The organism is Streptomyces sp. NPDC087420, from assembly GCF_044744165.1.
Taxonomy (GTDB): Bacteria; Actinomycetota; Actinomycetes; order Streptomycetales; family Streptomycetaceae; genus Streptomyces.
Genome location: NZ_JBIUXU010000013.1, coordinates 169,796 through 227,145 on the forward strand (window position 1 = coordinate 169,796; position 57,350 = coordinate 227,145).

The 57,350-nt window shown below is 70.1% G+C and carries 49 protein-coding genes and 1 tRNA gene (1 of these 50 cut by a window edge); 16 read left to right on the forward strand and 34 right to left on the reverse strand.

Translation table 11 applies throughout. The features are described from left to right. Positions 1-31: 31 nt before the first annotated feature. The 3 genes from ACIO1C_RS26885 to nth form a co-directional block, all read right to left on the reverse strand. A complete protein-coding gene (locus tag ACIO1C_RS26885; protein WP_401867803.1) occupies positions 32-1,231 on the reverse strand; it encodes a MarP family serine protease in 1,200 nt (399 codons plus the stop codon). A gap of 96 nt (positions 1,232-1,327) precedes the next feature. Beyond that, complete coding sequence (locus tag ACIO1C_RS26890; RefSeq protein ID WP_401867806.1) at positions 1,328-2,062, reverse strand: NUDIX hydrolase; 735 nt, start codon at positions 2,060-2,062, stop codon at positions 1,328-1,330. 248 nt (positions 2,063-2,310) lie between these two features. Further along, entirely contained in the window at positions 2,311-3,129 is an 819-nt protein-coding gene (gene nth, locus ACIO1C_RS26895) for an endonuclease III (RefSeq protein ID WP_401868125.1), read from the reverse strand. 470 nt (positions 3,130-3,599) lie between these two features. Between nth and ACIO1C_RS26900 the strand changes: the two genes are divergently transcribed. Then, positions 3,600-4,274 (forward strand): Crp/Fnr family transcriptional regulator, encoded by a 675-nt coding sequence (locus ACIO1C_RS26900; protein WP_161307922.1) that lies wholly within the window; start codon positions 3,600-3,602, stop codon positions 4,272-4,274. 101 nt (positions 4,275-4,375) lie between these two features. Here ACIO1C_RS26900 and ACIO1C_RS26905 read toward each other — a convergent pair whose 3' ends face one another. The 4 genes from ACIO1C_RS26905 to ACIO1C_RS26920 form a co-directional block, all read right to left on the reverse strand. After that, on the reverse strand, positions 4,376-5,209 hold the full coding sequence (locus ACIO1C_RS26905) for an MBL fold metallo-hydrolase (RefSeq protein WP_401867809.1): 834 nt from the start codon (positions 5,207-5,209) through the stop codon (positions 4,376-4,378). Beyond that, entirely contained in the window at positions 5,206-6,213 is a 1,008-nt protein-coding gene (locus ACIO1C_RS26910; protein WP_401867812.1) for an NUDIX hydrolase, read from the reverse strand. The genes ACIO1C_RS26905 and ACIO1C_RS26910 overlap by 4 nt, the downstream gene beginning before the upstream one ends. 370 nt (positions 6,214-6,583) lie before the next feature. Next, positions 6,584-7,075, reverse strand: a complete 492-nt coding sequence (locus ACIO1C_RS26915; protein WP_401867815.1) for a RidA family protein — start codon at positions 7,073-7,075, stop codon at positions 6,584-6,586. After that, positions 7,072-7,233: a DUF4177 domain-containing protein gene (locus ACIO1C_RS26920; protein ID WP_107018142.1), complete on the reverse strand. Its 162-nt coding sequence runs from the start codon at positions 7,231-7,233 to the stop codon at positions 7,072-7,074. The genes ACIO1C_RS26915 and ACIO1C_RS26920 overlap by 4 nt, the downstream gene beginning before the upstream one ends. Positions 7,234-7,328: 95 nt before the next feature. Between ACIO1C_RS26920 and ACIO1C_RS26925 the strand changes: the two genes are divergently transcribed. Further along, the gene (locus ACIO1C_RS26925; protein WP_401867818.1) at positions 7,329-8,294 is read left to right on the forward strand and encodes an ArsA family ATPase; all 966 of its coding nucleotides are present in this window, start codon (positions 7,329-7,331) and stop codon (positions 8,292-8,294) included. Then, positions 8,291-9,712, forward strand: a complete 1,422-nt coding sequence (locus ACIO1C_RS26930) for an ArsA family ATPase (RefSeq protein WP_401867821.1) — start codon at positions 8,291-8,293, stop codon at positions 9,710-9,712. Before ACIO1C_RS26925 ends, ACIO1C_RS26930 begins: the two co-directional genes overlap by 4 nt. Positions 9,713-9,910: 198 nt before the next feature. Here the strand turns inward: ACIO1C_RS26930 and ACIO1C_RS26935 are convergent, their stop codons facing one another. Next, the gene (locus tag ACIO1C_RS26935) at positions 9,911-10,255 is read right to left on the reverse strand and encodes a WhiB family transcriptional regulator (RefSeq protein ID WP_202532472.1); all 345 of its coding nucleotides are present in this window, start codon (positions 10,253-10,255) and stop codon (positions 9,911-9,913) included. Positions 10,256-10,651: 396 nt separating this feature from the next. Between ACIO1C_RS26935 and ACIO1C_RS26940 the strand changes: the two genes are divergently transcribed. Continuing rightward, on the forward strand, positions 10,652-12,943 hold the full coding sequence (locus ACIO1C_RS26940; protein WP_401867824.1) for a transglycosylase domain-containing protein: 2,292 nt from the start codon (positions 10,652-10,654) through the stop codon (positions 12,941-12,943). Positions 12,944-13,086: 143 nt separating this feature from the next. Here ACIO1C_RS26940 and ACIO1C_RS26945 read toward each other — a convergent pair whose 3' ends face one another. Continuing rightward, positions 13,087-13,554 carry a GatB/YqeY domain-containing protein gene (locus ACIO1C_RS26945; protein WP_401867826.1) on the reverse strand — a complete coding sequence of 156 codons (468 nt, stop codon included), beginning with the start codon at positions 13,552-13,554 and terminating at the stop codon, positions 13,087-13,089. 100 nt (positions 13,555-13,654) lie between these two features. Here ACIO1C_RS26945 and ACIO1C_RS26950 point away from each other — a divergent pair, with 100 nt between their 5' ends. The 3 genes from ACIO1C_RS26950 to ACIO1C_RS26960 all read left to right on the forward strand — a co-directional run bounded on the left by ACIO1C_RS26950 (position 13,655) and on the right by ACIO1C_RS26960 (position 18,205). Next, positions 13,655-14,581 (forward strand): metallophosphoesterase, encoded by a 927-nt coding sequence (locus tag ACIO1C_RS26950; RefSeq protein ID WP_401867828.1) that lies wholly within the window; start codon positions 13,655-13,657, stop codon positions 14,579-14,581. Between the two features lie 96 nt (positions 14,582-14,677). Continuing rightward, positions 14,678-14,751 (forward strand) — tRNA-Pro (locus ACIO1C_RS26955). A gap of 781 nt (positions 14,752-15,532) precedes the next feature. Next, positions 15,533-18,205 (forward strand): ATP/GTP-binding protein, encoded by a 2,673-nt coding sequence (locus ACIO1C_RS26960; RefSeq protein WP_401867830.1) that lies wholly within the window; start codon positions 15,533-15,535, stop codon positions 18,203-18,205. Positions 18,206-18,320: 115 nt separating this feature from the next. Here the strand turns inward: ACIO1C_RS26960 and ACIO1C_RS26965 are convergent, their stop codons facing one another. Both ACIO1C_RS26965 and ACIO1C_RS26970 read right to left on the reverse strand, forming a co-directional pair. After that, the gene (locus tag ACIO1C_RS26965; RefSeq protein ID WP_401867833.1) at positions 18,321-19,514 is read right to left on the reverse strand and encodes a hypothetical protein; all 1,194 of its coding nucleotides are present in this window, start codon (positions 19,512-19,514) and stop codon (positions 18,321-18,323) included. A gap of 34 nt (positions 19,515-19,548) precedes the next feature. Continuing rightward, positions 19,549-19,845 carry a hypothetical protein gene (locus tag ACIO1C_RS26970; protein ID WP_401867836.1) on the reverse strand — a complete coding sequence of 99 codons (297 nt, stop codon included), beginning with the start codon at positions 19,843-19,845 and terminating at the stop codon, positions 19,549-19,551. A 315-nt stretch (positions 19,846-20,160) separates the two neighbouring features. Between ACIO1C_RS26970 and ACIO1C_RS26975 the strand changes: the two genes are divergently transcribed. Beyond that, on the forward strand, positions 20,161-20,613 hold the full coding sequence (locus tag ACIO1C_RS26975) for a hypothetical protein (protein ID WP_401867839.1): 453 nt from the start codon (positions 20,161-20,163) through the stop codon (positions 20,611-20,613). Positions 20,614-20,662: 49 nt separating this feature from the next. Further along, a complete protein-coding gene (locus ACIO1C_RS26980; protein ID WP_401867841.1) occupies positions 20,663-20,941 on the forward strand; it encodes a hypothetical protein in 279 nt (92 codons plus the stop codon). Positions 20,942-20,962: 21 nt separating this feature from the next. Here ACIO1C_RS26980 and ACIO1C_RS26985 read toward each other — a convergent pair whose 3' ends face one another. From ACIO1C_RS26985 to ACIO1C_RS26995, 3 genes are all read right to left on the reverse strand, one after another. Beyond that, positions 20,963-21,475 carry a hypothetical protein gene (locus ACIO1C_RS26985; protein ID WP_401867844.1) on the reverse strand — a complete coding sequence of 171 codons (513 nt, stop codon included), beginning with the start codon at positions 21,473-21,475 and terminating at the stop codon, positions 20,963-20,965. Positions 21,476-22,292: 817 nt separating this feature from the next. Further along, on the reverse strand, positions 22,293-24,197 hold the full coding sequence (locus ACIO1C_RS26990) for an ABC transporter ATP-binding protein (protein ID WP_401868128.1): 1,905 nt from the start codon (positions 24,195-24,197) through the stop codon (positions 22,293-22,295). Between the two features lie 337 nt (positions 24,198-24,534). Then, positions 24,535-25,236, reverse strand: a complete 702-nt coding sequence (locus ACIO1C_RS26995; protein WP_401867847.1) for a hemerythrin domain-containing protein — start codon at positions 25,234-25,236, stop codon at positions 24,535-24,537. A 165-nt stretch (positions 25,237-25,401) separates the two neighbouring features. On the opposite strand from ACIO1C_RS26995, the gene ACIO1C_RS27000 reads away from it, so the two are divergent. Beyond that, positions 25,402-27,228 carry a S9 family peptidase gene (locus ACIO1C_RS27000; RefSeq protein ID WP_401867850.1) on the forward strand — a complete coding sequence of 609 codons (1,827 nt, stop codon included), beginning with the start codon at positions 25,402-25,404 and terminating at the stop codon, positions 27,226-27,228. 281 nt (positions 27,229-27,509) lie between these two features. Further along, entirely contained in the window at positions 27,510-28,274 is a 765-nt protein-coding gene (locus ACIO1C_RS27005) for an SURF1 family protein (protein ID WP_401867853.1), read from the forward strand. A 98-nt stretch (positions 28,275-28,372) separates the two neighbouring features. Here ACIO1C_RS27005 and ACIO1C_RS27010 read toward each other — a convergent pair whose 3' ends face one another. The 4 genes from ACIO1C_RS27010 to ACIO1C_RS27025 all read right to left on the reverse strand — a co-directional run bounded on the left by ACIO1C_RS27010 (position 28,373) and on the right by ACIO1C_RS27025 (position 33,301). Further along, positions 28,373-29,653 carry a hypothetical protein gene (locus ACIO1C_RS27010; protein ID WP_401867855.1) on the reverse strand — a complete coding sequence of 427 codons (1,281 nt, stop codon included), beginning with the start codon at positions 29,651-29,653 and terminating at the stop codon, positions 28,373-28,375. 221 nt (positions 29,654-29,874) lie between these two features. Beyond that, positions 29,875-30,450 (reverse strand): SigE family RNA polymerase sigma factor, encoded by a 576-nt coding sequence (locus ACIO1C_RS27015; protein ID WP_401868130.1) that lies wholly within the window; start codon positions 30,448-30,450, stop codon positions 29,875-29,877. A gap of 494 nt (positions 30,451-30,944) precedes the next feature. Beyond that, positions 30,945-32,003: an aspartate-semialdehyde dehydrogenase gene (locus ACIO1C_RS27020; RefSeq protein WP_401867858.1), complete on the reverse strand. Its 1,059-nt coding sequence runs from the start codon at positions 32,001-32,003 to the stop codon at positions 30,945-30,947. Further along, positions 32,000-33,301 carry an aspartate kinase gene (locus tag ACIO1C_RS27025; protein WP_401867861.1) on the reverse strand — a complete coding sequence of 434 codons (1,302 nt, stop codon included), beginning with the start codon at positions 33,299-33,301 and terminating at the stop codon, positions 32,000-32,002. The genes ACIO1C_RS27020 and ACIO1C_RS27025 overlap by 4 nt, the downstream gene beginning before the upstream one ends. A gap of 502 nt (positions 33,302-33,803) precedes the next feature. Here ACIO1C_RS27025 and ACIO1C_RS27030 point away from each other — a divergent pair. After that, positions 33,804-34,643 (forward strand): hypothetical protein, encoded by an 840-nt coding sequence (locus ACIO1C_RS27030; RefSeq protein WP_401867864.1) that lies wholly within the window; start codon positions 33,804-33,806, stop codon positions 34,641-34,643. Here ACIO1C_RS27030 and ACIO1C_RS27035 read toward each other — a convergent pair. The 10 genes from ACIO1C_RS27035 to ACIO1C_RS27080 all read right to left on the reverse strand — a co-directional run bounded on the left by ACIO1C_RS27035 (position 34,612) and on the right by ACIO1C_RS27080 (position 43,086). Continuing rightward, entirely contained in the window at positions 34,612-34,950 is a 339-nt protein-coding gene (locus tag ACIO1C_RS27035) for a hypothetical protein (RefSeq protein WP_401867867.1), read from the reverse strand. The genes ACIO1C_RS27030 and ACIO1C_RS27035 overlap by 32 nt on opposite strands. A gap of 84 nt (positions 34,951-35,034) precedes the next feature. After that, positions 35,035-35,979 carry a hypothetical protein gene (locus ACIO1C_RS27040; protein ID WP_401867870.1) on the reverse strand — a complete coding sequence of 315 codons (945 nt, stop codon included), beginning with the start codon at positions 35,977-35,979 and terminating at the stop codon, positions 35,035-35,037. A gap of 189 nt (positions 35,980-36,168) precedes the next feature. After that, the gene (locus ACIO1C_RS27045; RefSeq protein WP_401867873.1) at positions 36,169-36,747 is read right to left on the reverse strand and encodes a Uma2 family endonuclease; all 579 of its coding nucleotides are present in this window, start codon (positions 36,745-36,747) and stop codon (positions 36,169-36,171) included. 50 nt (positions 36,748-36,797) lie between these two features. Next, positions 36,798-37,940 (reverse strand): hypothetical protein, encoded by a 1,143-nt coding sequence (locus tag ACIO1C_RS27050; RefSeq protein WP_401867876.1) that lies wholly within the window; start codon positions 37,938-37,940, stop codon positions 36,798-36,800. A gap of 277 nt (positions 37,941-38,217) precedes the next feature. Continuing rightward, positions 38,218-38,673: a hypothetical protein gene (locus tag ACIO1C_RS27055; protein ID WP_401867879.1), complete on the reverse strand. Its 456-nt coding sequence runs from the start codon at positions 38,671-38,673 to the stop codon at positions 38,218-38,220. A 95-nt stretch (positions 38,674-38,768) separates the two neighbouring features. Continuing rightward, the gene (locus tag ACIO1C_RS27060; protein WP_401867882.1) at positions 38,769-40,598 is read right to left on the reverse strand and encodes an alpha/beta hydrolase; all 1,830 of its coding nucleotides are present in this window, start codon (positions 40,596-40,598) and stop codon (positions 38,769-38,771) included. Beyond that, positions 40,595-41,104, reverse strand: a complete 510-nt coding sequence (locus ACIO1C_RS27065; RefSeq protein WP_401867885.1) for a hypothetical protein — start codon at positions 41,102-41,104, stop codon at positions 40,595-40,597. Before ACIO1C_RS27065 ends, ACIO1C_RS27060 begins: the two co-directional genes overlap by 4 nt. Before the next feature lie 278 nt (positions 41,105-41,382). Continuing rightward, positions 41,383-42,060, reverse strand: coding sequence for a DUF5063 domain-containing protein (locus tag ACIO1C_RS27070; protein WP_161311299.1), 678 nt, complete (start codon positions 42,058-42,060; stop codon positions 41,383-41,385). Continuing rightward, complete coding sequence (gene recR, locus ACIO1C_RS27075; protein ID WP_401867888.1) at positions 42,053-42,652, reverse strand: recombination mediator RecR; 600 nt, start codon at positions 42,650-42,652, stop codon at positions 42,053-42,055. The genes ACIO1C_RS27070 and recR overlap by 8 nt, the downstream gene beginning before the upstream one ends. 98 nt (positions 42,653-42,750) lie before the next feature. Beyond that, a complete protein-coding gene (locus ACIO1C_RS27080) occupies positions 42,751-43,086 on the reverse strand; it encodes a YbaB/EbfC family nucleoid-associated protein (protein ID WP_401868132.1) in 336 nt (111 codons plus the stop codon). 324 nt (positions 43,087-43,410) lie between these two features. Here ACIO1C_RS27080 and ACIO1C_RS27085 point away from each other — a divergent pair, with 324 nt between their 5' ends. Then, on the forward strand, positions 43,411-44,310 hold the full coding sequence (locus ACIO1C_RS27085; protein WP_401867889.1) for an SLATT domain-containing protein: 900 nt from the start codon (positions 43,411-43,413) through the stop codon (positions 44,308-44,310). Between the two features lie 113 nt (positions 44,311-44,423). On the opposite strand, the gene ACIO1C_RS27090 is transcribed toward ACIO1C_RS27085, so the two are convergent. From ACIO1C_RS27090 to ACIO1C_RS27115, 6 genes are all read right to left on the reverse strand, one after another. Then, positions 44,424-45,074 carry a hypothetical protein gene (locus tag ACIO1C_RS27090; protein ID WP_161311312.1) on the reverse strand — a complete coding sequence of 217 codons (651 nt, stop codon included), beginning with the start codon at positions 45,072-45,074 and terminating at the stop codon, positions 44,424-44,426. Positions 45,075-45,256: 182 nt separating this feature from the next. Further along, positions 45,257-47,812 carry a dolichyl-phosphate beta-glucosyltransferase gene (locus ACIO1C_RS27095; protein WP_401868134.1) on the reverse strand — a complete coding sequence of 852 codons (2,556 nt, stop codon included), beginning with the start codon at positions 47,810-47,812 and terminating at the stop codon, positions 45,257-45,259. A 50-nt stretch (positions 47,813-47,862) separates the two neighbouring features. After that, entirely contained in the window at positions 47,863-48,546 is a 684-nt protein-coding gene (locus ACIO1C_RS27100; RefSeq protein WP_401867892.1) for a GntR family transcriptional regulator, read from the reverse strand. Positions 48,547-48,651: 105 nt separating this feature from the next. After that, entirely contained in the window at positions 48,652-49,734 is a 1,083-nt protein-coding gene (locus tag ACIO1C_RS27105; protein ID WP_401867895.1) for a PP2C family protein-serine/threonine phosphatase, read from the reverse strand. Between the two features lie 124 nt (positions 49,735-49,858). Beyond that, positions 49,859-51,262: an aspartate aminotransferase family protein gene (locus tag ACIO1C_RS27110; RefSeq protein WP_401867897.1), complete on the reverse strand. Its 1,404-nt coding sequence runs from the start codon at positions 51,260-51,262 to the stop codon at positions 49,859-49,861. Positions 51,263-51,374: 112 nt separating this feature from the next. Continuing rightward, entirely contained in the window at positions 51,375-52,406 is a 1,032-nt protein-coding gene (locus ACIO1C_RS27115; RefSeq protein ID WP_401867899.1) for a GlxA family transcriptional regulator, read from the reverse strand. Positions 52,407-52,560: 154 nt separating this feature from the next. On the opposite strand from ACIO1C_RS27115, the gene ACIO1C_RS27120 reads away from it, so the two are divergent. From ACIO1C_RS27120 to rph, 3 genes are all read left to right on the forward strand, one after another. Continuing rightward, on the forward strand, positions 52,561-53,199 hold the full coding sequence (locus tag ACIO1C_RS27120; protein WP_401867902.1) for an HD domain-containing protein: 639 nt from the start codon (positions 52,561-52,563) through the stop codon (positions 53,197-53,199). Between the two features lie 267 nt (positions 53,200-53,466). Next, positions 53,467-55,284 (forward strand): protein kinase, encoded by a 1,818-nt coding sequence (locus ACIO1C_RS27125; RefSeq protein WP_401867905.1) that lies wholly within the window; start codon positions 53,467-53,469, stop codon positions 55,282-55,284. A 222-nt stretch (positions 55,285-55,506) separates the two neighbouring features. Next, on the forward strand, positions 55,507-57,350 hold the 5' portion of the coding sequence (rph, locus tag ACIO1C_RS27130) for a rifamycin-inactivating phosphotransferase (RefSeq protein WP_401868136.1). 661 nt of this gene lie beyond the right edge of the window; only the first 1,844 of its 2,505 coding nucleotides appear in the window; the start codon lies at positions 55,507-55,509; its stop codon lies beyond the right edge, outside the window.

Below are 57,350 nucleotides of genomic sequence, written 5' to 3' on the forward strand. Positions count from 1 at the left end.
ACAGGGCCTGAGGCACCGACCGCGCGGACCGCTACAGCGCGCATCCCTGGCTGTCGACTTCCTGATTGGCCGTACGGCCCTTCTCGATGTCCTCGCGGATCTCGTCGACCGTCAGGGCGTACCCCGTGTTCGCGTCGTCGAGCGACCGCGCGAAGATCACGCCGTACACCTTGCCGTCCGGTGTGAGCAGCGGGCCGCCCGAGTTGCCCTGGCGCACGGTCGTGAACAGCGAGTACACCCGGCGGCTGACCTCGCCGCGGTGGTAGATGTCGGGCCCGTTGGCGTTGATACGGCCCCGGACACGCGCGGAGCGCACGTCGTACGCGCCGTTCTCCGGGAAGCCCGCCACGATCGCGTTGGCACCGCTGCGCGCCTCGTTGTCGCTGAAGCGGAGCGGGGTCGCGGGCAGGTTCGGCACGTCCAGGACCGCGATGTCGCGCTGCCAGTCGTAGAGGACGACCTTCGCGTCGTACAGCTTGCCCTCGCCGCCTATCTGGACCGTCGGCTGGTCCACCCCGCCGACCACGTGCGCGTTGGTCATCACCCGGCGGTCGGCGAAGACGAAGCCCGAGCCTTCGAGGACCTTGCCGCAGCTCTGGGCCGTACCGACGACCTTGACGATGGACCTCTGGGCGCGGGCCGCGACGGGACTGCCCGCGAGCGCGGGGTCGGGGGGCTGGACCTCGGTGATGGGCTCGTTGGCGAAGGGGCTGAAGACCTGCGGGAAGCCGTTCTGCGCGAGGACGGACGAGAAGTCCGAGAACCAGGTGGAGGCCTGGGTGGGCATCACCCGCGAGACGCCGAGGAGCACCTTGGAGCTGCGGACCTCCTTGCCGAGCGTGGGCAGCGTCGTCCCCGCGAGGGCGGAGCCGATCAGCCAGGCGACCAGCAGCATGGCGAAGACGTTGACCAGGGCCCCGCCGGACGCGTCCAGGGCGCGCGCCGGCGACCACGTGATGTAGCGGCGCAGCTTGTTGCCGAGGTGGGTCGTGAAGGCCTGGCCGATGGAGGCGCAGACGATGACGATCACGACCGCGACCACGGCGGCCGTGGTGGAGACCTCCGCGTCCTCGGTGAGGTTGTCCCAGACCACCGGGAGCAGGTAGACGGCGACGAGGCCGCCCCCGAGGAAGCCGATGACCGACAGGATGCCGACCACGAAGCCCTGGCGGTAGCCGACGATCGCGAACCACACAGCGGCGAGCAGTAGCAGGATGTCCAGCACGTTCACCGTCGTTAGCCTCGCAGATTCGTCAACGGCCTGGGCAGCGGGGTCGGGCGGGGACGGCCGGCGGGGGCCGGCGCGTCCCGGGCGAGAATCAGCCTGTCACGCGCGCCAGTCCAGCGGGACCTCCTTCGAGCGGTCCCAGGGGACCTCGAAACCGGCGAAATGCAGGATGCGGTCGATCAGTCCGGCGGTGAAACCCCAGACCAGGGTGGATGCCACCAGGAAGGCCGGGCCCCGGTAGCCGCTGGGGTGGAGGGCGCTCACGCGGTGGTCGGGGTCCGTGAGCTCCGCCACGGGGACGGTGAAGACGCGCGCGGTCTCGGCGGGATCGACGGCGGCGACCGGGGTCGGCCTGCGCCACCAGCCGAGCACCGGTGTCACCACGAAGCCGCTGACGGGGATGTAGAGCGCGGGCAGTACGGCGAAGAGCTGGACCCCCGACGGATCGAGGCCGGTCTCCTCCTCGGCCTCCCGCAGCGCCGCCCGCAGCGGCCCGGTGGTCGCCGGATCGCCGTCCTCCGGGTCGAGCGCGCCGCCGGGGAACGACGGCTGGCCCGGATGCGAACGCAGGCTCCCGGCCCGCTCCATGAGCAGCAGCTCGGGGCCGCGCTCGCCCTCCCCGAAGAGGATGAGCACGGCGGACTGCCGGCCGCCGCCGCCCTTGGGCGGCAGGAAACGGCTCAGCTGCTCCGGCGCCACGCCCAGCGCGGCGCGCGCGACGGGCATGAGCCAGTCGGGCAGCCCCTCCGTGGTCACGTCGACCCCGGTCGTCCGGTCGCCGTATGCCGGGTCGCCGTACGTCCGGTTGTCGTACGTTCTGTCAGCGCGCGTCATCTGCACCCCTGTCGCATAACGCCTGCCGTCGGCCGGATCGTTCCGCCCTCGTCCGGCTCCACCCGTGTGTGTCGTGTCGCCGTACGGCTGTGACGCGTCGCCGCACGGCACTCGCGTCGTGCGGCTGTGACGTCATACGGCGCGGGCCCTTCATGCGCTCAACGCGCGCCGTTCTTCCGCGCGATCGCTGCCGTCGGTGCGACCCGTGGGACCGGCGTCCGGTACGGGGAAGCTCGTCGGCTCCCGGCTCATTCCGCGCCCGTATCGCCACCGGCATCCGCACCGGCGCCCGCGCCCAGCGGAGGCGCCGGCCTGCCCGGGTAGTCGGGGGGCGGGCTCAGACGCTGGCCCGGGTAGCCGCCCTTCTCGTACTTGAGGAGCTTCTCCGCCTTCTCCGGGTCCGTCTCCCCCACTCCGTACGACGGACAGAGGTGCGCGATCGGACACGCGCCGCACGCGGGCTTGCGCGAGTGGCAGATCCGGCGGCCGTGGAAGATCACCCGGTGCGAGAGCATCGTCCACTCGCTCTTGGGGAAGATCGCCTCGATCTCCGCCTCGACCTTCTCCGGGTCCTCCTGCTCCGTCCACTTCCAGCGGCGCACCAGCCGGCCGAAGTGGGTGTCGACCGTCAGACCGGGGACCCCGAACGCGTTGCCCAACACCACGTTGGCCGTCTTGCGGCCGACACCGGGCAGCGTCACCAGGTCGGCCAGCCGGCCGGGAACCTCACCGCCGAAGTTGTCCCGGAGCGCCGTCGACAGCCCGATCAGGGACCGCGCCTTGGCCCGGAAGAAGCCCGTCGGGCGGATGATCTGCTCCAGCTCCTCGGGCACGGCCGCGGCCATGTCCTCGGGCGTCGGGTAGGCGGCGAAGAGCGCGGGGGTGGTCTGGTTCACCCGCAGGTCCGTCGTCTGGGCGGAGAGGACCGTCGCGATCAGCAGCTCGAACGGGTTCCGGAAGTCCAGCTCGGGGTGGGCGTACGGATAGACATCGGCCAACTCGCGGTTTATCCGGCGGGCCCGCCGGACCATGGTCAGTCTCGATTCCGCTTTGGCCGCCGTACGGATGGGCGTACCCGCCGCGGCCGTCTCCGTCCCGGCTCCGCCCGGGGCCGCGTTCCGGGCCGCGGCCTTGCTCACGCCTCGGCCCGCCCCCTTGCCCCGTGGGGCTTTCGCGGCTTTTTTCGGTTTCTCCGAGGGCTGTTCGCCCACAGCGGAATTACGGTCGGCCGCCACTTCTCCAGCCCCCTCTGCCTGCGCTGTCACCGGCTTTTTGGACACCCGGCCAGCCTAAAGCCCTCCACTGACATCCGCCCCGGCCCTGGCCGATCACCACTCGAATCGGCCTCCCGGGCACGGTCCTGGGCCCCTGTACGTCAAGCTTGTGACCGATCACACGGTTTCGAACACGGGGTGGCCCGGCAGACGGCGAGAGGGCCGTGAGATACGGAGCCACCCGAGAACAGACAGCACGTACGGCATTATGGGGACCCTGGTTCCGCTCTGGTTCCCTGAGCAGGTCGACAAGGAGAGAACACGTGGACGACGTTCTGCGGCGTGCCCCGCTCTTCGCGGCGCTCGATGACGAGCAGGCCGGAGAGCTTCGCGCCTCCATGAGTGAAGCGACGCTGGCCCGCGGTGATGCTCTCTTCCACGAGGGCGACCCCGGCGACCGTCTTTATGTGGTCACCGAAGGCAAGGTCAAGCTGCACCGCACTTCCCCGGACGGCCGGGAGAACATGCTGGCCGTGCTCGGCCCCGGCGAGCTGATCGGCGAGCTGTCCCTCTTCGACCCCGGCCCGCGTACGGCCACGGCGAGCGCGCTCACCGAGGTCAAGCTCCTCGGCCTCGGACACGGCGACCTCCAGCCCTGGCTCAACGCCAGGCCCGAGGTGGCCACGGCGCTGCTGCGTGCCGTCGCCCGACGGCTCCGTAAGACCAACGACCAGATGTCCGACCTGGTCTTCTCCGACGTCCCCGGCCGTGTGGCCCGGGCGCTCCTCGACCTGTCGCGCCGCTTCGGCGTGCAGTCGGAGGAGGGCATCCACGTCGTCCACGACCTCACGCAGGAAGAGCTGGCCCAGTTGGTCGGCGCGTCCCGCGAGACGGTCAACAAGGCGCTCGCGGACTTCGCCCAGCGTGGCTGGCTGCGGCTGGAGGCGCGTGCGGTGATCCTGCTGGACGTGGAGCGCCTCGCGAAGCGTTCGCGTTAACGATTCTGGCCGCTGAATCTGCCGTATCCGTAGGACCATCGTCCGGGCCGCCGTACAGGCGCCCGGACGGTGGTGCGTTCGGTGGCGTGTTGGCCAGGCGATCAGCTGATCAGGCCGTGCTCGCGCAGGTACTCCAGCTGTGCGCGTACGGACAGCTCCGCCGCCGGCCACAGTGACCTGTCCACGGCCGCGTAGACCTGCTCCACCACCTCGGACGGCGTGCGGAAGCCGTTCTCGACCGCCGTCTCGACCTGGGCCAGCCGGTTCGCGCGGTGGGCGAGGTAGAACTCGACCGCGCCCTGGGCGTCGTCCAGTACGGGACCGTGGCCCGGCAGCACCGTATGGACGCCGTCGTCGACCGTCAGCGAGCGCAGGCGGCGCAGTGAGTCGAGGTAGTCGCCGAGCCGGCCGTCCGGATGGGCGACGACCGTGGTGCCCCGGCCGAGAATCGTGTCGCCCGTCAGCACCGCGCGGTCGGCGGGCAGGTGGAAGCAGAGCGAGTCGCCGGTGTGGCCCGGGGTCGGGACGACCCGCAGCTCCAGACCATCGGTGGTGATCACGTTCCCCGCCGCCAGCCCTTCGTCGCCGAGTCGCAGCGCGGGGTCGAGGGCCCGGACGTGGGTACGGGTCAGCTGGGCGAAGCGCGCCGCGCCCTCGGCGTGGTCCGGGTGGCCGTGGGTGAGCAGGGTCAGCGCGACCCGTTTGCCGGCGTGCTCGGCGGTGGCGACGACCGCCTTGAGGTGGAGGTCGTCGAGCGGGCCCGGGTCGATGACCACCGCGAGGTCGGAGTCCGGTTCGGAGACGATCCAGGTGTTGGTGCCGTCGAGGGTCATGGCGGAGGCGTTCGGCGCGAGGACGTTGACCGCGCGGGCGGTGGCGGGTCCGGAGAGCGTCCCGCCGCGCGGCTGACCGGGCAGAGCTGCGGCGTCCGTCATCGGGGCCCTCCTTCGGAACGGCCCGTGGGACCGGCTGTCCTGAGCGGCTCGGCGGGGACGGCCGGATCCACGCGCTTGGTGAATTCGTCATGCCCCGGCCAGGTCAGCACCAGCTCCCCGTCCACCAGCCGCGCGGTCGCCAGTACGGGTGTCAGATCGCGGTCCCCGGCCGTGGCGAGCGCCTCGGCCGCCGAACCGTACGAGGCGAGCGCGCGCAGGGTCGAGACGGTCGGGGGCATCATCAGCAGGTCGCCCCTGTCGTACGCCTCGGTCGCCGCGCCCGGCCTGATCCACACCGTACGGTCGGCCTCCGTGGAGGCGTTCCTGGTGCGCTGGCCCTTCGGCAGCGCGGCCACGAAGAACCACGTGTCGTAGCGGCGCGGCTCGAACTCCGGGGTGATCCAGCGCGCCCACGCGCCGAGCAGGTCGCTCCGCAGCACCAGGCCACGCCGGTCGAGCAGGTCCGCGAAGGACAGCTCGTGGCGGACGAGCGCCGCGCGGTCGGCCTCCCAGTCGTCGCCCGTGGTGTCGCCGACGACGGTCTCCGCCGTCTCCCCCGCGAGCAGGACGCCTGCCTCCTCGAACGTCTCCCGGACGGCCGCGCAGACGATCGCCTGCGCGGAGGCCGCGTCGACGCCGAGGCGGCGGGCCCAGACGTCCCGGCCGGGTCCGGCCCAGCCGACCGGCCGGTCGTCGTCGCGGGGATCCACCCCGCCGCCGGGATAGACGTACGCACCGGCCGCGAAGGCCATGGACGCCTGCCGGCGCAGCATGTGCACCTCGGGCCCGCTGTTGCCTGCGGGGGAGGTGCCCGCCTCGCGGGGGCCCGCCCCGCCGGCACCCGCCACCGCCGCGCCCGCCTCCGCCGCGCCCGCCTCAGCGGGGTTGTCGCGCAGCAGCATCACCGTCGCCGCGCGCCGTGGCGCCACCGCCGTGATCTCACCGGCGGCGAGGGCACGGATCCGCTCGGGCCACTCGGGCGGGTACCACTGACCATTGGGCATGGCCGGATGCTATGCGCTGAGCGGACGATGTTCGAGAGGTGTACGGGCCGACGGTCCCACCTCGCCCCTCACGGTCGGCCCGACCGGCCGGCGGGCGTTGGGCCGTGGCCGACGTTTGGCCCGTGGTCGGTCTTCAGGCCACGGCCGAGGTTCGGCCGGCGCACGGCCGGACCTCGACCCGACCGAATGGCTCAACTCGCGGGCCGGTCCACGACCGGACCCCGCAGATCGGGGCACCGACCCGGCCGACCGCAGGATCGGCACCCGCGCCCCGACCGACCCACCGCGTCAGCGCCCACGGCCCCGCCGACCGCCGAATCGGCGCCCGTCACCCGGCGCGGTCAGGGCGAGGCCCGCCACGCCCACCCACTCAGTCCTCCGTCAGCTCCACCAGGATCTCGACCTCGACCGGCGCGTCCAGCGGCAGGACCGCCACGCCCACCGCGCTGCGCGCGTGCACGCCCTTGTCGCCCAGTACCTGGCCCAGCAGCTCGCTGGCGCCGTTGACGACGGCCGGCTGGCCGGTGAAGTCCGCGGCCGAGGCGACGAACCCCGTCACCTTCACCACCCGCGCGATGCGCTCCAGGTCGCCGGTGACCGACTTCACGGCGGCCAGGGCGTTCAGGGCGCACGTACGCGCGAGGTCCTTCGCCTCCTCGGGCGTGACCTCGGCCCCGACCTTGCCGGTGAGCGGAAGCTTGCCCTCCACCATCGGGAGCTGGCCCGACGTGTAGACGTACAGGCCCGTCCGTACCGCCGGCTGATACGACGCCAGCGGGGCGACGACCTCCGGGAGGGTCAGGCCCAGTCCGGCGAGGGCGGCCTCCACCGTCCCGGCGGCGGCGCTGTCCGATCCGGTCATGCGGCCCGCTCCCGCTTCAGGTAGGCGACGAGCTGCTCGGGGTTGTTCGGCCCGGGGACGACCTGGACGAGCTCCCAGCCGTCCTCGCCCCAGGTGTCCAGGATCTGCTTGGTCGCGTGCACGAGAAGGGGCACGGTCGCGTATTCCCACTTGGTCATGGAGGCGACTGTATCCGTACGGCCGAGGGCGCTGTATCCGTACCCACGGGCAGCCTCGTGCGTAGCCTGCGGCCTTACTGGTTAGGCTCGAATACGTGAGCAGGCTCCAGGTCGTCAGCGGCAAGGGCGGCACCGGTAAGACGACGGTCGCCGCCGCCCTCGCGCTCGCCCTCGCGACGGAGGGCAAGCGCACCCTCCTCGTCGAGGTCGAGGGCAGGCAGGGCATCGCACAGCTCTTCGAGACGGAGGCCCTTCCGTACGAGGAACGCAAGATCGCCGTCGCCTCGGGCGGCGGGGAGGTGTACGCGCTGGCGATCGACGCCGAGCGTGCCCTCCTGGACTATCTCCAGATGTTCTACAAGCTCGGCGGCGCCGGGCGCGCGCTGAAGAAGATCGGCGCGATCGACTTCGCGACGACCATCGCCCCCGGCGTCAGGGACGTCCTGCTGACCGGCAAGGCGTGCGAGGCGGTCCGGCGCAGGGACAGGCAGGGACGTTTCGCCTACGACTACGTGGTGATGGACGCGCCGCCCACCGGGCGCATCACGCGCTTCCTGAACGTGAACGACGAGGTGGCGGGGCTGGCGAAGATCGGCCCCATACACAATCAGGCGCAGGCGGTGATGCGGGTCCTCAAGTCGCCGGGGACGGCCGTGCATCTGGTGACGCTGCTGGAGGAGATGCCGGTCCAGGAGACCGTGGACGGCATCGCCGAGCTGCGGGCCGTGGACCTGCCGGTCGGCAAGGTGATCGTGAACCAGGTACGGCCCCACCTCCTCGACGAGGCCGCCGTCCGCGCCGCGTCGGGGGACCGCCGCAAGGAGGTCGCCAAGGCGCTCGGTACGGCGGGGGTCAGCGCCCCCACGAAGCTGGTGGGACCCCTGCTCGACCAGGCGGCGGAGCACGCGCAGCGCGTGGAGCTGGAGCGCGAGCAGCGGGCCGCCCTGGCGAAGCTGGACCTGCCCACGTACGAACTCCCCCTGATCGGCGAGGGAATGGACCTCGCCGGTCTCTACCGGCTGGCGGGGGAGCTACGGCAACTCGGGAAGGCCTTCGCATGACCCGGACTCAGCCCACCGCCCGGGCCTCAACGGCCACCGCCCGGTCATCCGCGCTTGACACCACCGCCGCCCCCCTGGAGATCGATCCCCTGCTGGACGACCCGGACACCCGCATCATCGTGTGCTGCGGCTCCGGCGGCGTGGGCAAGACGACCACCGCCGCGGCCCTCGGCGTACGGGCGGCGGAGCGCGGTCGCAAGGTGGTCGTGCTCACGATCGACCCGGCCCGCCGGCTGGCCCAGTCCATGGGCATCGACTCGCTCGACAACACCCCGCGCCAGGTGAAGGGCGTCGAGGGGCCCGGCGAACTGCACGCCATGATGCTCGACATGAAGCGGACGTTCGACGAGATCGTCGAGGCGCACGCGGATCGCGACCGGGCGCGCGCCATCCTGGACAACCCCTTCTACCAGTCCCTGTCGGCCGGATTCGCGGGCACGCAGGAGTACATGGCGATGGAGAAGCTGGGGCAGTTGCGCGCCCGTGACTCCTGGGACCTGATCATCGTCGACACCCCGCCCTCGCGCTCCGCGCTGGACTTCCTGGACGCACCGAAGCGGCTCGGGTCCTTCCTGGACGGGAAGTTCATCAGGCTGCTGATGGCGCCGGCCAAGGTCGGCGGCCGGGCCGGGATGAAGTTCCTGAACGTCGGCATGTCGATGATGACCGGCACGATCGGGAAGGTGCTGGGCGGCCAGTTCCTCGGTGACGTGCAGATGTTCGTCACCGCGATGGACTCGATGTTCGGCGGGCTGCGGACGCGCGCGGAGGCGACGTACCGGCTCCTCCAGGCGCCCGGCACGGCCTTCCTGGTCGTCGCGGCGCCGGAGCGGGACGCGCTGCGCGAGGCGGCGTACTTCGTGGAGCGGCTGGCCGCCGAGGAGATGCCGCTGGCGGGTCTCGTACTCAACCGGGTCCATGGCAGTGGCGCCGCGCGGCTCTCGGCCGAGCGGGCCCTGGCCGCCGCGGAAAATCTTGAAGAGGGCGGCATTGTGGATCAGGAGCCCGGGAATGCTCCTTCTCGTGGCGCCGCAGCCGCGGCGGGCTCTTCCCCCGGAGCCCCCGAGGCGCCGCCCGAGCCGCCCGCAGAATCCGCAGCATCCTCGGAGTCCGTTGAGTCGCCCGAGCCCGATCCCGAGCCCCCCGTGTCCGACTCGTCCACAACTGAGCCTGCCCCACAGGCGGATTCCGTCACACCTTCTGTCACAAGTGTGGAACAGCTGACCGCCGGTTTGCTGCGTCTGCACGCGGAACGGATGCAGGTGCTCGCGCGTGAACGACGCACGCGCGACCGCTTCACCGCTCTGCATCCGGAAGTAGCGGTGGCCGAGGTGGCCGCCCTGCCCGGCGACGTTCATGACCTCGCCGGGCTCAGGGCCATCGGTGATCACCTCGCGGCCGGTCGTAGTACGACCTGACCTGCGAGGACGTGCTCGGAGGCGCGGCTGATCGAGCCGCCACCACCAAGCCGTACGGCCGCGCACGTCCAGGCGCACACCAGGACCGTGCGGTGCCGGCCCGCGGGGCGTACCTCTGGTACCTGGCCCGCGGGTTGTACGTCTCGTACCTAGCCCGTACGTCTCATACGTCTCGTACCCAGTCCGTACGTCCCGCGGCTAGCCCGCGGCGGCGTACGTCTCGTACGTCTCGTCGTCCTCCAAGCCCACGGGCAGAAGGCCCGCGCTGCGCTCGTACTCGGTACGCGCGGTTTCGAGCAATCTCCGCCACGACGTGACGGTGGGACGCCTGCGCAGCAGTGCGCGGCGCTCCCGCTCGGTCATCCCGCCCCACACGCCGAATTCGACGCGGTTGTCCAGCGCGTCCGCCAGGCACTCGGTCCGCACCGGGCATCCGGTGCACACCGCCTTGGCCCGGTTCTGCGCTGCACCCTGCACGAACAATTCATCCGGATCGGTAGTGCGGCATGCTGCCTGCGCACTCCAGTCGGTTACCCAGCCCATTCCGGCGCCGTCCTCTCCCGAATCGAGGCTCCCCCACGGCGGTAGCGGCATATTCACCGCTGCCAGTTGAGGACGTTACGGAAGGCGGGCACAGCGCAACACCCCCTTCGGGCCCAATCTTGAATGGTCCGAACGGACTATGCGTGCGTGACAGATCACCCAGGGGAGTGAGCGATGGACATCACTCATGAACCCGGCAAGGCGGGGCAATAGGGGTGAGTCACAACGGATGTTCAGGGACAGAAGCAGTCAATACAGACGTGGCTCCCCGCGCTTCGGGTTCACGGGAAGTTCACATCGAGGGCTTGATGCGCAACCCCACTGCTGTGACAGTTGGGTACAGCTTAGGCCAGAGCCTTGACGCGTGTCCGGCGAATGAGAACGTAGGCTGCCCCCATGCCAAAAAAGCGCTCGGGCGGGGGTCTGACCGGGACCCAGCAGGCCGCCAAATTCCTCGGTGTCAGTGTGCTCGCGGGAGCGGTGCTGGCGGGAATCGCCTTGCCGGCGTTCGGCGCGCTGGGACTCGCCGCCAAGGGAACCGTCGAGGGATTCGACGAGATCCCCGCCAATCTCAAGACGCCGCCGCTGAGCCAGCGCACCGAGATCCTGGACGCCAAGGGCGGCCAGATCGCCACGGTCTACTCGCGTGACCGCACCGTCGTGCCGCTCAAGGACATCTCTCCGTACATGCAGAAGGCGATCGTCGCGATCGAGGATTCGCGCTTCTACGAGCACGGGGCGATCGACCTCAAGGGCGTGCTCCGCGCGGCCAATCGCAACGCGCAGTCGGGCGGGGTGTCCGAGGGCGCCTCGACGCTGACGCAGCAGTACGTGAAGAACGTGTTCGTCGAGGAGGCCGGCGACGACGCGACGAAGTTCAAGCAGGCCACGCAGCAGACGCTGGGCCGCAAGATCCAGGAGCTGAAGTACGCGATCCAGGTCGAGGAAGAGCTGGGCAAGAAGAAGATCCTTGAGAACTATCTGAACATCACCTTCTTCGGTCAGCAGGCGTACGGCGTCGAGGCCGCGTCGCAGCGGTACTTCTCCACGTCGGCGAAGAACCTGACCCTCGGCCAGGCCGCCCTGCTGGCGGGCATCGTCCAGTCGCCGACGCGCTACGACCCGGTCAACGACGCGGAGGAGGCGCAGAAACGCCGTAACACCGTTCTCCAGCGGATGGCCGACGTCGGTGCCGTCTCCCAGGCCGAGGCCGACAAGGCCGGCGCCGAGCCGATCAAGCTGAAGGTCAGCAAGCCCAAGAACGGCTGCATCACCGCCGTCGACGGCGCGGGCTTCTTCTGCGACTACGTCCGCGAGGTCTTCCTCACCGACCCGGTCTTCGGCAAGTCGCGCGAGGAGCGCGCCAAGGTCTGGAACCAGGGCGGCCTGACGATCCGTACGACGCTGAACCCGCAGGCCCAGAAGTCGGCGCAGGCGTCGATCAAGGACCACGTCTACAAGAGCGACCCGGTCGCGACGGCCCTGTCGATCGTCGAGCCGGGCAGCGGCAAGATCCTGGCCATGGGCCAGTCGAGGCCGTACGGCTTCGGGAAGAACGAAACCCAGATCAACCTGTCCGTGAACCAGAACATGGGCGGCGGCGCGGGCTACCAGCCGGGGTCGACGTTCAAGCCGATCGTCGCGGCGGCGGCGCTGGAGCAGGGCATTCCGGCGACGCAGCAGTTCCCGTCCCCGTACCAGATGACGTACCCGACCCCGGTCCAGACCTGCGACGGCCTGTGGAGCGACAAGGACGTCCCGGTCGAGAACGAGAACGAGTCGGAGCACGGCCCGTACGGGATGAAGGAAGCGACCGCCAAGTCGGTCAACACCTACTACGTGGAGCTGATCAGCAAGATCGGCGTGTGCCCGGTGACCGACATGGCCACCAAGATGGGCGTCAAGCGGGCCGACGGCAACCGGATCCAGCAGGTCCCCTCGATCACCCTGGGGACGCAGGAGATGTCGCCGCTGACCATGGCGTCGGCGTACGCGACGTTCGCCAGCCGTGGCATGTACTGCACGCCGATCGCGATCGAGTCGATCACGGGCCCCGGCAAGAAGCAGCTGCCCGTACCGAAGTCGACGTGCAACCGCGCGATGTCCGAGAAGACCGCCGACACCATCAACACGCTGCTCAAGGGCGTGGTGGAGGACGGTACCGGTACGGAGGCGGGCCTCGGCCCGCAGCGTCCGAGCGCGGGCAAGACCGGTACGACGGACTTCCGCTACGCGGCCTGGTTCGTCGGCTACACGCCGAACATGTCGGGCGCGGTGTGGGTCGGTGACCCGCAGCACAAGCGGAAGATGGTGGACATCACCATCGGCGGCGCCTACCAGGCGAAGGTCTTCGGTGGCCAGGTGCCGGGGCCGATCTGGAAGGACGCCATGACGGGCGCGCTGGCCGGACACGAGGCTCCCGGATTCAACGAGATCAACATCCCGGATCCTCCGAAGAAGGAGGAGAAGCCGGCGGGCGACGCGAAGCCGGGTGACACGGCGGGCCAGACGGGCGGCGGGACCGGTGACAACGGCGGGAACGGCGACAACGGGGGCAACGGCGGAGATGGCGGGGACGGCGGCGACAACCCCTTCCCGGACTTCTCGGTGCGGCCGGGGTTGCTGAGCGGCGGGAACGGGAACGGCGGGGAAGGAAACGGCCAGGACGGCGGAGGGAACGGCCCGTAGGGGCTTCCCGCGGTGATACGGCAGGGCGCCCGGCGGTTGACGAGTCAGTCACCGGCCGGGCGCCCTGCTGTGTACGAGGATCGTGTACGAGGATCGTGTACGAGGGTCTCCCCCACGTGTGTAGAACTGTACGACTGTACGACTCAGCCAGCGGCGAGGTGCTGCTTGACCAGGGCGGCGACACGGCCGCCCTCGGCGCGGCCGGCGACCTTCGGGTTCACGATCTTCATGACGGACCCCATGGCGCGCGGCCCCTCGGCGCCCGCGGCCCGCGCCTCGCCGACGGCCTGGGCGACGATCTCGCCGAGCTCGTCGTCGGACAGCTGCTTCGGCAGGTACGCGTCCAGGAGGACGCCCTCGGCCTTCTCCCGCTCGGCCTGCTCCGTACGCCCGCCCTGCGTGAACGCCTCGGCGGCCTCACGGCGCTTCTTCGCCTCCCTGGCGATCACCTTCTGCACCTCGTCGTCGGAGAGCTCACGGGCGGTCGTACCCGAGACCTCCTCCTTGGTGATCGCGGTGAGGGTCAGCCGGAGCGTGGCGGAGCGCAGCTCGTCACGGGCACGGATGGAGGCGGTGAGGTCTTCCTTGAGCTTGGACTTGAGGCTGGTCATGGTTCAAGTGTGACAGGTACGCCACTGAGCCCGCCCCGGGATTAAGGGCCTCCTCCCCCGGTCGTACAAAGACCAATACAACGTCTGAGACGATGGGAACATGCGCGCACGTTACGGAGTACCCCTGGGAATCGCGGCAGTCGGCGCGGCCGGAATCGCCTACGCGGCAGGTATCGAAACCCGCTCGTTCCGGTTGCGGAGGGTCACCGTGCCCGTACTGCCGCGGGGCATGCGTGATCTTCGTTTCCTCCAGGTGTCCGACATCCACATGGTGAGCGGCCAGCGCAAGAAACGGCACTGGCTCCAGGCGCTCGCGGGCCTGCGCCCGGACTTCGTCGTGAACACCGGCGACAACCTCTCCGACCCGGAGGGCGTACCGGAGCTGCTGGACGCGCTGGGCCCGCTGATGGAGTTCCCCGGCGTCTACGTCTTCGGCTCGAACGACTACTACGGCCCGAAGCTCCGCAACCCGGCCCGCTACCTCTTCGAGAAGGCCCAGGGCCGCCACGGCCTCAACGGCAACGCCCCGGCGGCCTCCGCGGTGCGCAACCCCTGGGAGCCGATGCGGGACGCCTTCGACGCGGCGGGCTGGGAGGGCCTCACGAACACGCGCGGCCGCCTCAAGATCGACGGCTACGAGATCGCGTTCACGGGCCTGGACGACCCGCACATCAAGCGGGACAGGTACGAGCAGGTCGCCGGCGGCCCGGACCCGGACGCGGACCTGTCGATCGGCGTGGTGCACGCCCCGTACCTGCGCAGCCTGGACGCCTTCACGGCGGACGGCTACCCCCTGATCCTGGCGGGCCACACGCACGGCGGCCAGCTGTGCATCCCCTTCTACGGCGCCCTGGTCACCAACTGCGACCTGGACACGGACCGCGTGAAGGGCCTCTCGACCCACCGCTCGGGCGGCCACACGTCGTACCTCCACGTATCGGCGGGCTGCGGCACAAACCGCTACACCCCAGTCCGCTTCGCCTGCCCCCCCGAAGCCACCCTGGTCACCCTGACCCCCCACCCCTGACAGCTCCCCCACTGCTCCCCCACTCCCCAAAACCGGATTTCGTCCTAGGCCAGCGGTGGGCTAAAGTAATCGATGTCGCCGCCACACGGACGACATCGGGGTGTAGCGCAGCTTGGCAGCGCGCTTCGTTCGGGACGAAGAGGTCGTGGGTTCAAATCCCGCCACCCCGACAGCTGAAACACCAGGTCAGGGGCCTGATCCGCATTGCGGGTCGGGCCCCTGAGTGGTTCCTGGGGATCGCTTGGGAGAATTCTGCGAGGAAATCTTGGTCAGCTTCTCCCAGGAGCAGTCTCCAGTGCCGCAGAAAGCGCGGCGCTCAAGCGCCGGCGGACCTGCGCGTTCGCGAATTCAGGACTCGTAGCTGACCAGGAACACCGCGGCGAGCCGCCCCAACAGTCGTCGGGAACACCGCATATCGCAGTTCATCGCTCAGCTCCTTCCCACGACCGGACCCGTGCGCTCGCCCAGCGAGTACCTGCGTTGAGGGAAGACCGTGGGTGGACACGGGAAACGGCTGGCGAAGGAGGCAGGCATCGCCGTCGGGACGCTGGGTACAAAGTCGTCGAGCGCCTCGGGACAGCGGACGGCTGGCGCGAACGCTTCTCGCATGTTCAGCCCTTGGTGTCTTACGCTCAGCGGAGTTCACCGGCTTCCGCTTCCCTCCTGCCAAGCCCTGGCCGGCTTCGAAGGCGGCCCTGGCAGATCAGTTGGATCTACTCGCGCAGGACCTCCGCCAACTGGATTGGGTGCCAATTGAGTTCAGGACAGCCTGTTCAGCCTGAGAGGGTGAGTACGCAGGATGGGGAACCCGTGGCCACCCGTCCCCTGACCGACGCCGTCGGCTGAACTACCGCATGCCAGATGTGGCCTACGGACCTGCCTTAAATGCAGGCGTGCCATGCTGTCGCCAACGGGGCTTGACTTGGCTCCAGCTGATCGTCAGGGGGAGCTGTGGCAGGGCGGGACCTTCGAACGTTGTTCAGCTCGAACGACCGGAGCATCGCCACCAGTGAGGCGTTCACGGACCGGCAGGCACAGTGGCAGGCCGTAACGGTCGGCCTCGCCGAACACATGCGGCACGTGACCCGTACGGACTTCGACGTGGAGGACTTGGAAGCTCCCCGCCGCAACATCCTGGTGTTCCACGGTGTGGGCGGGATCGGCAAGTCCACGCTCTCCCGCAAGATCGAGGCATCGCTGGCCCGCAGCGAGCACCGTCCGGCGCAATGGGAATCGCCGTCCCACCCCGAGGAGCGGACTCTGCCGGTCCGTATCGATCTCGCGCGTGCCACGGGGACGGACTTCGAACGCGTCATTCTCACCATCCGTCTTGCCGTCGCCGCGCTCGGCCGGCCGATGCCCGCCTTCGACCTCGCCTTGCGCCGCTACTGGGAGCACAACCACCCGGGCGAACCGATCGAGGACCATCTGCGCCGGGGTGGGCTGCTGAGCCGCTTCAGCGCCGCGGCCGACCTGCCCCAGCAGATGCAGTCCGCCCTCAGCGATATCGCCCAGGCCCTGCTCCTGCCCGGCACAGTCGGCAGTGCGCTCGGGCACGGGGCCGGAGCGCTCATCAAGGCGTTACGCGAACGGCGTCAGTCCGTACGCGCCCTCGCCGGCTGCTCCCGCCTGGCCGACCTCCTGGAGGCCGAGCCCGACCTGGAAGCCCTCAGCTTCTACCCGCACCTCCTCGCCTGGGACCTGGCCCAAATCCCGGCCGGCAAGGGCGCACTACCCGTGATCCTGCTGGACACCTTCGAGGACACCGGCGACCGCACGCACCGCGACTTCGAGCGTCTGCTCCAACGCGTCGTGTGGTTGATGCCCAACGCGTTCTTCGTCGTCACCGGACGCAACCGCCTCCAGTGGGCGGAGACAAACCTGGTGGGGCAACTCGGATGGACCGGACCGCACGCGTGGCCCGGTCTTGCAGCCGACACGGCACAAGTGGAGCGAGCTGTATCGGGCCGTCAGGTCCTGATCGGCGACTTCTCTCCGGAAGACTGCGAGGACTACCTGGTCCGCAGGCTGAGCCGCGACGGGCAGCCGCTGATCGACGAACCGGTCCGCCGGATCATCACCGAGCGCTCCCACGGGTTGCCTCTGTACCTAGACCTGTCGGTCATGCGCTACCTGGAACTCCGACGCGGCGGCAGACAGTCGCAGGTCAGCGACTTCGACCACGACTTCCCCGCACTGATCGCCCGTACCCTCAGCGACCTGAGCGCCAACGAGCGCCACGTGCTCCGCTCGGTCAGCCTGCTCAGCGCATTCTCCGTACCCCTGGCCACCCAAGCCGCCGGCATGGACCACGACGCGCCCGCCCTACGACTGACCGAGCGCCCCTTCATCCGGGAGTCCACTTCCGGTGTGTGGCCCTTCCATGTCCACAACCTGATCCGCTCCACCATTCGCAACGCGGACGACAGCAGTGACGACCGCTGGTCGGAGCAGGACTGGCGGCGCGCGGCCCAACGAGCCTTCCACGCCCTGGAATCACAGTGGCGCCAGGACCTGCAACACGATCGAGCCGTCCTGATCAGCTGTATCCAGCAAGGACTGCTCCTCGCACGGGACTTCCGTCTCGGTCTCGATTGGCTCGTCGATGCCGCATTCCAGTACGTAGGGGACTCCGTCTGGGAACCACTGGCGCTTCCCGCCGCCGGTGGCACGTCGTCAGGTGGCTTGCAGACTCCCGCAGATGCCCTGGTGGAAACGCTGAGCGCCATCGCCCGGCGCCAGCACGAGCACCGTGAACGCACGACCAGTCGGCTCTCGGCCGTCCTCGCCTCGGAGCTGCTCCCCGATGATGTGGTCGAACTGGCCACGTATTACCTGGCGAAGGCCCAGCGAGACCTCGGTCTGACCGACGAATCGCGCCGCGGGATGCAGCGCGTCGCCTCCGCCGACGGTCGGCTCGCTTCCGCGGCCCGGCGCGGCCTGGCACACCTGAGCCGACTGTCCGGAGACTTCCCGACCACGATCGAAGCCGCGGGGAGGCTGGGCTGGGAGGGGCGGCACCATCGTGTGCTGGGAGACGTGTGGTGGGTGCAGGGCGACATGGAGCGGGCGGTAGCCGCCTACCTGGCAGGCCGGAGCGAAGCCGAGGAGCACGGTGGGGTCGGTGAGACCGCCATGGTGCAGGCGCATCTCGCCTTCGCCGTCTCCTTCTCCGATCCGCTGCGGGCCGATGCCGAACTCGACCTGGCGGAACGGCTGTTGTCTCACCTCAGTCTGCGCTCCAGCGAGATGACCGCTCGCATCGCCGTGCTCGTACGCAATGCCGGGTTCGCCGCCGACTTGCCCGGCCGGGCGGCCGCGCTGCTCGCTGAGATCGGTGTCTCCGGCATTTCCTACGCGGCGGCGAAATTGCAGCTGGCCCTGTGCTTCCACCACGCAGTCCTGGACGCCCAGGACGACCTCGCCACCGCGATCACCCGCCTGTGCGAACTCACGCAGAGCGGCGACTACTCCTACTACGTCGACATCGCCCACTTCATGGCCGGCCTTCCGCTTCCCGAGCACACCGCACGAGCACGGTGGATCGACGGAGAACAACAGACCCGCGAACGATGGCGCCACCTGGTTACGACACGTCGCGATCACCTCACCACGACCCGTTAGGCTTCGCACACGTGCACACAGGCACGGATCGCCGGTCGGACGACTCCGGCCTCCCCGTTCCACCACACGGTGTGCGTCGGCGAGTGGGAGGTGCGCACCGATCGCGGACCGGTGCCTACGGTCGCCCTGCCTGTGGAACGACAGCTCTGTCCAGCCGATCAGGCGAAGTTTCCTGGCCATCCATGAGCTGCTGAATCGCCGCCAGGATCCCCTCTACCGCGCCGGTTTCGGCTGCGATGGCGGACAGAGAGACCGACGGCCAGCCCTTGTAGCCCTTCTCCCGTTGCGCTGCCAGCTTCTTCGCCAACTCGGGAACAGCCGGCAGTGACTCCGCGAACCCGGCCGCCCCGTCGAGGCCGAGGCGATGGGTGATCGATCCGAAGCTGAAGGCGAGCTCCTCCTTCGCGGGGTTGTCGTACAAGGACAGCGTCCAGATCGGCACCTGCTGACCGGCGACGGGATAGTAGACGGACATGCTCGGGTACTTGGCCGTACCACCCTCCAGCCGTCCCCTGGCCGCCGCGTGATCAAGCAGTGCGGTCGCGATCCGCTTCGGTTCCGGGGCGAGGCGAGCCCCTATCACCGTGTTCATGCCAGCACGCGTGGTCCTCTGCGTAGCGCGACGGCTGGAAGGAGACTTCGCCGCCGTAGCGACTTCCCCATGGATGCGCGGGACCAAGACGCGAAGGTCTCCGTCGCCTCGGTACTGCGTCAACTCGACCGCGTACACGTCCGTCTGCCGCATCTGCCGGTTCAGGAACTCGACGATGGCCCTCAGCTCCAGCGGGATCCGGTCCGCGACGAACAGCAGCCGCATCTGCCCGGCGGCCAGGCGTTCCTCGACCGTCGACCAGAACTCTTCCGGGGAACGGTCACCGAGCAGCAGATCCCCGTACGCCTCCTCCAGCGATCGGCCGTCCGCGACGCAGGTCTCCTCGAAGGAGCGTTGGAGCAGCGCTCCAGGCCAGTACCGCGCTCCGTTCGCCGCGTAGTCCAGCATCTGACCCACCACCTCGCGGCGGATACGCGTATCACTCGCCCGCTTGACCTCCACCAGAGTGGGCACCCCGTCGGCGTCGACGAAGAGATGGTCCAGCCAGTACGCCGGACCGCTCTCGGCACTCGTCGGAACGCCCATCTCCCGCGCCACCAACACCAGCCGCAACGACTGCCCTTCGGCCGGCGAGCCGAAATCCAGCACACGCGGATGGCGAGCGAGGAGCTCCTGAAACTCTTCCTCGGTCTCGAACGCGGCCGGCTCCAAGGCCTGCAGATCGCGGCCCAGGACGAATACCGGTTGATCAGTCACTTGCTGCCCCAACCTTGTCGTCTCGCGATCGTGTTCACTGATCGCCTTCCGACGTGGACACGAGCCACGCTTCCATCTCGGCCCGCTCGCGCTGTGCGAGGCACTGCGCCCGCACGGTGGCGTCTGGCCTCAGCAGAGTCGGTTCGTAGACACCGTAGTCGGCGAGCAGATCGGACGAGACGGCATGGGCCATCGTGCACAGCTGCATGCTTCCATTGCACAGGGCTTCCAGATACCCGATGTGATGGAACGGACTTCGCGTATCACTCGGCACCGGCACCCCCGGCACGAAGCGGGCTGTTCCATTGAGCGGCGTGCGGTCCAGGAGCACCTGCGCAGGAGACGAAGTGCCGGCAGCACATCGGCATCTCCATAGGCTCCGGCCCACTCCGCCTACGCGCACGCGCACCCGAGATGAAGACCGTAGAGCACGGGGGCGCCTGCGCCCCCTGCCGTGGGCGCAGGTTCCGAAGCCAGATCGACCTGAAGGTGAGCGCTGTCGTCGGAGTGCCAGACGGCGTGGACGCCAGGTCCGGAAATCCGGATGCGGCCCCGGCGAATCACCGGTTGCGTGGCCCAGCAGGTCGCGGGACGGAGCGGCCGCCGGTGCGCCCCCGGGACGTGCTAATGCACCGAGAATCCCGGCATGTCCACGGACGTCGGCGGAATGATCGAGTGCAGGCCGGGAGCCCTGATCTGGGGCGAGGAAGATGAAGACACGGTCTGGGTGGCCGCCATCGATCTGTTCCTCCTCAACGTTGGCAACGCCTATGACGCGCTCGCCTGTCTCTTCGGCGTACGCAACATCTTCGGGTTCCGGCCGCTGGCCGTGGATCGTGGTCTGCCGGAGGACACGTCCGACGGAGTGCGTGCGGGCTTCTCCGCCTATGGCGGATCCGCATACGCTCATGGCGCCACCTGGATCTCGTGGGCCGAGTTGGTCGCCGCCGACTGGGACGCGGCCGACGGCTCTGGCGTACACAGCCGTCGTGCGGTCGCGGGCGACACCACCCAGTGGGGACCCGTCTGGGAGGTCATGCGGACACTGAGTGGGCTGCACGGCGCGGAGAACGTACGGCTTGTCGTCTGGTTCGGATGACCCTGGTGGGAGTTGGGAGGGGAGGATATCGGTGGGGCAGGATGAGTCGGTGACCAGATGGTTCCGCAGCTACTGGGACGACGAGGACACGTGGTTCTACTTCGAGGTCGGCGACGACGGGTGGGTGAGCCGGCAAGTCGAGCTCGAAGGGCCTGGACGGCGACCCATCGTGGCCGCGTCGGCCGATGAGGACGACGTCCGGTACGGCTTCACCGCCGGATTGCCCGTCGCCGACTGGGAAGGGCACCTCGAGGTGCCCATGACCTTCCAGGAATTCGAAGAGGTGTGGAGCGCGGCCCGGCGACGTCTCATGGACCTCGGAGTCTGAGAAACAGCGGGTCGGGCCACCTCACAGCTTGCCGAGGATCACTCCGCGCCAGGTCCAGCCCAACGTGAGAACGGCGTCTCGGAGGGGGTTTCGCAGATCCCTGGCGTCGAAGCGGAAGATCTCTGTCGCTTCCAGGCGGCCATTTTCCCCGCGCCCGACCGTCCAGCGGCGGGAGACGGTCCTGTCCGGTCCGCGCGTGTACTTCGACGACATCGCAAGCCTCGGCGGATTCCCGACCCGGGTGACTTCCCACTGCTCCTCAATGACGCGGACCTCATGGGTCTCCCGGACCACGCGCATCCGGATCCGGACCGCGCGGGTCAGCTGGGACTCGACAAAGAGGGTCTGCCAGGCGGGCTCCGCCATCCGCCACTCCGCCATCAAGTCGGCTCCGTACGCGGCGCCGTCGCGGACGACGTACGGCACATCCGGCTGGTTGAGGCCGAGCAGAGCTATCCGTACCTCGCCGGCCGAACCCGGCGCGACGCCGTCGGCGGGACGCGTGGTTCCGGTCAGCATGTCGAAGAAACCCATGTGGTCAACCTAGGAGGGGTGGGACGGTGGGGCAAGATCCGTCGCCTGTGGGAGGGGTGGCGCTGTAGTTGGGGGTGGCGAGATGACAGTTGCGGTGAGTGGTACGTCCGGGCTCATTGCCGGTGAGGTGCCGTTGGGGGAGGTCATGGAATGGCTTCGGCGGGAGCGGCCTGTTTTTCATTCTGAGGCGGATCTTCAGCACGGTTTCGCTCGGGCTCTGTGGGAGCTCGCGCCCTCGGTTCGGTCCAGACTGGAGGTACGGCAGCCGGCCGCGGCCGGAGGTCGTCGTGAGTACCTTGACCTGTTGTGCTGGGGGCCTTCGGGCCGTACGGCCATTGAGTTCAAGTACTACACCGTGTATTGGTCCGGTACGGCCGGTTCGCCCCCGGAGGAGTATGCGCTGAGGTCGCACGGGGCTCGCGACGTGGGGCGTCGGGGGTTCGTCTTTGACATCGCCCGGCTTGAGCGCTTCGGTGACCGGTCCGAGCAGAACGGTCTGGCGCTCCTCATCACCAACGAACCAGGGTTGTGGTCACCGCCCAAACCCGGCAGTAACGCGACGCGCGACCAGGACTTCCGCATCCATGAAGGGCGCACGCTTTCTGGGGAGCTTCTTTGGGGTGGGGGCGACTACAAGTCGAACACACGTGTTCTGAGGGGGAGTTATTCCCTCAGCTGGCAGCCGTACTCTCTCCAGGGCGGGACCTACGGGGAGTTCCGGTACCTTGCCGCCTTCACCGGTCCGGAGGATCTGCCGCACGACCGACCACGATGAACTCGTGCGCCAGGTCCGGGCGCCACACGCGCCTGTCTGGGGTCAGGTGTTGGTTGTGGCCTTTTGGGTGGGGACGGGTGGGGTGGGGGATGTGGGGGGGGTGGTGTATTGGGCTGCTTGGAGTTGGTAGAGGGATCGGAAGAGTTTGGGGCCCGGGGTGTGGTCGGCGATCAGGGTGGGGAACGTGCCGCTTTCTACCACTCGGCCGTGGTCCAGGACGTGGATCAGGTCTGCCGCGCGGACCGAGCCCAGGCGGTGGGTGATGAGGATGACCGTCTGGCCCGCGTCGGCGAGGGTGCGGATCTGTTCGAAGAGGCGTTGTTCCGCCTTGGCGTCCAGGGCCGAGGTCGGTTCGTCGACGATGAGGATCTGGCCGGCGCGGTAGTGGGCGCGGCCGAGGCCCAGGCGTTGCCATTCGCCGCCTGAGAGTTGGTGGCCTCCCTTGTAGCCGCGGGCCAGTAACGTCTGCCAGCCGCGCGGGAGTTCGGCGATCAGGTCCTCCGCGCCCGCGTAGCGGACGGCCTCGTCGAGGCGTTGGGGAGTCATGGGTACGTCGGCTCTGCCGATGCTGATGTTCACCGCCGCGGTGAACGGCCAGCGGTAGAAGTCCTGTCCCACGACCGCCACCCGCGAGACCAACTCCTGGCGGTCGGCCTTCGAGGCGTCCACGCCGTCCCACAGGATGCGGCCCGAGTCAGGCTGGTAGAGGCCGCAGAGCAGCTTGATCAGGGTGCTCTTGCCGCTGCCGTTCTCGCCCACCAGCGCGACGATCTTCCCCGTCGGGATGGTGAGGCTGACGCCGTCCAGCGCTCGCTTGTTGTCCTTGCCCCGGTAGGTGAACTCCACGTTCTCGAAGGTGATCTCGGAGGGGTTGGGGGGAAGAGGGAGGCCCCCCGTCGGGATGGACCGTGTGACCGCCTCCTCGCACAGCCGGTGCAGGTCTCCTACGAACAGGCTTTCCTCGTGCAGGTAGTTGACCTGGAGGACCAGGTTCTCCAGGCTCGCGGAACCGCTCCGGATCGCCAACACCGCCGTACCGCCCACCGCCAGAGCCATCGACCCCGTCCACAGCAGTCCGCCGAGGGTCGCGTACGCGGCGGCCGTGGCGAGTCCCGTCCAGCCGGCCGCGATCAGTCCCGTACGGGCCGCGAGCCTTGCCAGCCTGCGCTGTTCCGCCTCCTGCGACTGTGACATCGCCCGGAAGTGGTGCAGGAGGAAGGGGCCGACGTCGTGGACACGGATCTCGGGTGCCGCGTCCGTGGAGATCAGCATCTGGCTGATGAGGTGGCCGGCCCGGGAGTGCTGCACCCAGACCTGGAAGGAGAGGTAACGGCGCCTGGCCACCGACAGGGCCGCCCACGCGCTGGGCAGCGTCATCGTGACGAGCAGCGGCAGCAGCACCGGGTGCAGTACGGCCAGGACGCCGGCGGCCGCGACGAGGGACATCAGGGCGTTGAGGACGCTCTGGCAGTACTGCACCATGCGCCGCGCCGAACCCGCCCCGTACTGGGCACTGTCGAGGAGTTTGTGGAACTCGTCGTCCTCGACCGCCTCCAGTTCCACCCTGGCCGTGTGCGACAAGTACCGCTCGGTCGCGACCCGTTCGACCTTCGGCTCCAGTTGGCCCGTACCCGCCGTGGCCAGGGCCCGTAGCACCGCGCTCACCAGGGCCGTACTTCCTGCGAGCGCCAACGCGCCGCCGGCGTCGGTGAGTCGCTCGGCGGTGGTGCCGTCGCCGAGGAGGTGGGCGAGGACGCGGTTCACGGCGATCAGGCCGACCGCCTGGCTGATCCCCCGCCCGGCCTCGGCGAACGCGACCAGGCGCAGGGCGCTTCGGTCTGCCTCCCACGCCAACTGCCCTGTCGTACGCAGCAGTCGTGGCAGGCGCGTGACCATGGATCGGAGGTTCAGCTGGAAGAAGGCGTCCTCGTGCTTGTTCCAGCCCATGTCGTACCGCAGTGCTCCGCCGAAGAGCAGCTCCTCGGACTCTGAGACTTGTGGAGTGTCCGGGGTGTCCGGGGTGTCTGGGGTGTCTGGGCTCTCCGGGGGGTCTGGGGGTGTGGAGGGCTTCGTGTTGTCTGTCGTGTTGGTCTTGCCGGTGTGGGTTTTCCGCCTCGCCATACGCACTCCCGCTCGTGTCGTGCGTGGGTGACCGTCTCCGCTCCCCGGCATTCAATCGCCTGGCACCCCTCGCGGGAGAGGGCGCACGGTGCGTCGGCGGCGGCGCGTGCGGGGCACATCCGGCGCGTGGCGGTGGTACGAGCCGGCGTCCCGTACGAAGCGGTCAGCGCGTGGCGCCCAGGGACTTCTTGGTGGTGCGGTAGCGGGTCAGGAGCAGGGGGCGCAGCCAGCGCAGTGGGGGTGGGAAGTTGGCTGCCAGCGTGTCGTGGCCCGGCACTCGTACAGGGTCCTCCATCAGGCCGAACACCAGGTGCGGGCTGTCGCGCGGGGCGCTGTGGATGATGGCTTTGCGGACACGGATGATGTCGGCGTCCGGGACTTGGGGGAACAGGTCGCGCAGAACCGGTTCCTCCCTGTCCAGGTGGGTCGCCAGGAGGTCCTGGACCTTCTGCGCCGACGGCAGGCCGGCGAGGGCCGCCTGGCCGACGACCGCGAGGGTCTTCGCGCGCTCCCCCGTGACGTCCGGGTCGGCGATGCCGTCCACGGCCCTCGCCAGGGTGTGCAGCTCCGTGTCCAGGGCTTCGTGTTCGGCGGTCAGGCTGTCCAGTACGGCGATCGAGGACGGGAAGAGGCCGCGGAGGACCGGCCAGAACAGTTCGTCCTCGCTCGCGTGGTGGTGATGCACAAACGCGATCAGCCAGCGGGACGTCTTGACCAGGGCCCTGACGTCGACCGCCTCCCCGGCGGTCAGACGCGCGAAGGACGCGGTGACGAGAGCGGCGCCCCGGCGCATGATCATGTGTACGGCGAGCAGCTCGTCGTACATCTTGGAGCCTTCGGCCCCCGCCTGGGGTGAAGCAGCCATGGTCTGGTCCTCGGCCTCGATTCCGTGACGCGTCCGCCCCCCACAGTGCCCCCGGCGGCGGGGCCGCGCATCTCGGACCTGGCCGGGAGGGTTATCCACAGGCACTTGTCCACAGGCTGGGCGGCACGCCGACCGAATGTCCGGGCTCGGGCGCAGAATGGGGTCATGACTCAGATCACCGGTTCGATGCCGGATTGGGAGAAGCGCTTCCGGGCGCCGCGGGTTTCGCTGCCCGACTGGGCGGAGGACGCTCCGCAGCGGGCGCTGTTCGTGTCGAACGCGACAGGGACGTACGAGCTGTACGCGTGGGACCGGGCGACCGGCGAGCAGCGGCAGGCGACGGACCGGCCGAACGGGACCACGGACGGGGTGCTGTCTCCTGACGGCGAGTGGATCTGGTGGTTCTCCGACACCGACGGGGACGAGTTCGGGGTCTGGATGCGTCAGCCGTTCGTGACGTCCGGGACCGGGACCGCGACCGCATCCAAGGAAGAGGCGGGGGCCGGGGACGAGCCCGCGACGCCGGGGCTCGAGCCCTCCTATCCGGGCGGGCTGGCGCTCGGGCGGGACGGCACCTCCATCGTGGGGCGGTCCACCGACGAGGACGGGTCGACCCTCCATGTCGTACGGCCGGGGCAGCCGCCCGTCGAGATCTACCGTCACCGGGAGTCCGCGGGGGTCGGGGACCTGTCGTACGACGGCGATCTGCTCGCGATCGAGCACACCGAGCACGGGGACGCGATGCACTCGGCGGTCCGGGTGCTGCGGCTGGACGGTTCGGTGGTCGCCGAGCTCGACGACACCGCGGGCGGGACGCGCGAGCTGGGCCTTGAGGTGCTGGGGTTCGCGCCGGTGGCCGGGGACAGCCGGCTGCTCGTCGGACATCAGCGGCGGGGGCGCTGGGAGCCGATCATCTGGGACCCGCTGACCGGCGAGGAGACCGATCTCGCCATCGAGCTGCCCGGGGACGTCAATGCCGAGTGGTATCCGGACGGGTCGGGGCTGCTGGTCTCGCACAGCTTCGAGGCCCGCGGTGAGCTGTGGCGGTACGACTTCGTCCGGCGCGCCCTGATCCAGGTGGACACTCCGCCCGGGACGGTGGTGGGGGCGACGGCCCGGCCGGACGGGAGCGTCGAGTATCTGTGGTCGTCGGCCGCGCGTCCGCCGGAGGTACGGTCCACGGCGGGCGGGGTCGTGCTCGATCCCCCCGGTCCCGCCGCGCCCGCGTCGGTGCCGGTGGAGGACGCGTGGGTGCCGGGTCCCGGCGGGCGGGTGCACGCGCTGGTGCAGCGGCCGGCGGGCGAGGGGCCGTTCCCGACGGTCTTCGAGATCCACGGCGGGCCGACGTGGCACGACAGCGACGCGTTCGCCGCCGGTCCTGCCGCGTGGGTGGACCACGGGTTCGCTGTCGTACGGGTCAACTACCGCGGGTCGACGGGGTACGGGCGCGACTGGACGGACGCGCTCAAGTACCGGGTCGGGCTGATCGAGCTGGAGGACATCGCGGCGGTCCGGGAGTGGGCGGTGACGTCCGGTCTCGCGGACCCGGCGAAGCTGGTCCTGTCGGGGGGCTCGTGGGGCGGCTATCTGACGCTGCTCGGGCTCGGCACGCAGCCCGAGGTGTGGGCGCTGGGGCTGGCGGCGGTGCCGGTCGCCGACTACGTGACGGCGTACCACGACGAGATGGAGGCCCTGAAGGCGATGGACCGCACGCTCCTGGGCGGTACGCCGGAGGAGGTGCCGGAGCGGTTCGCGGCGTCGTCCCCGATCACGTACGTCGACGCCGTACGGGCGCCGGTCTACATCTCGGCCGGGGTCAACGATCCGCGCTGCCCGATCCAGCAGGTGGAGAACTACGTCGACCGCCTGGCGGCCCGGGGCGCGCCGCACGAGGTGTACCGGTACGACGCGGGTCACGGTTCGCTGGTCGTGGAGGAGCGGATCAAGCAGGTCCGGATGGAGCTGGACTTCGCGGCGAGGCATTTGGGGTAGCCCGGGAGGGGGGAGAGACGCTGCTGGGGTGGGCTCCTGTGCGGGGCGGGAGCGCCTCCGGCTCGACGCGGGCCTTCGGCTCCACGGGGGCCTTCGGCTCGACGGGGGCGTCAACGGGGGGAGAGGGCCGGGGTTGGGCCGTCCGGGGGACGGTGGTGGTCAGGTTCGGGGCGCGGGAGGGGCCGGGGCCCTGCTGGGCTTGTGGGGGTGGGGCCCTTCGGGGGGGGGAGGTAGCGGGACCCGGGGAGTGGGGGGTGGGGGGCGTTCCGTACCGTGGAGGGGTGTATCGCTTCCTGGTGACTCCCCACTGGTGGGGGATCAATCTGTTCGTCGTCCTGGCGATCCCCGTCTGCATCTTCATGGGCACCTGGCAGCTCGGGCGCTTCGAGGATCGTGTCGCCACCCAGAACGCGGCCGAGAAACGGCCCGACCCCGGCACGCAGGACGCCGCGCCGCTGGCGAAGCTGCTGCCCGTCGATCAGGAGACCTCCGGCCGGCACACGACGGCGACCGGCCGGTACGGCGACCAGTTCCTCGTGCCAAACCGGGAGTTGGACGGGAAGGACGGTTCGTACGTCCTGACTCTGCTGCGTACGGACGGCGGCAAGGCGCTCCCCGTCGTACGCGGCTGGGTGGCCGACGGCAAGAAGGTGCCCGCGCCGCCGGCCGGCGAGGTCACCGTGACCGGTGCGCTCCAGGCGTCCGAGACGTCCGGCTCCACCGGGGTGCATACGAGTGGCGGGCTGCCGCGGGGACAGCTCGGGATGATCAGCGCGGCGTCGCTGATCAACGTCGTGCCGTACCAGGTGTACGACGCCTGGGTCACCGTCAGCCAGGCGTCGCCGGGGCTGCTGCCCGTACCGGCCACCGCGGCGGAGAACACTGGGCTCGACCTGAAGGCGTTCCAGAACCTCGGGTACACGGGTGAGTGGTTCGTGTTCGCGGGGTTCGTGGTCTTCATGTGGTTCCGGTTGTTCCGGCGTGAGGTGGAGACCGCGAAGGACCGGGCGCTCGGGCTGGATCTGGGGCTGGACACCGCCGCCTGAGCCGTCACCCGGCCGACCGCTCGCCCGGCCGCTCGTCCGCCCGGCCGCCCGTTCGGCCCGGCCCCCGTGTCGGCCGACCCGCCCGCCTCGCCGGCCCCCTACGTAGACGGTGGCAGCACGCCCGTGTGGTAGATCGTGCCCGCGCACGCGTTGGGGATGACTGCCTGGGCGACCGGAGAGCCTGGTTCCGCCGTGTGGGAGACGATGACGCTGCCGTCCTCCGTGCCGCCGTCGTCGTTGACCAGCTGCGGGACGGTGTTGGTCGAGTCCGTGCCGGACGTGGCGCCCGAGCCCGGGTTGGAGCCGCTGCCCGCGCTGCCGCCCGACGACACGTTGTCCGTCGGCGAGGGATCCGGGGAGGCCTCGCTCGTCGGACAGGTCTCGGCCGGCACCCAGGCGAACTGCACCTCGTACGCGCTGTTCGGAGCGAGGACCAGCCCCGAAGCTTCCTGGGACGGGTCCGGCAGGCCGCTCGCCTGGTCGCCCGCCGTGTGCTGCACGACCATGATCTTGCCCCGGTCGGCCGCGCCCGCCGCCGTGAAGTTGACCGAGCCCTTGCCGGCGACCGAGCAGTCCGTACCCGAGACGTTGGCGACGCGGAAGGTCCCGTACACCGTGCCGTCCGCCGTCGGGCTCCCCGCCTTGGCCGTCACGACGTTGAGCTGGCCCGGGTCGCACACGGGCGAGGAGGCGGCGAAGGTCTCGTCCGGCCGCGCCGTACCCCCCGCACCGCCGTTGACGGAACCCGATGCCGTGTCCTTGGGCTCGTCGGGCTTCCCGGACGCGTCCGCGTCCTCCGACGCCTCGCCCGGCAGGTGGTCGGTGTCCTTCTGGATCCCGCCCGAGGACTTCTCGTTGCCGCCGCCGCCCTGGTCGTTCGTACCGTGACCGGCGTTGATGGCACTTTCGTCGGACGCGCTGCTGGAGTTGGCGACATGGACGAACGCCGGAACGGCCGTACCGCACAGCAACGCGGCGGCCGCGACGCCGACCATCGCCTGCCGCTTCCTGGCCCGCCGGGTCGGGACCGCCCTGCGGAGGTGATCGAGCGCGCCGTCGGACGGCTCCAGATCCTCGACCGCGGTGTGGAACAGCCGGCGCAGCGCCAGTTCGTCGTCTCCAGAGCCGGAGCCGGAGCCAGAGCCAGAGCCGGAGTCGGGTGAGAGAAGGGAAGCAAGGCTGGAGCCGGAACCGATACCGGAGCCACCCCCTACGGACCCGAGCCCCCCGGCGACGCTCCCGGCGTCGCCACCGTTCCCGCCGCCGCCCCTGCCGGCGCCCGTAGCAGCCCCGTTGTCGCCGCCGAGGGCCTTGGCCAGGCCACTCAGCTCGTTCTCCGGCCCGTTGTTCACAATTCCGTTTCCAGTCAGGTCGTTCATTGGCGCGTCGAGCTCGTCGCCCGGCCGGTGGTCCGTCGCGTGGTCCGTCGCGTGATCTCCCGCAGGGTCTCCCGCGCGATCCCCCGCGCGATCCCTCTCACGGTCTCTCTCGCGGTTCTGGCCCCGGTCCCCGTCGCGGCCCCACCCGCCCGGCCCGCGCCGCGCGTTCTCACGGCCGTCTCCGTCTCCCCGGCCGTTCGTACGGCCGAAGCCGCGCCCTTTCATGCCTGTGCCTCCATCACGACGCGCAGCGCCTTGATGCCCCGCGAGCCGTACGCCTTCACCGAGCCCAGCGATATCCCGAGGGTCTCGGCGACCTGCGCCTCCGTCATGTCCGCGAAGTACCGGAGCACCAACACCTCGCGCTGCCGCCGCTGGAGCCCGCGCATGGCCTTGATCAGCGCGTCCCGCTCCAGCTGGTCGTACGCCCCCTCCTCCGCGCTCGCCATGTCGGGCATCGGCTTGGAGAGCAGCTTGAGTCCCAGGATCCGCCGCCGCAGCGCGGAACGGGAGAGGTTCACGACCGTCTGGCGCAGATACGCCAAGGTCTTCTCCGGCTCCCGTACCCGATTGCGCGCGGAGTGCACCCGGATGAAGGCTTCCTGTACGACGTCCTCGCAGGAGGCGGTGTCGTCCAGGAGCAGGGCGGCGAGACCGAGCAGCGAACGGTAGTGCGCGCGGTAGGTCTCCGTGAGGTGGTCGACGGTCGTACCCGCCGCCGCCGTGTCGTCACTGCCGTCGCGCTGGGACGGAATGCGGGTGGAACGCGCGGCGGGCATGCGGGCGATCACCGGCATACCGCCGGGCGCACGCGGACGCCGGACGGGGCGCACTGCCGCGCCGCGCACCGGGACGATCGCTGTGATGTCGAGAACCTCTGCCACGCCTGTTGGACACGCTCCCCCCCGTCAGGGTTGTACGCGTAAGCCCACCCATTTGACGCTGCACCAAATACCGTCATGCGTACCTGATCTCCCCCAATGCCCCATTTGCTCGCGGCACCCCGCACCCCCACAGGCGCGACCGCATAGACGCCTCCCGGCGAGCGAGCGGTTGCGGAACTCCCGAAGGAAACCCACAGAAAGACTGATACGCATCGTCGGACACGACGACATAGCAGTTCAAGTGGTACAGACCATCGTCTTGATCACAGGGTGTTCACAGATCCTACAAACACTTAAGGATCCGGGGCTTCCGGTTTTCTCTTGACTGCCGCCAGGGCAGGGGAAGTTCAGGCCAGGGCAGGGGAAGTTCAGGCACGCACCGATGACAGGGCATGACCGGTGACAGGTCAGAGCTTCGAGAGCTCGACCGCCACCGCCTCGGCGATCTGCGCCACATTGAGGGCCGCGCCCTTACGGAGGTTGTCGCCGCAGACGAACAGTTCCAGGGCCCGGGGGTCGTCCAGCGACCGCCGTACGCGCCCCACCCACGTCGGGTCCGTACCCACCACGTCCGCGGGCGTGGGGAAATCGCCGGCGCCCGGGTTGTCGAACAGCACCACGCCCGGCGCGGTCGCCAGGATCTCGTGCGCCCGGTCGACGGTGATCTCCTGCTCGAAACGCGCGTGTACGGCCGCCGAGTGGGCGGTGATCACGGGGACGTTGACGCAGGTCGCGGAGATTCTCAGCCCGGGCAGGTCCAGGACCTTGCGGGTCTCGTCGCGGATCGCCATCTCCTCCGACGACCAGCCGCCGCCCTGGAGCGAACCGGCCCACGGCACCACGTTGAGCGCCAGCGGGGCGGGGAAGGGGCCGGTGGTGTCCCCCACCGCGCGGCGTACGTCGCCCGGATGCGTACCGAGATCCGTACCGGCGACGAGGGAGAGCTGGTCGCGCAGCGCGGTGACGCCGTCCTGGCCGGCGGCGCTGACGGCGAGGTACGAGGAGACGACCAGTTCGCGCACCCCGAACTCGGCGTGCAGCGCGCCCACCGCGACGACCATCGACAGCGTGGCGCAGCCGGGGCTCGCGACGATGCCGCGCGGACGGGACCGTACGGCATGGGCGTTGAGCTCCGGCACCACCAGCGGAACGTCCGGATCCATCCGGAAAGCCGCCGAGTTGTCCACCACGACCGCGCCCTTGGCGACGGCGACGGGTGCCCACTGGGTGGACACGTCGTCCGGTACGAGGAACACCGCGACGTCCACGCCGTCGAGCGCCTGCTCGGTGAGCGCGACGACTTCGGTCTCCCGGCCCCGTACGGACAGCTTGCGGCCGTTCGTACGGGGCGAGGCGATGAGCCGGATGTCGCCCCAGACGTCGGCGTGCTGCGACAGGATCTGGAGCATGACGGCGCCGACGGCACCGGTCGCACCCACGACCGCCAGCGTCGGCTTGCCGTTCATCGCCCGGTGCCTCCGTAGACCACCGCTTCGTCGGAGTCGCTGTCGAGGCCGAAGGCGGTGTGAACGGCGCGTACCGCCTCCGTCACCTCGTCCGCGCGGGTGACGACCGAGATGCGGATCTCACTGGTCGAGATCAGCTCGATGTTCACGCCCGCGTTCGACAGCGCCTCGAAGAAGCCCGCCGTCACCCCCGGGTTGGTCTTCATGCCGGCGCCGACCAGCGAGATCTTGGCGATCTGGTCGTCGTACCGCAGCGAGTCGAAGCCGATCTTCGCCTTCGTCTTCTCCAGCGCGTCGATCGCCTTGCGCCCCTCGGACTTGGGCAGTGTGAACGAGATGTCGGTCAGACCGGTGGCCGCGGCGGACACGTTCTGCACGATCATGTCGATGTTGATCTCGTTGTCCGCGATGGCGCGGAAGATCGTGGCGGCCTCGCCGGGCTTGTCGGGGACGCCGACGACCGTGATCTTCGCCTCGGAGGTGTCGTGGGCGACACCGGAGATGATGGCCTGCTCCACCTTGCGGTCCCCTTGCGGTTCGTGACTGAGCGGTTCGCGATTGAGCGGTTCGTGGCTGACCCACGTGCCCGGCAGCCCCGAGAAGGAGGAGCGGACGTGGATCGGGATGTTGTAACGGCGTGCGTACTCGACGCAGCGGTGCAGCAGCACCTTGGAGCCGGAACTCGCCAGCTCCAGCATGTCCTCGAACGAGATCCACTCGATCTTCCGGGCCTTCGTCACGACCCGCGGGTCGGCGGTGAAGACGCCGTCGACGTCGGTGTAGATCTCGCAGACCTCGGCGTTCAGCGCGGCCGCGAGGGCGACGGCGGTGGTGTCCGAGCCGCCCCGCCCCAGGGTGGTGATGTCCTTCTTGTCCTGGGACACCCCCTGGAAACCGGCGACGATGGCGATGTTGCCCTCGTCCAGTGCCGTACGGATCCGGCCCGGCGTGACATCGATGATGCGCGCTTTGTTGTGGACCGAGTCGGTGATGACGCCGGCCTGGCTGCCGGTGAACGACTGGGCCTCGTGGCCCAGGTTTTTGATCGCCATGGCCAGCAGCGCCATGGAGATGCGCTCTCCCGCGGTCAGCAGCATGTCGAACTCACGGCCGGCCGGGATCGGCGATACCTGCTCGGCGAGATCGATCAGCTCGTCCGTCGTGTCGCCCATCGCCGAGACCACGACGACGACCTGGTGGCCGTTCTTCTTGGCGTCGACGATTCGCTTGGCGACCCGCTTGATGCCCTCGGCATCGGCTACGGAGGAGCCTCCGTACTTCTGCACGACAAGGCCCACGTGCGCTCCTCGCTCAATCCATCACTACTGCCATCACTACTGTCGGCTCAGTCTAACGAGCGGCCGTACGACGCCCTGGCTATACCACATCGTGAGATGTCCAGCTCACTGGATGATCACCGAATGATTACTGGACGGTGCGTGGCCGGTCACCCGGGGGTCGGCGCGGCCGCTCGGTGAGCATGCATGCCCGCGATCACCTGGGCCACGCGGAACGTAACCCACGTCACACCACAAAGCGGCGAGTCGCACCGACGCGAGGGTCGTACGCGAGGGTCGCGAGTGTTGTACGCGAGGGTTGTACGGGAACGCGTCTCGATCGGACGGCTCTGGGATTGCGTGAGCATCACAATCCCCACGGCGGGTCTCATTTCTTGATCATGGGACGGCAAAGAAACGTATTTTCGGTCAACCAACAGAATCCACCAGCATCTGCGTGTCGCCGAACGGTGAACGTCGCGCGGGGGGACCGTTGTTCACCGAGACCCAGAGGAACCGTTTCATGCGCAGCACCACCACCGCCCGTACCACCACCACCCGTACCACCGCGGGCAGCACCCTCGTCCGCCGTACCGCCGTCGCCGCGTCCGCGCTCTCCCTCGCCCTGCTGGTCGGCGCCTGCGGCGGCTCCGACGACAGCTCGGCCGACTCCGACAAGAAGGCCGGCAAGTCCGCCGACAAGTCCAAGGCGAGCGCCGCGGCCAAGCCCGCGGCGGACGCGGCCGACGCCACCGCCCTGTCCCAGGCCGAGCTGGACAAGCTGGCGCTGGCCGAGGGCGACGTGAAGGGCTACAAGATCGCCAAGGCTTCCGCGGCCGACATCGCCATCGGGAAGGGCATCACCACCGACAACGAGGCGTGCGCCCCGCTGGTCGACATCCTGGGCTTCCGGCCGGTGGGCAAGCCCGCCGCGTCCGCGCCCATCAGGCTCACGAGCGTCCCGGAGAAGCCGGCTGCCGACGCCTCGCCCGAGGACACGCTGGCCGCCCTCGGTAACATGACGATCGCCGCCGAGACCCTCAACTCCTACGCCGGACAGGGCGCCCCGGAGGCGCTGGAGGCGCTGCGCGCGGCGGGCAAGGCGTGCGCGGGAGGCTTCACGTACACCGCCGACGGGGAGAAGACGAAGGTCACGAAGGTCGCCCCGGCCACCTACACGGCCGGCGACGAGGCGGTCGCCTTCACCGTGACCTCGGAGGTGGAGGGCGAGGCCACCTCGTCCCCGCTGGTGGCCGTGCGCAAGGACGGCCTGCTCGCGACCTTCATGTCGATCAGCCTGGCGGGCGGCGAGACCAAGCAGCCCAAGGACATCATCGACGCACAGCTGGCCAAGCTCGGCTGATCGCCTCCCGGCAGAACTCGCACCCCGTCCCGGCGCCGCGCCGGGACGGGTTCGCGCCTGTGTGCGGCTGATTGGCGGCGGCGGAGAGGGCGGGTACGGGGGTGTCCGCCGCGCCTCTCGCCGCCGCCTGGACCAGTACGCCACCGGCCACGACCAGGCTCCGCGCGGTGAGCGCGCCCATGGCGAGGGCGGTACGCCGCACGCGCCGGGCGTGTTCCGTACGACGCTTCGTGGGGAACGCGGCGGTGGACAGCGCCGTACAGGCGGGCGCGGTCGTCGGGCCGGTCGCGCGTGTCACACGTTTCACACGTACAGGCATGAGCGACCGAGTCCATTCCGACGACGACGTTTGTTCAATGCGCAACCAAACTACCCGACCACGACCGGAGAACTACCCCACCAGACCCGTGATCTTCCAGAGCGAGCCACCGCCGCTCACCACGTCCGTCGCGTAGGCGTCCCCGTTCTTGTCGACCTTGAAGAAGACGGAGTTGAGACCGCGCAGGGTGGCGATCTCGACGGCCTGGCCGGTGACCGGATTCAGCCGGGTCACCTCCGAACCCACGGCGAAGTACACCTGTCCGTCGCTCCCGACGGAGATGGACGTCGGCTCGTACTGCTCCTTGGCGAGGCTCTTGACCGCGCCGGAGGCCAGATCGGTCTGGAGAATGCGCCCGGTCATCATGTCGGCGGTGTAGGCGAATCCCTTGCCGTCGAGCGCGATGCCCTGGGAGAGCCCGAGGCCGGCGGCGACCACGCGTACGGGCTGCCCCGGCCGTACCTCGTACAACTTCCCGGCTCCACCGGTCGCGTACGTGACACCAGCGCTGTGGACGATGCCGTGCAGCGGTCCCAGCCCGGCGGCGAGCAGCTCCTGGGAGCCGGTCGCGAGGTTCACCTTCCGCAGGTTCCCGTCGAAGTCACCGACGTACGCACCGCCGTTGCCGTCCAGGTCGACTCCGCGCAGATTGCCGAGGCCCTTGGCGACGGTGGTCTTGGCACCGGAGGCGAGGGCGACCTTGCGGAGGTCGCCGTTGGCGTACGTGATGTACGCGTTGCCGCTCGCGTCGACCACGGAGGTGACGGGCTCGCCGAGCCCGGACGCGAGGGACCGGCAGGAGGCGGAGGGGCAGGCTACGACGGTGGGTGCGGCGGCATTCGCGGCGTTCGTACCGTTCGCGGCGTTCGCGGCGTTCGCGGCGTTCGCCGTGTTCCCGGAGACACCGCCGGTGAGGACAAGCGCCCCGGCCGCGAGGGTACCCATGGCGAGGGCGGTGAGGCGCACGCGCCAGGTCGGTCGGGAGGTGCCGGTCGAACTTGCCGAAGAAGCAGTCACGGTCGAGTCCATTCCGTGTCGGGGCCGAGTGCGCGACCGCACAGTTGTACGGCCGTACGTGCCGATCCAGTACGCCGGGAGCAGCCAAGGTCACCCCGCCCGCCCCCACCAGACATACGGCCCCGGGAACCCCAGAGTTCAACTCCCGTCAGAAAGCGCCCGGAACACGGCGACCGCGCGCCTCGACGCTCAGTCCGCGTAGTGCTTGAGCTTCTCCGTGTCGAGGGTGATGCCGACGGGGTCGGGGAGTTCGACAAGGGCGCCGAAGGGCCGGGTGGTGACGGCCCGGTACACCCCGTTCTCCGGTTCAGAGTGGACCGTTACAGAAGACGCGTCCCTGTCCACGAGCAGATAGACGGGGATCCGGGCCGCCGCGTACCCGTCGGGCTTCTCGATGCGGTCGCGCCTGTCGGTATCTGCGTCGTACGAGTTGACCTCGGCGACCAACAGCACACCGTCGGGCGCGGCCCACTCCCCGGCGCCGACGAAGTGGTCGTCACGCGCGAGTGTCCCGTCCGGCCGGGCACGTCCGCTGCGGTACGTATCGACCTTCAGCCCTTGCTCCCCATAGAGCCACAGCTCGGGCCTGTGCTGAATGCACTGCTTCTGCAACCACTTCACGATCTCGTTGTGGTTACCGTCCGGCACGGCCTTGACCTGGACCTTTCCCTTGATGAACTCCAGCCGCACCGTTTCGGGCGCGTGGCGCGCAAGCTCTTCGAATTCCTCGATCGACATCTGGGGTCGGTCAGCGGTACTGGGGGTCATGGCGTCGCCTCCTCCCCTCAATGGTGCCCTGACCAGGCTCTCCCGCACGCTCACTCCGCCCGCGCCTGCCCGAGAGGCGCGTGCATCTGCTGCGGAATCGGGCGGGCCTTGAAGCCGGCCATGGCTCGGCACTCGTCGGCGCGGCGGGCGACGTTCACCTGGGCGGGGACGGCGAGGAACGTGTCCGGTACCCGGTCGATGACCACGCCCGCGTCCTCGGCCGCGTCGTACGCCGCCATCTCCTCACGGCAGTCCAGGCACACGCCCCGGATCAGCGGCTTCACGTTGTCGGCGACGTCGCAGGTCATGCAGACCATGACCGCGAGATTGACGTGGGCGGGGGCGTGGAACGGCTCGGGCGGCATCTTGCTCTCCAGTCGGGTACGGGCGATCGCCCCCGGGCTGCGCAACGGCTGCGGCAGCCCGGCGGTCAGCGAACGCACCAGGTGATCGGGCGTCGCGCCCCGCGCCAGCCACTCGGCGGCGAGCGATTCGAGCGCGGCGCACTCGCGGGCGGACAGGGTCATGCGGGGCTCGGTGCGCCCGAGCCTCGCGAGAATGCGGTAGGCCTCCGAGGGTGCGGGGCCGGGGGCGGGCTGCGGGGGTGCGGTGGCCGACTGCGCGGGGGCGGGTGCGGGTGCGGGTGCGGCGGCAGGCTGTACGGGGTCGGGCCGAACGGACACGTCACGAACGGGTCCGCCCTCCACCACCTCCACCACCTCCCCCAGCGCCTCCACCGCCGCTGCGGCCACCGCCTCCGCCGCCCTCTTCCGGCGCTCCAGCTCGGTGAGGTCAACCCCGTGCAGCCGCCGCACAAACGCCGTCCACCAGGCGTCGTCCCTGGACGTACGCGAGAAGTACGTGTGCGTCACCCAGCGGAAACTGTTGTCCTCCAGCTGGAGATGCTCCTTCACGCGCCGCAGATGCCCGGCGTCCGAGAGGAAGTTCAGCGCCTTGCCGCAGGCCTGCTGGCCGTAGTCGGCGATGTTCGCCGCGAGGGCCTTGTACCCGATCGCGGCGCCCTCGGGCAGGCGATCGATGTACGCGGCGATCGCCGCTTCCCTCGTGCGCAGATGTACGAAGTCGGCCTCGCCACGCGGGCATTGGTCGGGCGCGCAGCGCTTCCCGTACCCGGGATTGGCCGGGGGGTGTGCGGGCGCGGGCAGGGCAGCACTAAAGTCGGCGTAAGCCACTATCGATGACTCTCGATACGTTGGTCAGGCCCCGGGGCCCGGTGTTGGCGCACCGGCCGGGGCCGCTTAATGCTCCGAACGCTAAACGGTCACCACGCTGCGGCGCAAGCCGAGCACGGAAAGTCATCTCGCCTGGTCGGCGAGGGACTTGGGTGGGAGGTTGGGTTCCCACCACCTCCCACTCCTATGGGAAGAGCCCGAGCCCCGAGGCCCGGAACCCGAGGCTCAAGCCCCGGGCCGACCTGCGGAATCGCATGCGCGGCGGGTGGGGGCGCGTTCAGTTGGCGCGGGGCGCCGACCAGAAGGCGGAGTGGACGTTGGGGTACGGGATCTGAACCCCCGCGTACGCCGGGCCATTGGGCTTACTGGCGGGCTCGGCCACCGCCGATTTCTCGACACACGGAGTGTCCGCCTCGAAGAAGGCCTGGCCCTTGTCGCCGATGATCAGACCGATCGTGAATCCGTCGGCCGTCTTCGCGTAGATGTCGGGAGAATCCACGCTGCGGTTCACGGAGATGATGTCGAACCCGCTCTTCTTCCAGAACCGTTCGATGACGCCCAGGAAGCTGCCGCGCCGTTGTTCCGAGACAACGGTCAGCACGACCCGCCGACGGACCACGTCACAGGTCCCGGCGGACGTGTCGTCGTGGGCCCACTGGACCTCCGGCCGAATCGCTCCGAACGTGGCGTCCAGCAGCGAGTCCGAACGCTCTGCCGCCTCCTGCATGTTCATGGTGGCTGGGGCTCCCTTGTCATTTCCGACGTTCCCACACCCAGCGAGCAGTACTGCCGCCAGCAGCAGGACAGGTACACATCTCACCGACCGATTCATCGCCATTCCTGCGTCTCCAACTGCTCGGGCTTCCCCGCGACAATCCTGGCGATATTTCCTGCGGACACCCGATCCTCTTCCGGTGAAAAGTAGTTGGAATGCGCTGGTGTGGGTCCCTGCCCGTCGACGAAGGGCCGGGGTCCGTCTGCGACGCCGAAGCGTCTGGCGCCGAAGGCCTCGCTTGCCGGGTCCTTGCCGAACCACAGATCGTCGTCATCCTGGTCCGCGATGTCGCCTGCGGCATACGCACCTGCTGGGCCGGCGACGAAGAAGCCCGCGCCGCCTGCCCACGCCTGCTGCGAGGACGGAAGCTTGGTCACCGGGTCGTTCTCGGCCGCTCCGACGAAGACGTGGTCCTTGCCTACGCCGAGGTCCTCAGCCCTGTCCGCACCGGTACCTGGGCTGCCGAGCAGGATGATGTCGTCCGCGCCCGGAATGCCGCCCTCTAGTTGAGCCGCCGTACCGACCGTGAATGAGCCGTAGGAGTGGCCGATCGCCGTGAGATGTGGGTCTTTGTGCTTGTTGGTGGCGCCCAGACCGTCCATGAAGCTGTTGTAGGCGGGGGCTCCTCGCGCCGCGTCGCCCTCGCCCATGACGTCCAGGCTCTGAGGAGCGTCATAGCCGAGCCACACAATCGCGGCGGAGGATCTGTCATGCATCCGTGCGCCCTTCGCGGTGTCAAAACCGCGATTCAAGGTCCCCTCGGCGAATTCCCCATCGAGCTTCGTCCCCAGCCCCGGCACGTACGCCGACACATTCCGCGACGCGTCCGGGTTCCCGTACGACACGATCGCGCGGCCGTTGCCCTCTGTTCCGATGCCGAGCAGGAACATCGGCACACGGCTGGGCTCGTTCAGCCTCTTCTCGATTCCTCGAAGGCCCTCCAGCTTCGCCTTCGCGTCCTCGCCGCCCTGTTTCTCCAACTGGTCGATGAGTACCGGGAGGTAGTGGCGGTTTGCCTCGTCGCGGGCGAGGGAGGGGATGCCGTCCAGGTTGCCGATCAGGTCGGGGGCGACCTCCATGTAGTCGTTGCGTTGTTCCTCCGTCAGAGAGTTCCACCACCCATTGACGGCCTGGGGAGACCTCTCCGACGGGATGCCGCGTTCCAGGTAGCGTTCCGCCGTCTCGCGGACCGTTGCCGTGTCTCGGGTGGTGTCCGCCAGGGTTGCTTCGGTGACGTCCAGGCCCTTGGCGGCCTTGAGTTTGTTCAGGGCTCGGGTGTAGCGGTCGTCGATCTCCGTCGCCGACCTCACCGCCCTCGCGATGCGGTCCGCGATGGCTTGGGCCTTGGCCGCGTTCGGGTTGGGGAGGGGAGCGGGGGCGCCCGACGGTAAGGGCGCTGTGTATTCGTCTGTCAGGCCAGGAAGTTGGAGCGTCTGGGCCGCGTTGCCCGTCGCTCTGCCTCCCGGGGCCTCCCCGCCGCCCAGCGCATCGCCCAGATACGTGTCCGCCTTCGCCGGTGGGTAGTTCACCGTGCCATCCGGTTGGACCGTGAAGTTGAGCGCCGTCGCGTCCTCCAGAGCCTCCGTCAGTTCTCGCTGGGCTCTGGTCAGTTCGGTCGACAGGCCGTTCAGCGTCGTCCTGATCAGCGCCGCCTCGGTGTGCACGTACTGGTAGTTCCTGCTCAGCCGGCGCAGCCTCGCGATCGCCGCCCGGGCGGACTCGCTCTCCTGCGTCTCCCGCAGTTTCGCCGTCATCGCCCGGTCCACCGCGTCCCGGTCCGCCTCGGCCCGCGCCGACACCTCGTGCCAGCCGTCGCCCGCGTCCTCGAACTCCGTGGGTTTCAGGTCCCGTAATCGCTGCCAGGTCAGGGTGGAGTCGGTCATCGGCGCTCGTGCCGCTCGTCCGCCGGGGCTGTCCTGACCGCCTGGAGCCCGGTCCCCACCGCCGTGTCCGTCTCCCCCATCTCCTTGCCCACCTGGTTCAACGCCCCCGCCAGGTAGCCGCATTCGCCGCGTACCGCGGTGAGGCGTTCCTCCCAGGAGGCCAGTACCGCCGTGGCCGCCGCCACCGCCGACAGTCCCTGCCCGCCGGCCACCACGCCCTCGTGCGCCGGGCGCAGGCGGGCGCGGCTCCGTTCTGTGGTGGTCCGCAGGGTGCTCGCCGTGCCGGACGCGCTCGTCCACGGACCAGTGGTGTGCTTCAGCCGTCCCGCACCACTCGACGCGCCCGGACCGCTCGACGCCAGGGACATCTTGGACTCGGCCCCGCCGGACCCGCCGGACCCGCCGGACCCGCCGGACCCGCCGGCCCCCACGGACCCCTCGGACGATCGCCCCGTCGGCAGCTCCGACAGCGCGAACACCTCCTGCCACCCCTGCGAGTACCGCACAGCCGCCGCCCTCCGCGTCCCCGTGTTCCTCTTCCGGCCCGCTGCTACGCGTGCTCGGAACGCCACCGTCCGCGACGCTAACGCACCGCACCACAGTGCGCGCAAGCCAGAAGTGGGGGTCGGGGAAAGACAACGCCCCTGCTCGTAGCAGGTTCGGCCGGAAATCCACAAGAGTGATCGCCCTTGGATTCACCCCATGGGGAGCCTGCGATCGCTACTCATACTCACGGCCGGGCGTGCTCAGGGCCGGGCGTACTCACGCCCTACGACCTCACGCCCTACGACCTCGCCGGCCGCGCCCCCAGGCCCAGCGGCCCGCCGATCTCCTCCGCCATGACCCGGCCCGCCTCCTCCGCCAGCGCGTCCTCCGCGTCCTCGCTCAGGTCCTGGTCCGTGTCCAGGCCGTCCAGGGCCGGGAGTGGCTGGTCCAGGCGGACGTGGGCGACCAGGGAGTGGAGGGCGCGGAGGGTGGCCGAGGCGGTGGAGCCCCAGTTCGAGAAGTACGAGAACTGCCACCACCACATCGCCTCGGTCGTCCGCCCCGCGCGGTAGTGCGCCAGGCCGTGGCGCAGGTCCGCGACCACCCCCGCGATGTCGTCCGAGATCCGCGCGGCGACCGGCGCCTTCCGCGGCTCGTACGGGTCGAAGACCTCCGAGTAGACGTCGATCGGCTCCAGGAGTACGGCGAACCGCTCGCGCAGGTCGTCCGTGTCCGGCTCCGGGCCGAGGTCCGGCTCGTACCGCTCGTCGGGGAGGATGTCCTCGTGCGCCCCGAGCCGGCCGCCCGCCAGCAACAGCTGGGAGAATTCCAGCAGCAGGAACGGTACGGCGCTGTCCGGCTCGTCGCCCTTGGCGACCTCCGTGACCGCGACGATGAAACTCTCGATCTGGTCGGCGATCTGGACCGCGAAGTCGTCCGGATCCTGATGAACCGCGTGCAGCGTTGCGTCAGACATCGAGAAGTCGTCTCCCCTCGAAGGCACGCCCGAGCGTGACCTCGTCGGCATATTCGAGGTCGCCCCCCACGGGGAGACCGCTGGCCAGGCGTGTGACCCGCAGGCCCATCGGTTTGATCATGCGGGCGAGGTACGTCGCCGTCGCCTCGCCTTCCAGATTGGGGTCCGTCGCCAGGATCAGCTCCGTGACCGTGCCGTCGGCGAGGCGGGTGAGCAGCTCGCGGATCCGCAGATCGTCCGGGCCCACGCCCTCGATCGGGCTGATCGCCCCGCCGAGGACGTGATACTTCCCGCGGAACTCGCGCGTACGCTCCACCGCCACGACGTCCTTGGGCTCCTCCACCACACAGATCACCGTCACGTCCCGGCGGACGTCACGGCAGATCCCGCACAGCTCCTCCTGCGCGACATTGCCGCACACCGCGCAGAACCTGACCTTGTCCTTGACCTCGAGCAGGGCGTGGGCGAGGCGGCGGACGTCGGTCTGCTCGGCCTGGAGGATGTGGAAGGCGATCCGTTGCGCACTCTTGGGGCCGACGCCGGGCAGCCTGCCCAGTTCGTCGATGAGGCCCTGAATCACGCCTTCGTACAACGGATTGCCTTTCCTGGTGCTGTGCGTGCGGTGTGCTCGCGCTGTGTGTTCTGTGCTCTGTCTCTGTTGTACGTACCGTAGTTGGTGCCCCTGTGCCTTTAGAAGGGCAGGCCCGGCATCCCGCCCAGGCCCTGCGCCAGCGGGCCCAGCTTCTGCTGCTGGAGCTGGTGCGCGTTCTCGTTCGCGGCGTGCACCGCGGCGACGACAAGGTCCGCGAGCGTCTCCGTGTCGGCCGGGTCCACGGCCTTCGGGTCGATGACAAGGGCGCGCAGCTCACCGGAGCCGTTGACCGTGGCCTTCACGAGGCCACCGCCCGCCTGTCCGTCGACCTCGGTCGCCGCGAGCTCTTCCTGTGCCTGTGCCAGCTCCTGCTGCATCTTCTGGGCCTGCTGGAGGAGCTGCTGCATGTTCGGCTGACCACCACCGGGAATCACGGTCACTCCTGGCATTTCGACGACGTTTTATCTGTAAGGCGAGCCTACGTGGTCCCCGAGCAGCGCGCCCTACCCCACAGGGACCAACTCTTTCGAGTGAGTGCCCCGGGCTCCTCTACCTGATCAACACGCCCGTGCGGGCGGAAACCCCCGGATTTCGAGCCTCCGGCCCACCATTCGGCGGTAGGAAGTGCATGCGCGTCAACACCCGTCGTCACAGCGTCACACATTGTCACGAAGATCCGTCACAGCAGACCGCATACGCCAATCCGTCCATCCGTCCATCCGTCCATCCGTCACAGCAGACCGCAGAGGAGTGCCCCGGTGAGCCAGCCGGAGATGCAGCCCGGAGGCCCCGCCCGGGAGGAGGACCCCTCGGACCACTCGTACTCGTCGAACCGCCCCGACCCCGCGAACCGGCCCGACCCGCCCGGCCACCCCTCGGACGCGTCGGGCCGGCCGGACCCGGGCCGGTCCGATCCCGCCGACGCGGCGGATCCCCCGCCCGGGAACGGAAGCGGGAGCGGGTGCGCCGCGCCCGGCCCGTCCGTCCGTGATCTGACCGGCGGCCCCTTCCCCCTCGGGGACTGGGGCGAGCCGGCGGAGCGGCTGGACGAGCTGTACCGGTGGGCCGAGACCGGAGCGCTGCGTACGGTCGCCTGGTATCTCGCCGACCGGGAACGGAAACGGCGCGCCGCGCGCGTCCTGCGGGCCGCCACGGCGTTCGGCGTGGTCGCGGGTACGGCCCTGCCGCTGCTGGACCTGACCCGGGCGCTGCCCGGGGCCGCGGGCTGGGGGTACGTCTCGCTCCTGCTGGGCGCGGCCTGCGTGGGGTGCGACCGGTACTTCGGCTTCACGTCCGGGTGGATGCGGTCGGTCGCGACGGCCCAGGCGGTGCAGCGCCGGCTCCAGACGTTCCAGTTCGACTGGGCGTCGGAGAGCGTACGGGAGGTGCTGGGCCCGGCCGAGGGCACCGCGAGCGAGGCGGCGGAGCGGTGCCTGAACGTGTTGCGGCGCTTCTCCGAGGACGTGACGGAGTTAGTTCGGTCGGAGACGGCGGACTGGATGGTGGAGTTCCGGTCGGGTCCCGCCCCGCTGGTCATGCAGTCCCTGGGGGGCGGGGGAGGGCGCCAGGACGTGGGGCCAGGGCCGGGGCGTTTCCCGCTGCCCCCGGGCACCCGCCCCAACATGCCGCGCCAGCGGCCACCGGAGTCGCCCCGGTGAGGTGAGGGGAAAGGGGAGCGGGAGGGGGCTGGGGAGCGAGATCGGGAAGGGGAGGGGGCTGGGGCGGGTGCCGGCGCGCTCGTCCGACCCCCGCCCCGGCACCCCGGCCGTCGTCAGCTGAAGATGATCATGGAGCCTTGCGCCAGACTCCTGGTGGCCGCCGCGTGCAGCCCCAGCCAGACATGACGCTCCCTGGCGAACGGACTGTCGTCGTACGGAATCGGGTTCGCCGGCTCCTCCAAGGAGGTCGGCCGGTCCGGCGGGGTCGGGGGAGACGGCGGATTGGCCGCGTCGATACCGATCGACGCGGCGACAAATTCGAGCTCCCGCAGCAGACCGTGCGTGGAGCCCAGCGGGCCACCGCCCGCGAGGAGTTCCTCGTTCGACAGGGGTACGGCGAAGTCCACCGGGACGTACGCCCCCGCGTGGTCGTAGTGCCAGACCAGGTGCGACTGCTGGGCCGTCGACTCGAACATCTCCAGCAACTGTTCGTAGTCACCGCCCAGTTCACCGACCGGCGTGACCGCCAGGCCGCACACCTGGAGCAGGTACACCCGCCGCAGGAAGTGCAGCGCGTCGTAGTCGAATCCGGCGACGGGGGCGACGTCCCCCGAGAGGCCCGGCATATAGGCGAAAACGGGGACGGCGGGGAGTCCGGCGTCGCCGAGCGCCTTGTCGTAGACGGCGATCTCATCGGCGAAGGGGTTGTCGGGGCTGTGGCACAGCACATCGACGAGGGGGACCAACCACAGGTCACAGGCCAAGGGAGGCTCGCTCTCCAACGAGTTCGTACGCGTGCGCGCGATGGTCACGATGGTCGGGACAGCGTAGTGCGGCGGGCACGTTCCGCGAAGGGTGCCGGTCGACCGGCCTTGCTCTCTCACGTCGACCGGCCTTGCTCTCTCACTATGCGTCACCCGTCACGGGAACCCGTACAGGCGACGTTTCAGGAGCCACCGGAGGACCGCGACGCCCTCGCCGCCCCCGAAGCCGGCAGGTCCCAGATCCACACCCCGTCCACCCGCCGCCCCGGCTCCCCCAGCAGCTTCTCCACCGTCTCGTACAGCGCCGCGTCGTTCGGCTGCGGCGCCAGCACGACCACCCCCGCCTTCCAGAACGCGAGGTCGAACCGCGCCTGGGCCTGCTGCCCAGGACCGATGGGCGGCACCTGGCCGGTGTTACGGACCTCACGCAGCCAGTTCGAGGTGAAGCGCGGGGACGCCCCGTAGATCCCCACCCGGTCGGGTCCCCAGGGCCCATTGAAGTACCCGCCCGGCACGGAGAAGCCGAGCCCGGACGCCGACTGCCAGTGCAGCGCCTCCGCGTCACCGGGATCCGGCAGCGGTACGGGCACGACGGACTCGCCCGGGGAGACGTACGAGCGGTACGTGCCGTCCGCGATGAACGCCGGGACGTCCGGCCGCTCCCGTACCGGCATCGGCGTCGGGACGATCGGGATCAGCGCCGCCGCCAGCGCCATGAGGCCGACGAGCCGCTCCGTACGCCGCGGGACGACCGCCGCGTCCCCCAGCCGGTCCGCCGCCAGCGCCAGCAGCGCGCCCAGCGCCGGAGCGCAGATCATCGCCACCCTCGACTCGATGACCGACTCGAAGAGCGGCTGGTGGGCGAGGACCCGCCAGGGGCCGGTCAGCACCACGTCCGTGAAGGGGATCCGTACCTTCGGCCCCAGCGAGAGCAGGGCGGCCACCACCGCCGTGAAGGCCAGGGCCCGCACGACGGCCAGCCGCCGCAGCCACACCACCAGACCCACGGACAGGGCGATCAACGGCCAGCCGTAGAAGGCGTTCTGCTCGGTACGGTTCATGGCGAGCGGGTCGGCCGCCGCCTCCGTGCCGAAGAGCGCGCGGCCGGAGAAGTGGAGGAAGGAGAGCGGGCTGTTGCCGGCGTTGTCGCCGTGCAGGACGCTGTGGTAGCTCTGCGGGCCGAAGAACTGCCAGTACAGCGGGAACGCGAGCAGCGGCAGACAGACCTGGAGCGCGTACCCGAGCCCCCGCAGCAGGGGGCGGACGGCCGCCTTCGCGACGTCGCGGCGCTGGAAGGCGTACGCGAGCGCGAAGAGCAGCATGCCCATGACGGCGAGCAGCAGCGGTTCCTCGCCGAGGAAGATCTGGTACGTCATGAAGAGGCCGAGGAGCACGCCGTCGCGGGCGACGCGGTTCGGGGCGGGGCTCTCGCCGCCCGTGCCGGCCTCGCACAGCCGCAGCGCCCGGTCGATGATCACCGGGATCATGAACAGCACCAGGAAGTTGGGGTGCGCGTTCGCGTGGGACATCATCGGCGGCGCGAACGCGGCCAGCGCGGCGCCGAGCGCGGCGGCCCAGCGGTTGCGTACCAGCCGGCGCGCGAAGAGCCAGTACCAGGCCGTCGCCGTCGCCGCCAGCCCGAAGGTCAGGACCAGCGCCCAGGTGACGGTCGGCCCGAAGGCGAGCGTGACGGGCGTGAGGGGGACGGAGAGGCCGAGCATGACGGTGTTCGCCATCAGGTTCACGCCGTCGGGGAAGTTCTGGAAGGTGGTGAAGAGGGGGTTGTGGAGGTGCCGCACGTTGTCGGCGGTGACCGCGAAGAACCACTCCCACTGGTTCTGGTCCGACCCCGAGTCGGCGAGGTAGGAGTGGTCGAGATCGTTCCAGAGGCCCTTGTAGAGGACGAGCGCGGCGAGGACGAAGAGGACGGCCACCGTCAGGTCCACGGGCCGCAGACCGGGGGCCCTGCGCGCCCAGCGCGCCGAACGCGAGCGGCCCGCCTTGAGGCGTACCAGCTCCAGCAGCACCCGGCCGTAGTCCAACGGCCGTACCTTGGAGCCCGGTTGGTGCGCCCAGCGCACCGGGACCTCCGTCACCGGCCAGCCCGCGCGCCGGAAGTACCGCAGTATCTCGACATCGATGCCCCAGCCGTCCAGCCGTGAGGCGGCGAACGCGGCGCGCGCCCGGTCGCCGTCGAACAGCTTGAAGCCGCACTGGGTGTCGGCTATGCCGTCGACCGCGACGGCCTGTATGAGCCGGTTGCCGAGCCGGCCCAGCCACTCGCGCAGCGCCCACTGGCGGACTTCGATACGGGCGTCGGGGTGGGCGCGGGAGCCGATGGCGGCGCCGGGGCCAACGTCCGTGGACTGCTCGTTGAGCTGCTTGTCGAGCTGCTTGTCGAGTTGGTCCAGCTCCTCGATCGGCGTCGCGAGGTCCGCGTCGGTGAGCAGGACGCGCCGGCCGTACGAGGCCAGTACGCCGAGACGCAGGGCGTGCCCCTTGCCGTGGTTGCCGGGGCTGCGTACCACCCGTACGCGCGGTTCCTCGGCGGCCACGGCCTCGGCGATCGCGACCGTACCGTCCGACGAGCCGTCGTCCACGACGATCAGTTCCCACTCGCCCCAGCGGCCCGGATCGGCGCCGAGATGGGCGCGTACGGCGTCGAGGGTGGGGCGCAGGCGCGCCTCCTCGTTGTAGGCGGGGACGACCACGGAGAGGGTGACGGTCGGCCGGACCATCTCCGCGTCCTGCCCGTCCTGCCCCTCCGGCGCCCCCGAACCACCCCCGCTCACCCGCGCGTACTTTCCAGTCGGTCCGCCCATCTCAGGGCGTGCTCGTCGTACGCCCCGATCACCGCCCGTACCGCCCCGGCGTCCCCCAGGGTGATCGCGTCGACCAGTGGTTCATGTCCGCTCCACAGCCACTTCTCGCCCTCCGCGTCCGCCCGCAGGAACGGCACGGAGAACACCCACGCCTGCACCCGCATCCGGTGCAGGAACTCACACACGTAACGGTTGGCGATCAGCCCGCCCAGCTCGCGCCAGAAGCGCAGGTCGTACCCGATCAGGATGTCCAGGTCCCCGGCCCTGGCCGCACGCGCGGCCTCCTCGGCCCTGCGCCGTACGGACACCAGCGACTCGCCGTGCGCCCAGGTCGCCGGACCCGTGCCGTCGAGCTTGCGGACCACCCCGTCCATGACCAGCGAACGCGCCTCGACCATCCCCCGGAAGTCCTCGACGGTGAACTGGTGGACATGGAAACCCCGGTGCTGGTCGGAGTCGAGCAGACCCTGCGCGGAGAGGTCGACGAGCGCCTCGCGCACGGGCGTCGCGGAGACCCCGTACTGCTCGGCGATGTGCTTGACGGTGAATTCCTGACCCGGCAGCAAACGCCCAGCGAGCACTTCGTCACGCAGCGCGTCCGCGATCTGCTGCCGCAAGGTGCTGCGGGTCACAGCTCCGCTGGCAGGCATGGTGGTACGTCCCCTCGTCCGGCTCCCGACACCCTAAGCCAGCGGGCGCGGGACGACGTCACGCCCGCGACCGGGCCGCCGCGCCCCGGCCCCCGCGGTCATCCCTCACACCCCCGGTGCCGTGACCGCCGCTTCAGGCGCCGTGACGGCCGGTTCCGGTGTCGTACGTACGGCCAGGACCGCGATGTCGTCGTCCAGTTTCCCGTCGCTGTGCCGCAGGAGCGCCCGGTACAGGTGGTCGAGCAGAGTCCGGGGCGGTACGGACGTCCACTCCCGCGCCCACGCCGCGAGCGGGAAGAACTCGCCGTCGCCGTCCCGCGTCTCGGTGACGCCGTCGGTGTAGAAGAGCAGCTGGTCACCGCCGACGAAAGGCACCTCCTCCACGTGGTACGCGCCACCCAGCAGCGTCGCGAGGTTGATGGGCGGTGACGACGTCCGGGGCGAGAGGGAGCGGATGTGCCCGTCGTGCGTCAGCAGGACCGGCGGGTGCCCGCAGCTGAGGATCCGCGCGTGCGTGCCGTGCGCGGGGATCTCGGCGAGGACGGCGGTGGCGAAGAGTTCGGGCGAGTCCGGGGCCGGGACCGTCGCCTCGTACCGGCCGACGGTGGTGTCCAGGCGCCGGGCGAGCCGGCCGAGGTCCGGCGCGTCGTACGCGGCTTCCCGGAACGAGCCCAGCACGGCCGAGGCCACGCCGACCGCGTCCAGCCCCTTGCCGCGTACGTCACCGATGATCAGCCGGACCCCGTAGGCGGTGTCGACCACCGCGTAGAAGTCGCCGCCGACCCGGGCCTGCGGGGCGGCGGCCACGTAGAGGGTCTCGATCTCCAGGCATCCGATGCGGGAGGGGACCGGCCTCAGCAGGACGCGCTGGGTGGTGTCGGCGACGGCCCGGACCTCGGCCAGCGTGTCCTCCCGCTGGAGGCGCAGATGGCTGGCGTAGGCGGCGGCCAGCGTGACCGCGCCGATGGCACCGGCGGTGTAGAGGGCCGCGTCGTGGTCGGCGATCATCGCGTACGCGATGACGCCCAGCAGACACACCACGCCGAGGGCGAGGGTGGCCGCCACGGACCAGAGCGACGCGGCCAGCGCGGGCGCGGCGGGCAGGAGACGGGTGAAGGGGACTTCGGGGGGCGTGAGGATCGCCAGGAGGGCGAGGACGGCGGTGAGGACCAGGGGCGCCCAGAGCATGGGGTCCCGCCGGCCGTAGCCCGGTCGGCGGGACGGAAACCGACCGAGTCTTTTCACATAACGCACCATACCTATACGTACTGCCCGCCCGGCGCTCCCTCAGCGCGCGGCTCGTCCCTCGCCTCTACACCGTGTACTCGTCCGCCACCGCCAACGCGGTGTCCAGGACGGCCAGCCCCTCCTTCGCCTCCGCCTCCGTGACGTTGCAGGCGGGGACCGCGTGCGTACGGTTCATGTTCACGAAGGGCCACAGGCCGTTCTTCTTGCAGGCGGCGGCGAAGGCGGCCATGGGCGCGTTCGCCTCACCCGTCGCGTTGTACGGGACGAGCGGCTCGCGCGTCTCCCTGTTCCGTACCAGGTCCAGGGCCCAGAACACCCCCGTACCGCGCACCTCGCCCACCGACGGATGACGCTCCGCCAGTTCGCGCAGACCCGGCCCGAGGACGGTCGCGCCGATGTGCGCCGCGTGCTCCACCACCTTCTCGTCCTCCATCACCCGGAGCGTGGCGACGGCCGCCGCGCAGGCCAGCGGGTGTCCGGAGTACGTGAGACCGCCGGGGTACGGGCGGGTGGCGAACGTCTCCGCGATCGCCGCCGAGATCGCGACCCCGCCGAGCGGTACGTAACCGGAGTTCACTCCCTTCGCGAAGGTCAGCAGGTCCGGTACGACGTCGAAGTGATCGGCCGCGAACCACTCCCCCGTACGACCGAACCCCGCCATCACCTCGTCCAGGACGAAGACGATCCCGTGCCGGTCGCAGATCTCGCGCACCCCCGCGAGATAGCCGGGCGGCGGCGTCATGACACCGGCCGTGCCGGGGATGGTCTCCAGGATGATCGCGGCGACGGTCGCGGGGCCCTCGAAGGCGATGGTCGCCTCCAGGTGCTCCAGCGCGCGCTCGCACTCCTCGGCCTCCGTCGAGGCGTAGAAGGGGGAGCGGTAGAGGAACGGCGCCCAGAAGTGGACAACCCCGGCGGTGCCGGTGTCCGACGCCCAGCGGCGGGGGTCGCCGGTCACGTTGATCGCGGTGGCCGTACCGCCGTGGTACGAGCGGTACGCCGACAGCACCTTCGGCCGGCCGGTGTGCAGCCGGGCCATCCGGACGGCGTTCTCGACGGCCTCGGCGCCGCCGTTGGTGAAGAAGATCTTGTCGAGGTCACCGGGGGTACGGGCGGCGATGAGGCGCGCCGCCTCGGACCGCACGTCGATCGCGAACGCGGGCGCGAAGGTCGTGAGCCGGGCCGCCTGCTCCTGGATCGCCGCGACGACGGTCGGGTGCTGGTAGCCGATGTTGGTGAAGACGAGGCCGCTGGTGAAGTCGAGGTAGCGGTTGCCGTCGTAGTCCCAGAAGTACGAGCCCTCGGCGCCGGCGACGGCGAGCGGATCGATCAGCTCCTGGGCGGACCAGGAGTGGAACACGTGCGCACGGTCAGCGGCTTTCACGGCCGCGCCGGCCTGCGGGTCGGCGTGCGGGCGGGCCTGCGGGCCGACGTGCGGGCCGACGTGCGGGTCCAGATGAGGGGTCATGCGGCCCAGGGTAGGGAGGCGCAGGTGGGGGACGGTATGGCCACCCTGTATGGAGTCGGCCACTTTGATGGGCAGGGTGTCGAACGGGGCCGCTCGGCAGGGGAAAGCCGACTCAGCGGCTACGGGCCCCCGCCCCCGTCGTACGGAACCGCGCCCGGTACGTCGACGGCGTCACCCCCAGATGCCGCAGGAACACCCGCCGCAGCGACTCGTCACTCCCGAGCCCGCTCCGCCGCGCCGCCCCCGTCACCGTCTCCCCCGCCTCCAGCAGCGCCTGCGCCGCCTCCAGCCGTACGGACTCGACGTACGCGGCCGGCGTGCTGCCGACCTGCTCGTTGAACAACCGCGTGAGGTGCCGCGCGCTCAGCCCCCCGCGCCGCGCCAGCGCCGGGAGGGAGTGGTCGGCGGCCGGATCCCCCGCCATCTCGTCCAGCAGCCCGCGCAGCACGTCGTGCCGCGGGCTCGGCGTGCGGGCGGCGACCGAGAACTGCGACTGCCCGCCCGGCCGCCGCAGGAAGACCACCAGGTCCCGCGCCACCTCGCGCGCCAGATCCGCGCCCTCGTCGTCCTCCACCAGGGCGAGCGCGAGGTCGATGCCCGCGGTGACGCCCGCGGAGGTGTACGTGTGCCCGTCCCGTACGAAGATCGCGTCCGGGTTGACGGTGACCGCCGGATGGCGCCGGGCGAGGACCGCCGCGTGCCGCCAGTGCGTGGTCGCGCGCCGACCGTCCAGCAGCCCCGCCGCGGCCAGCGCGAACGCGCCCGTACAGACGGACGCGACACGCGCGGACCGCCCGGCCAGGAAGGTGACCGCGTCGAGGAGCCCGTCCGGCGGCGGGTGGTGCGGCAGGTCGTCCGAGCCCGGGAAAATCACGGTGTGGATCTCGCCGGCCCCGCCGGCCCCTCCGACCCCGCCCAGCTCGGACACGGCCGCGTCGGCGTGCAGCCGGGTCCCGGTGGACGTGATGACGGGGGCGCCGTCCGCCGAGCAGACGGTCAGCGCGTACGAACCCCCGAGCCCGGCCGCCGTGGCGAACACCTCCAGCGGCGCGGCGACATCCATCAGCCGAACGCCGTCGTAGACGAACACGACGATGTCGCGGGGCTCGGCGCCCCGCCTTCCACGCTGCTGTCCAGCCCTCATACGACCACGGTAGCCCGGATCCATGTCCGGATGTGTGGGGTGTACGTCTCGGTAGACATGGCGGGACACCGGCATCCGGGCCGAAAGTGGAAGACGGAAGCAGCGCCTCCTCGACTCCTCGCCTCCTCGCCTCCTCAGGAAAAGGAATCCCGCCATGCCCGAGACCGTCGCCGGTATCGAGATCCCCGACAGCGCACTCGCCAAGGAAGCCACGGAGCTGATCCGGGACACGGCGAGCCCGCTGCTGTACGACCACTCCCGCCGGGTCTTCCTGTTCGGCTCGCTCCAGGGGCGGCGGCGCGGGCTGTCGTACGACCCCGAGGTGCTCTACGTCGGCGCGATGTTCCACGACCTCGGGCTGACGCCGGGGTACCGGACCTCCCAGCAGCGGTTCGAGATCGACGGCGCCGACGCGGCCCGCGACTTCCTGCTGCGGCACGGCCTCTCGCAGGACAGCGCGCGGATCGCGTGGACCGCGATCGCGCTGCACACGACACCGGAGATCCCGGGCCACATGGAGCCGGAGGTGGCGCTGGTGACGGCGGGGGTCGAGTTCGACGTGCTGGGGATGGGACTGGACGTCGTACCCCAGGAGGTCAGGGCCGAGGTCGTGGCGGCGCACCCCCGGCCGGACTTCAAGCGACGGATCCTCCAGGCGTTCACGGAGGGCATCGAACACCGTCCGCAGACGGCCTTCGGGAACGTGAAGGCGGACGTGCTGGCGCGCTTCTCGCCCGGCTTCGTCCGTACGGACTTCGTCGAGGTGATCGAGAACTCCGCATGGCCGGAGTGACGGGACGGGGCTGACGGACGGGGCTGACCGACGGGGCTGACGGACGGATCAGCCCTGGGGACGGGGCTGACCGACGGATCAGCCCTGGCGCTCGGCGCCCTCCGCCCAGAGGGGCCAGAGGGCCCCGAGGGCCCCGGGTCGAACGACCTTGAGATAGTCGACGAGTCCTGCCGTGTCATGCGAGATGATCCAGGGCGTGACAGTGGCGTGGCCCGAAATGGATCGGGCGCGTCGGGTGCGTCGGGTTCGGGGAGGGGCCGCGCGGCCATGGAGAGACTCGTAGCAGGAGATCCGCAACACATCGGCTCCTACCGGCTGTTGGCGCGCCTCGGGGCGGGCGGCATGGGCCGGGTGTATCTGGCGCGCTCGAATCGGGGACGTACCGTCGCCGTCAAGCTCGTACGGCGGGATCTGGCCGAACAGGAGGAGTTCCGGAGCCGGTTCCGGCACGAGGTGGAGGCGGCGCGGCGCGTCGGGGGCGCGTGGACGGCGCCGGTGCTCGACGCCGACACGGAGGCGGAGGTGCCCTGGGTCGCGACGGGGTACGTCGCCGGGCCCACGCTCCAGACGATCGTCTCGGGCGACGACGGCACCGGCGCCGCCCACGGCCCGCTGCCCGAACGCTCCGTGCGCGTCCTCGCGTCCGGACTCGCCCGCGCGCTCCAGGACATCCACGCGGCCGGACTCATCCACCGCGATCTCAAGCCGTCCAACGTCCTCGTTACGATCGAGGGCCCGCGCGTCATCGACTTCGGCATAGCCCGCGCGCTGGAGTCGGTCGGCGAAGACGGCCTGACGCGGACCGGCGCGCTGATGGGTTCCCCCGGCTTCATGGCACCGGAGCAGGTGCGGGGGGACCGGGTGACGGCCGCCTGCGACATCTTCTGCCTGGGTTCCGTCCTGGTGTACGCGGCGACGGGCCGGCAGCCGTTCGGCGCGGCGGACAGCGGGATACCGGCGCTGCTGTTCCGTATCGCGCAGGAGGAACCGGACCTGTCCAATCTCCCCGACGGGCTGCGGGAGTTGATACGCCACTGCCTCCAGAAGGACCCGGCGGCGCGTCCGACGACGGCGGAGGTGCTGGCGCGGGTGGCGGAGGCGGGGGCGGGGGAATCGCCTGGGCCTGGGGAACCCTGGCTACCGGGTGGGTTGCTGGCCCAGCTGGGGCAGGGGGCGGTGGAGTTGCTGAACCAGGAGGATCCGACGACGCGGGTGCAGGGGGTGCAGGGGGTACGAGGGCTCCAGGAGGCGCCCACGGCAATATCCCCGCCGTCGCCGCTCCCACAGGCCTCAGCCGCCGTGGCTCAACCTCAACAACCGTACGGTTACCCGCAAACACCCCCCGGATTCGGCCCACCGACACCGCCGTCGGCGCCCTTCGGCCCCACGCCGCCGTACGGGGCGACTCCGCCGGCGCCGTACGGGGCGACCCCCGCAACACCGTACGGTCCACCGCAGCCGTCCCCGTCCCCGTACGGCCCTGTCCCGCCACCCCCCGCCCCCGAACCACCGCCCCGCAGCAGGCGCGCGAGCATCGCGCTGATCGCGGTGGCTCTGGTCGTCGCGATCGGCGCGGGTGGTTCGGTGTACGCGTTCATGGACGGCGGCGGTACGGACGACAACAAGGCCGGTTCGAGCACCAGCCCCCGCCCGAAACCCCCCGCGGACGACCCGACCCCGGCCGACCGGTCACCGTCCCCCTCCCCCTCCCCCTCACCGTCCGAGACGGCGGGAGAGGTGCCGAAGGAGTACCTGGGCACATGGACCGGCGGTGTCGACACCGCTACGGGTACGGGCACCCGCGAACTGGTCATCACCCAGGGCGAGGTGGGCGAGACGGTCCTCTCCCTGACGGCGGAAGGCCCGACGGAGGACGGCACGTACCACTGCGTCTTCGAAGCACCACTGGCCACCGCCCCCACCCCGGGCGAGCCGGTCAGCATCGGACCGTCGAAGGTCACGGTCGGCGAGCCCGCGTCGTCCTGCACCCCGGGCAGTCCGACCGAACTGACGGTCCTCGGCGACGGCAGACTGCGCCGGGTGACAACGAGCGGCGAGGAGCTGACGTACACGAAGTCGGGGTGAGGGGGGTGGTTGGGTGCGGGTTCGGGCCGAGGGGTACTTCGGTGGGGGCCTGTTTGCCGGTGCGCGAGCACCGTGCCCGTAAACGACAAAGGCAAGGAGATGTCTCTCCTTGCCGTTCTTAAGGTATAGCGCACTGGGGGGCTTGCGGCAAGGCCCAGGGGGTGGCGCAGAATCGGCGGGCAAGGCCACAACCTGCGGAAATGAGGGCACGACGTGCGCGCGATGAACCAGCGGTACGTGCGGGATCTGCGCGAGGTGGACGAGAGTCAGGTCGCCGTTGTCGGGGGTAAGGGTGCGTGGCTGGGTGCGTTGTCGCGGGTCGGGGGCGTCCGTGTGCCTGCCGGTTTCTGTGTGACCACCGACGCCTACCGGCAGGTCGTCGCGCCCATGGTCGGTGATCAGGTTGATCGGTTGTCGCGTCTGGACGCGGATGACCGGGACGGGATCCGTGTGCTCAGTGCGGAGATCCGGCGGGTCATCGAAGGGGTTGTCATTCCGGGCGATCTCGCGGCGGCCATCACCCGTGCGCTCGACGGCGAGGTCGCCTATGCCGTTCGGTCCAGTGCTACGGCGGAGGATCTGCCGACCGCGTCCTTCGCCGGGCAGCAGGACTCGTATCTGAACGTCGTGGGCGCGGCGGGGGTTCTTCAGCACGTCAGCCGGTGCTGGGCCTCGCTCTTCACCGAGCGGGCGGTGACCTACCGCCAACACAACGGAATCGACCACCGTACGGTCCACATGGCCGTCGTCGTACAGCGGATGGTCCTCGCGGACGCGTCCGGGGTTCTGTTCACGGCCGACCCCGTCACCGGCAACCGGAAGGTCGCCACCGTGGACGCCGGCTTCGGCCTCGGCGAGGCCCTCGTCTCCGGGCTGGTGAACCCGGACGGCTTCACCGTGCGCGACGGCGAAGTGGTCGCCAGGTCGGCCGGTGACGTGCCGGCGCTCACGGATGAGCAGGTGGTACGGCTCGTACAGCTCGGGCGGCGGATCGAAGCGCACTTCGGGCGTCCGCAGGACATCGAATGGTGCCTGGCGGACGACGACTTCCAGATCGTGCAGAGCCGGCCGATCACCACGCTGTTCCCCATCCCCGAGGCCGGTGACGAGGAGAATCACCTGTACGTCTCCGTCGGCCACCAGCAGATGATGACCGACGCGATGAAGCCCCTGGGGCTCTCCATGTGGCAGCTGACCGCCATGGTGCCGATGCACGCGGCGGGTGGAAGGCTATTTGTCGACGTCACCCGGCGCCTGGCCTCGCCCGCGAGCCGCGCCGGTCTCCTTGACCTCATGGGGAAGGGCGATCCGCTGGTCAGGGACGCGCTGGAGACCGTCCTCGACCGCGACGACTTCGTCCCGACGCTCCCGGACACCGGGCCGCCGCCGGCCCGCGCGGCGTCCGCCCCGGCCGAGCCCGACCCGGCCATCGTCGCCGAGCTGATCGAACGCAGTCGGGTGTCCGTCGCCGCCCTGGAACGCGACATCCGCACGAAGACCGGACCGGCGCTGTTCGACTTCCTGTTGGAGGCCTTCGAGGAGCACAAGCGGGTGCTCGGAGATCCGCTGAACTTCCAGGCGATCATGGCGGGCATGGAGGCCACGTGGTGGCTCAACGACAAGCTGTGGGAGTGGCTGGGCGAGAAGAACGCCGCTGACACACTCACCCTGTCCGCCCCCGACAACATCACGTCGGAGATGGGACTGGACCTGCTCGACGTCGCGGACGTGATCCGTCCGCTGCCGGAGGTGGTGGCGTTCCTGCGGGAGGTGCAGGACGAGGGTTTCCTGGACGACCTGCCGAAGCTCCCGGGCGGCGCGGAGGCGCGCGACGCCATCGAGGCGTACCTCGACCGGTATGGCATGCGCTGCGCGGGCGAGATCGACATCACCAGGCCAAGGTGGCGCGAGCGCCCCACCACACTTCTGCCGGCGATCCTCGACAACGTACGGAACTTCGAACCGGGCGCGGCCGGGCGCCGCTTCGAACAGGGCCGCCAGAAGGCGCGGCAGAAGGAACAGGACGTGCTGTCGCGGCTGCGGGCCCTGCCGGACGGCGACCGGAG

What these genes read in the sequence shown, in the direction of transcription:
- ACIO1C_RS27015 (WP_401868130.1), bottom strand. Translation starts at nt 30,450, where the DNA reads ATGCCGGTGATCGCCCGCATGCCCGCCGCGCGTTCCACCCGCATTCCG.
- ACIO1C_RS26890 (WP_401867806.1), bottom strand. Translation starts at nt 2,062, where the DNA reads ATGACGCGCGCTGACAGAACGTACGACAACCGGACGTACGGCGACCCG.
- ACIO1C_RS26935 (WP_202532472.1), bottom strand. Translation starts at nt 10,255, where the DNA reads ATGGGCTGGGTAACCGACTGGAGTGCGCAGGCAGCATGCCGCACTACC.
- ACIO1C_RS26920 (WP_107018142.1), bottom strand. Translation starts at nt 7,233, where the DNA reads ATGACCAAGTGGGAATACGCGACCGTGCCCCTTCTCGTGCACGCGACC.
- ACIO1C_RS27110 (WP_401867897.1), bottom strand. Translation starts at nt 51,262, where the DNA reads ATGACCCCTCATCTGGACCCGCACGTCGGCCCGCACGTCGGCCCGCAG.
- ACIO1C_RS27125 (WP_401867905.1), top strand. Translation starts at nt 53,467, where the DNA reads ATGGAGAGACTCGTAGCAGGAGATCCGCAACACATCGGCTCCTACCGG.
- ACIO1C_RS26905 (WP_401867809.1), bottom strand. Translation starts at nt 5,209, where the DNA reads ATGACGGACGCCGCAGCTCTGCCCGGTCAGCCGCGCGGCGGGACGCTC.
- ACIO1C_RS26950 (WP_401867828.1), top strand. Translation starts at nt 13,655, where the DNA reads ATGCGCGCACGTTACGGAGTACCCCTGGGAATCGCGGCAGTCGGCGCG.
- ACIO1C_RS26915 (WP_401867815.1), bottom strand. Translation starts at nt 7,075, where the DNA reads ATGACCGGATCGGACAGCGCCGCCGCCGGGACGGTGGAGGCCGCCCTC.
- ACIO1C_RS27070 (WP_161311299.1), bottom strand. Translation starts at nt 42,060, where the DNA reads ATGTCTGACGCAACGCTGCACGCGGTTCATCAGGATCCGGACGACTTC.
- ACIO1C_RS27120 (WP_401867902.1), top strand. Translation starts at nt 52,561, where the DNA reads ATGCCCGAGACCGTCGCCGGTATCGAGATCCCCGACAGCGCACTCGCC.
- ACIO1C_RS27020 (WP_401867858.1), bottom strand. Translation starts at nt 32,003, where the DNA reads ATGAACGGCAAGCCGACGCTGGCGGTCGTGGGTGCGACCGGTGCCGTC.
- ACIO1C_RS27030 (WP_401867864.1), top strand. Translation starts at nt 33,804, where the DNA reads ATGCGCAGCACCACCACCGCCCGTACCACCACCACCCGTACCACCGCG.
- ACIO1C_RS26995 (WP_401867847.1), bottom strand. Translation starts at nt 25,236, where the DNA reads ATGGCTGCTTCACCCCAGGCGGGGGCCGAAGGCTCCAAGATGTACGAC.
- ACIO1C_RS27105 (WP_401867895.1), bottom strand. Translation starts at nt 49,734, where the DNA reads ATGCTCTGGGCGCCCCTGGTCCTCACCGCCGTCCTCGCCCTCCTGGCG.
- ACIO1C_RS27055 (WP_401867879.1), bottom strand. Translation starts at nt 38,673, where the DNA reads ATGAACATGCAGGAGGCGGCAGAGCGTTCGGACTCGCTGCTGGACGCC.
- ACIO1C_RS26990 (WP_401868128.1), bottom strand. Translation starts at nt 24,197, where the DNA reads ATGGGCTGGAACAAGCACGAGGACGCCTTCTTCCAGCTGAACCTCCGA.
- ACIO1C_RS27095 (WP_401868134.1), bottom strand. Translation starts at nt 47,812, where the DNA reads ATGGTCCGGCCGACCGTCACCCTCTCCGTGGTCGTCCCCGCCTACAAC.
- ACIO1C_RS27115 (WP_401867899.1), bottom strand. Translation starts at nt 52,406, where the DNA reads ATGAGGGCTGGACAGCAGCGTGGAAGGCGGGGCGCCGAGCCCCGCGAC.
- ACIO1C_RS26940 (WP_401867824.1), top strand. Translation starts at nt 10,652, where the DNA reads ATGCCAAAAAAGCGCTCGGGCGGGGGTCTGACCGGGACCCAGCAGGCC.
- ACIO1C_RS27100 (WP_401867892.1), bottom strand. Translation starts at nt 48,546, where the DNA reads ATGCCTGCCAGCGGAGCTGTGACCCGCAGCACCTTGCGGCAGCAGATC.
- ACIO1C_RS27010 (WP_401867855.1), bottom strand. Translation starts at nt 29,653, where the DNA reads ATGAACGACCTGACTGGAAACGGAATTGTGAACAACGGGCCGGAGAAC.
- ACIO1C_RS26910 (WP_401867812.1), bottom strand. Translation starts at nt 6,213, where the DNA reads ATGCCCAATGGTCAGTGGTACCCGCCCGAGTGGCCCGAGCGGATCCGT.
- ACIO1C_RS27045 (WP_401867873.1), bottom strand. Translation starts at nt 36,747, where the DNA reads ATGACCCCCAGTACCGCTGACCGACCCCAGATGTCGATCGAGGAATTC.
- ACIO1C_RS26975 (WP_401867839.1), top strand. Translation starts at nt 20,161, where the DNA reads ATGTCCACGGACGTCGGCGGAATGATCGAGTGCAGGCCGGGAGCCCTG.
- ACIO1C_RS26945 (WP_401867826.1), bottom strand. Translation starts at nt 13,554, where the DNA reads ATGACCAGCCTCAAGTCCAAGCTCAAGGAAGACCTCACCGCCTCCATC.
- ACIO1C_RS27060 (WP_401867882.1), bottom strand. Translation starts at nt 40,598, where the DNA reads ATGACCGACTCCACCCTGACCTGGCAGCGATTACGGGACCTGAAACCC.
- ACIO1C_RS27000 (WP_401867850.1), top strand. Translation starts at nt 25,402, where the DNA reads ATGACTCAGATCACCGGTTCGATGCCGGATTGGGAGAAGCGCTTCCGG.
- ACIO1C_RS26985 (WP_401867844.1), bottom strand. Translation starts at nt 21,475, where the DNA reads ATGGGTTTCTTCGACATGCTGACCGGAACCACGCGTCCCGCCGACGGC.
- ACIO1C_RS26930 (WP_401867821.1), top strand. Translation starts at nt 8,291, where the DNA reads ATGACCCGGACTCAGCCCACCGCCCGGGCCTCAACGGCCACCGCCCGG.